A 52,126-nucleotide genomic window follows, 5' to 3' on the forward strand; every position below is an offset into this window, starting at 1 on the left:
TGGAGCTGTTCGGCGGCCGGACCGGTCAGTACGTGTTCATTAGTTCGGCTTCGGCCTACCAGAAGCCACCCGCACACCTGCCGATCCTTGAGTCGACCCCGTTAAGGAACCCGTTCTGGAAGTACTCCCAGGACAAGATCGCGTGCGAAGACCTTCTCACCCGGGCCTATCGGGAAGAGGGTTTTCCCGTCACCATCGTTCGGCCGTCGCATACCTATGACCGCACGCGGATCGCCCTTCTGGGCGGCTGGACGGACATCCATCGGATGCGGGAAGGCCTGCCTGTGATAGTCCACGGCGACGGCACCTCGCTGTGGACCCTCACCCATGCGGATGATTTTGCCGTCGCTTTCGTTGGCCTCCTCGGCCGGCCGCAGGCCGTGGGCGAAAGCTATACCATCACCTCGGACGAAGCGCTCCCGTGGGACCAGGTCTACCGGCTCTTCGCCACGGCGGCAGGAGTGCCGGAACCCGAACTGGTGCACGTCGCCTCGGAGACCATCGCTGCGCACTCCCCGGAGCTTGGTCCCGGGCTTCTCGGGGACAGGTCCCACTCCGTGGTCTTCGACAACACCAAGATCAAGACGCTGGTTCCCTGGTATCGGGCAGAAATTCCTTTCGCGGCGGGCGCACGGGAGATCGTCCGGTGGCATGATGAACATCCAGGCATCAAGCACGTGGACCAGGACTTCATGAAACTCAGCGATCAACTGGTCCAATGGGCACGGAGGCCGATCTAGCAACCGAAAGGACAGGACCATGGCACTTGCTCCGACCGTCAGGCTCAATGACGGTAATGCCATTCCGCAGATCGGCCTCGGAACCTGGCCGCTCGACGACGCCCAGGTCGCCACGGCGGTGGTATCCGCCGTCGAGCTTGGCTACCGGCACGTCGACACGGCGTACCGCTACGGTAACGAGGCCGGCGTCGGGCAGGGAGTGCGGGACTGCGGGATCCCGCGCGAGGAACTGTTCATCACCACCAAACTGGACGGCACCCACCAGGGCCGCGATCGCGCCGTCGAGGGGCTTGAGGGCTCCCTCAGTCGCCTCGGGCTGGACTACGTGGACCTCTTGTTGATCCATTGGCCGCTCCCCCAACGGAATGAATTCGTGTCCACTTGGGAGACTTTCGAGCGGCTCCAGGCTGAGGGGAAAGTGCGCTCAATCGGCGTGTCCAACTTCAAGCCCTCGCACCTCGAACGGCTTCTCGAGGAAACCTCGGTGGTGCCCGCCGTCAACCAAATCCAGATCTCACCGTCCATCACGCGGATCGATGAGCGGGCCTTCAACGGCAACCATGGCATCGCCACGGAATCGTATAGTCCGTTGGGGGCCGGTCGCGATCTCCTGAATGCCCCGGTGTTGGCCGCGATCGGGAAGAAACACGGAAAGACTCCGGGTCAGGTGGTGCTGCGCTGGCACGTCCAGGAGGGGCTCGTGGCCATCCCGAAGTCCGCCAATCCGCTGCGCATGAAGGAAAACCTGGACGTATTCGACTTCGTTTTGGACCACGACGACCTGTCCGCGATCGCCACCTTGGACGCGGGTGCCGACGCCGGCGTCGACTCGGATGTACAAGGCCACTGAGGCAGCATTCCATCACCAACACTGAGGACGGCATGGCAGAAAACATCGAGGGAACGCTCATTTGGACAGGTGCGTACACCGCGGACAGCGACGGGCACGGAACGGGCATAGGCGCAGTTGCGGCGCGTGAAGATGGCAGCCTTGCTTGGCTGGGCACCGCCGTCGAAGCGCCGTCGCCGTCGTTCCTTGCCGTGCACCCCACCCTGCCGGTGGTCTATGCCGTAGCCGAGGCCGCGCAGACGGTCCGGGCGTACCGGAGGACCGGGCCGTTCGGCCTTGAACCCTTGGGCGAGGCCTGGCCGGCCGGAGCTGCTGCCTGCCACGTCGCCGTCGACCCTTCCGCGCGCTTCATCGTGGTCGCCTGTTGGGGCGACGGCAACGTGCTGCTGTACGGGATCGACGACGGCGGTGGCATCACCTCGCGCTTTGCCGCGCCGCCGGCGAAAGACCCGCACGCCAGCGTCGACGGCGGCATCGACATCGCCACGGGCGGCCCGCGGGTGAGCCGCGCCCACGCCAGCCTCATGCTTGAGGACGGCCGGATCATGACCACCGACCTCGGCTTCGACCTCGTGCGGGTGTGGAACTATTTCCCCGACACTGGCCTGCTTCCCGACCACCAAGTCGCACTCCCCATGGGCAGTGGCCCTCGGCACTTGGTCCAGCACCCCTCTGCCGACGCCGTCTTCGTGGTGACCGAGTACTCCATCGAAGTGGTGGTGCTCCTGCCCGGCGCGGACGGCCGCTTTGTGCTCCACCGCCGCGGTCCCGCGACGTTGGGTGGCGCAGCCGACGGCGATGCAGCCGCCGAAATCGCACTGTCGCCGAACAATCGCTTCGTCTACTCGGGCATCCGGGGCTCCAACCGGATCTCGGTACTGGCCGTCGAAGGCAGCGGAACCCGGCTCCGTCCCGTGGCTGATGTCCCCAGCGGAGGAGACTGGCCCCGCCACCACCTTGTCCGCGACGGCTGGCTCCACGTCGCGCACGAGCGTTCCAACCAAGTCACCACGTTCGCGCTGGATCCTGCCACCGGCATCCCGGGCGAAGTCTTCGACCAGCTGAACGCGGGTTCCCCCACCGCGTTGGTCGTTGCTCCCTGAGAGGCTGATCGATGCGTGAGATCTCGGCCCTTTCGCGACCCCAAAGAGGCGAGATCTCACGCCTCGATGCGGCGCCTAACCCCGCACGGCCTCGTCCACAGCAGCGAGCAAGGAGTTGAACCGCGGGTTCTCGTCCAGGTCATCGATGAGTACGGCACGGCCGCGTTCGTCGGCTAGTGGCACTTGCCAGTTGGGGTAGACCTCCGAGGTCGTACCGGGCTGGTTCTGCACCCTCCGCTCCCCCACGGCGTCCACCAGCGCAACGCCCAGCAGGACCGATGGCGCAAGGGCCAGCAGCCGGTGCAGCGCCTCAATGACCTGCTCCTCGCCAAGCTCCTGGCTGCCGCGGTCGAATGTGGCAGTGTCGAATCCGGCAGGCAACAGGCCCCGTTCCCGCAGCAACCCCATCATCTTGTCCAGGCTGGCCTCGTGCTCGGCCCGCTCCTCGGCCACGCTTCGTTCAAGCAAGCCCAGTTGACTCCGGAGTTCCACGTGATCGCCGGCTAGGTACCCGGCGGTCGGGGGGAGGTCGTGGGTGTTGACGCTGGCAAGGGCCTGCGTTCGGTAACGTTCGGGCGGCAGAGGCGAGTCGCCGTCGTACTCGAACCAGAGGATCGACGTGCCCAGGATGCCGCGGGCCGCGAGATAGTCCCGCACCCACGGTTCGAAGACGCCCAGGTCTTCGCCGATGACCACCGCGCCCGCGCGGTGCGCTTCCAGAGCGAGGATGCCGATGAGGGCCTCGTGGTCGTAGCGGACATAGGCGCCGTCGCGAGCGGAGTTGCCGGCGGGCACCCACCACAAACGGAACAGCCCCAAGATGTGGTCCACACGAATTCCGCCGGCATGGCGAAGGACGGTGGAGAGCATCGCACGCAACGGCGCGTAGCCCGCCTCGGCCAAACGGACCGGGTGCCACGGCGGCTGGTTCCAGTTCTGGCCGAGCTGGTTGTACATGTCCGGAGGGGCGCCCACGCTGACACCCGGCGCGAAGCTGCTGCGCAGGGTCCAGGCGTCGGCGCTGCTGAGGTCCGCTCCGACGGCGAGATCGTGCACAACTCCCAGCCGCATGCCGGAACGCTTCGCGGCGGCCTGGGCTGACTCGAGCTGCTCATCGCAGATCCACTGAAGCCAACGGTGGAACCCAATCCGATCGGCCAATGTCTGCCGCATCGATTCAATCTTGGGCGAACCGAGGGTGGCCGCCGGGTCCTGCCAGAAGGGGTCCTCCGGCGACCGGTCTTCGCGCATGGCGCACCAAAGGGCGAAATCGTCCAAGCCTGGGCCGGACTCACGGCAGAATTCCTCGAAGGCGCGCTGCCGGGCCGGAGAAAGCTTGACCGTGTGAAGGAGTTCCAGGGCAGCGAGTTTGGCGGCGAAGATCTGGTCCCGGTCCAGCCGTTCCGCGTCCTTGTTGAGTGCGTGGACGTGATCCAGCAGCCGGTCCACCGCGGCCCGCTTCCGGGGCTTGACATATGCCAATTCGGGAATTTCTTCAATGCGAATATAAATGGGGTTGAAGAACCGCCTGGTGGACGGAGAATACGGCGACGCTTGAACCGGAGGCACAGGATCCGCGGCGTGCAGCGGATTCACCAGGACATAGTCAGCGCCGCGGGCGCCGGCCAACGACGCCAAATCGGCCAGGTCCGCGAAATCCCCGATACCCCATGAGCGCTTGGAGCGCACGGAGTACAGCTGCGTTGCGAGTCCCCAGCCACGCCGTTCTTCGAGCTGTGCCGCGGTCTGCAAGTTTGCTGGAACCACGGCGAGCACCGCGGTGGCCGTCACGCCGTTGGACTCGGCCGTGAGCGAGTGCCAGCCGAGTGGCAAACCGGCCGGCACCTCAAAGGTGGCACGGCCTGTGGGCACTCCCTCCACGTCGCGCGGCGGCGCCCAGTCCTCCTGCTGGGTGGCAGCGAGTTCCGTTCCGTCCTCGAGCGAGATCGACAGGCGGGCCGGCGAACCGTCGCGGACGTGCACATGAACCGTCGCCGTCGTTCCCTCCTGGACGACGACGGCGGGCGGCAGCATCCGTCGCCACGGCGCCACTTCCACGTCCGCGAGGGCCGCCTCGATCTGCTCGTCGGAATGGGCGGCCACTCCCAGTGCGCCCAGCACCTGGACCAGCGTGGTGGGTGAAACGTCGTGTTGCAGCCCGTCCCAGCCATGGAACGAGGTCCCGACCCCATGAGCGTCCGCGAGCCGGTGAAGCAGGTCCTCGTCAATGGCGGTGTTCGGGGCGGGTGGCATCGCCGTGGGGTCGGTGGCGTGCTGGATGGGAGTGTTGGTCATGTCCGCCTCGTCTGCGATGTGATTCGTCCGAAGGTGCATACCGCCCCGCGTGCAACTCGAGCGAGGCAACTGGTTCCGATTATTGCAGGGCGGTGGGGGCAGTCGCAGTTATTCCGACAGCATGACGCCCCAACCCGAAACCCTCGCTCACATATACGCCCCCAACCCGAAACGCTCGCTCACATCATGTGAGCGAGCGTCTGTCGTGGAACCGACATATCTGAGCGAGCGTCGGAAAATCCAAACCCTCGCTCACAAACAATCGCCAAAACCCAAACCCTCGCTCACATACGTCTGGGCGCGGCGTGGTACATGATTGAGCTATGGACGCCGTAGACGCGCTCAACGAAACCGCCTTCTGGCTGGAACGGGAACTCGCGGACGGCTTCAAGGTCCAGGCGTTCCGCCGCGCTGCGGGCATCATCGCCGGACTGAGCCAAGAGGAACTGGCTGCACGAGTCATGGATGGCCGCCTCAAGCGAACCAAGGGAATCGGCAGCCGGACCTTCGATGTGATCAGCCAGGCCCTGGGCGGCGCCGTTCCGGACTACCTAGAGAACCTCCGCCGTCGTGGGGCCGAACCCTTGGTCAACGGTGGGCACGAGCTAAACGCCGAGCTCCGGGGCGATCTGCACAGCCACAGCGACTGGTCGGATGGTGGCTCGCCGATCGAGGTCATGGCCGCCGCGGCTCGTATTCTCGGACGCGAATATGTCGCTTTAACCGATCACTCCCCCAGCCTCACCATCGCCAACGGACTCAGCCCCGAGCGTTTGATGGAGCAACTCACGGTCGTGGATGGGATCAACGAGCGATACGGCCAGGAGCCCGGATTCCGGTTGTTGGCCGGAATCGAGGTGGACATTCTTGAAGACGGCGAGTTGGACCAGTCCGCGGAACTGCTGGGCCAACTCGATGTTGTGGTGGCAAGTGTCCACTCGAAGCTCCGATCCGACAAACGGTCGATGACTCGGCGCATGCTTGCCGCCATCGAAAACCCCCACACGAACGTCCTTGGGCACTGCACCGGCCGCTTGGTCAAAGGATCACGAGGAACACGGCCCCCGTCGGAGTTCGACGCAGAAAAAGTATTCGCGTCGTGCGCAGAACGCTCAGTCGCCGTCGAGATCAACTCGAGGCCCGAACGCCAAGACCCGCCGGACGAATTGATTCGTATTGCCCTCGACGCTGGCTGCCTTTTCAGCATCGACAGTGACGCGCATGCCCCGGGCCAGCTCGATTTCCTGCAATACGGTGCCGAGCGGGCGCAAGCCAACGGCGTACCCGCCGATCGCATCGTTACGACGTGGCCATTGGACCGGCTTCTGGAGTGGCTCCAGCCCAAGCTATAGCCCGCCGTCGCCGCCAACTATTTAATGCCCGACGGCGACTTCCGCACCCAGCGCCGACCCCCGCCGTCGACCCCCGGCGATACAACTGCAGGAGGGTTGACAACTATAGCCTCATAAGAGAGCGAGCGTCGTCGATTTTCCCGCCATAAGAGAGCGAGCGTCGTCAGGGCTTCCCACTGAGCGCCGCGCGGACCCGGAACCGCACGGCCGAGACTGCCCACACGACGGCGAACAGCGCAATCAGCACCAACCCTGCGTCGCCGAGGTCTATCTCGCCCAGCCAGGTGGTGACAGGATCGGTCAGCCCGAGGACAGAGTTGAGGAAGCCGCCCAGCGTGATGACCGAGATGAAGAGCGCCGAAAAGGCCGAAATACCGGTGATGATGGCGTTGAATCCAAGCTTGCGCTGGGGATCGTGGATGGCGGACTTGTACATTCGCATCATGGCCACGCCGTTGACGGAATCGCAGAGCGTCATGGCCGCGGTGAAGGCCAGCGGCAACGCCAGGAGGGCAAGAACCGAAACGCCCGCGAGCGACGCCGCCGTCGTGAGTACCAGCAGCCCGATGGTGGTGGCTGTGTCGAAGCCAAGCCCGAACAAGAAGCCGATCACGTAGATGTTCCGCGGACGCTGGACCTTGGATAGCGGCTTGGCCAAGAGCCGCGCGATGAACCCTTTGGTTTCGAGGTCGTCGACGGCGATCGCGCCGCCCGCCTGGGCGGCGCGATACAGCTGCATCGTGCGGAGGAAGGCAGACCCGTTGAAGATGCCCATGGCCAGGAGGAAGAGCCCGGAGACGCCGCTGCCGATTAGCCCCAGCACGAGGTGTCCGGTGGTGCCGTCCTCCATGAGCTGGCCCACCAGGCTGGCGCCGCCAACCACCATCACACCGGCCAGAACTACCACTGAGCTGTGACCCAGGCTGAAGGCGAAGCCGACGCTCACGGGATCCTTGCGCTGTGCCACGAACTTTCGTGTGGAATTGTCGATCGCGGCGATGTGGTCCCAGTCGTAGCTGTGCTTGATACCGGCCACATATGCCGTCAGCACGAGGCCGAGCGCGATCGGCTGCCCTCCACCGGCGCCACCCACAAGCAGGAGAACGACGGCGGCAAGGTGCAGGAGGACGACCGAACCGAACATGAACGCGAGGCGCGACTTCATCGGGAGATGCTCACGCCGGCGGTACATCGAGGCGAACTCCGAGTGAGGTCATCAGTACTTCCTGAGGTTCAGCGGCGCCCTGCCATACCAGCGTTCGCGCAAAAGGCCGGTACAGGCAGCAAGCAACCGATTCAGTTCCTCGGTGCCGTTCGAGAGGGATCGAAGGACCAGTCCCGTTGTGCCCGCAAGTGTCCGGGTCAACGACAAGCCCGAGTACGCCTCATACCCCGTGGTCAGCCGGTGCAGCTCATCGGCGAGCGCCTGGTCAACCCGCGGATCCACCACAATGAGCGATCCCAGGTGGCTGTACCCCTCCATGAAGCCCATTCCGGTCACATCGCCCAGCGGCGGCCGGATCAGGAGGTTGTCGAGCGCAAGCAGCACCGCGCCGTCGTCGCTCTCCACTTGGATTTCGTTCCGTAGGCGGAGTTCCCGGTACCGGAAGGAGGCGGCGTCCGGCGACCAGCCGGGAGTGATGACTTCCGCCATGATGAGGCTCGACGTCGGATGCACAGTGATGCGCGTATTCTGCCGATAGCTGGCCTCCCGGTAGGCAATGAGCTGGTCGGGAGCCAACTCCAGTTCCGCCCCCTCCCCCAGGCGGATCGTCATCCGCTGCTCGGCAAAGGACCCCGGAGTCCGATAAATCTTCGTGGCCGACTGAGTGGTCAAAAGCAACGACGCCCCGGCCTCGACCTCCACATCCACAACATAGAGATCCGCCCCCAAATACGCCCCGCCCGGATTGACCACGACATAACAAACCTGCCCGGACCCATCCAAGTAGTGCGGCCTCAAAACCCGCAAGGCACCCTGATGAAACTGCTGCACGGCCACGGATCGTCCTGCACGCAAAGCGACCCGCAGGCTGAGCTCGCCCATCGGCGAGTTGCTCGAAGAGGCGGCGAAGCCGGATTTGGGGGCCGCGGCGTGGCGGGCACCGCGGGGGGCCCACTGCTGCGAGGGCCCCGACCAGAGCTTGCGAGGGTTGGGAGCGGCTGGGGACGGGCACGGCCCAAAATCCGGCGGAGCCGCCGGAGGTGACCCATCCGCCGGTGAGAGCTCAGCCGCCGTAGCCGTCGTGCTCATGGCGCTAGGTCGAGCATCAGGACGTCGTGCCGCATCCATGCGATGACCTTGTCGAGCCCTTCGTCGGTTTTGAGGTTTGTAAAGCAGAACGGCTTGTCGCCGCGGAATTCCTTGGAGTCCCGTTCCATGACGGACAAGTCTGCGCCGACGAACGGGGCGAGGTCGGTCTTGTTGATGATGAAGAGGTCCGACTTGATCATGCCTTGGCCGGCTTTGCGGGGGATTTTCTCTCCTTGGGCGACGTCGATGATGTAGATCGAGAAGTCCACGAGTTCGGGGCTGAACGTGGCGGATAGGTTGTCGCCGCCGGATTCCACGAAGATGACCTGCAGGTCGGGGTGCCGTTTCTTGAGTTCCTCGATGGCCGCCGTGTTCATGGAGGTGTCTTCACGGATGGCGGTGTGCGGGCAGCCGCCCGTTTCGACGCCGATGATGCGGTCCTCGGGCAGGATGCCGTTGGCCGCGAGGATTTTAGCGTCTTCGATCGTGTAGATGTCGTTGGTGATGGCGGCCATGGAGATTTCCCGGCTCATGTGGCGGGTCAGGCGCTCAACGAGCTGCGTCTTGCCGGCACCTACCGGGCCGCCGATGCCGATCTTGATGGGTTCAGGCATGTGTCCTCCTATGGTTCTAGCTCATGAACATGCGCGCACGTTGCCATTCGTGCCGCATCTGCGAAATTTCCAGCCCGGGGCTGACGGCTCCGAAGTCGTCCCAGCTGAGGTGCTGGACATGTTCGACGGCGGCAGCGACGTCGTCGTGCGCCTTGCGCAACAGCCGCTGCCCGGAGTTCTGGCCGAGCGGGATGGCGCGCACGGCGTTCTGCGTCAGTGAGGTGACCGCCGCGAAAAGGTAAGCGGCGAGCGCTCCTTCGAACGGCACGCCCAGCGAGCGCGCGACGACGGCGAACGCCAGCGGCTGATGACCGGCAGCCCGGCCCGTGGTCACGAGAGTCCGGTAGGCCTCCAGCGCGGCCGACGGAAAGACTTCGGTCCCGATCTCGATCAGCCGCCCGCCCATTTTGGTACTGGCCTCCCGAACCTGCCGAGGCAAGAGCTGAGCACTCAAATGAGCATCAAGCCCAGCTAAGTCAAAACCCTCATAAAGGAACCGAATAGCCAAGCCGTCGGAATAGGTCAACTGCTGCCCCACAAACGCAGACAGCCAGTTGCCGAATGAGGCTTCATCGCGAACCAACCCGCGATCGATGTACGTCTCAAACCCCAAAGAATGAGCAAACGCCCCGGTAGGCAACGCGGAGTCAGTGAGCTGCTGAAGCGCCAGCTGATAAGAAGTCATGCCACCCCCCTCAAGGCGAGACGACAAAACAGCCAACCCGACCATCGGCCCAGAAGACTAGTGCGTGTGTTCAGCATGGCGGAAAGGCACCGGCATTACGCGTTCCTGGCGCTCGTACGGCACGCCGACGTGTTTGAGGTAGTCCTCGACCGTGTGGTCGTACTGGCACACCATGACTTCGGCCCCGTACTCGGACGCCGCGTCGAAGAACTGGGCCTGCAGGTGCCGGTTGCCGAGGGAGTGCGCCACGACACCCATTTCGTAGATGCTGCGGGCGGCGATGATCAGGACGTCGCTCGGTAGCACGGACACCACGATCAGGTTCGCATCCTCGACGGCGAGGATGTCGCCGTCGCGCAGGTCTCCGGAGCCGGCCGGGAGGCGGATGCCGAGCTCCTTCCCGTGGTCCGTGGTGACGCGTTGGATGCGTTTGACCAGCTGAGCGCTGGGCAGCACGACCTTCTCCTTGTGGAGGCCGGCATACTGTTCGGGATCGGGCAGCTCGTGCAGGTTGCCGAGGATCTTTTCGATGATCATGTGGTTCTCCTCCGGCGGTCTAGAAAAGGAAGTAACGCTGGGCCATGGGCAGCACGTCGGAAGGCTCACAGGTGACGTCTTCGCCGTCGACCGTCACTTTATAGGTTTCGGGGTCGACCGCGATATCGGGCGTTTCCCCGTTGAACTTGAGGTCCGCCTTGCTCAGGTTCCGGATGCCGGACACCGGCCGGATGACGCGTTCCAGGCCAAGCTCCTCCGGGACACCCGCGTCGATGGCTGCCTTGGACAGGAAGGTGATGGAGGACTGCTGCAACGCCTTTCCGTGGGTGGCGAACATCGGGCGCATGGTGCGTGGCTGCGGTGTGGGGATGGAGCCGTTGGAATCGCCCATGAGGGCGTAAGCAATCTGCCCGCCCTTGAGAACCAGTTCCGGCTTCACGCCGAAGAAGGCCGGATTCCAGAGGACGAGGTCGGCGAATTTGCCCACTTCAACCGAGCCGATGGAGTCGGCCATGCCCTGCGCGATCGCCGGGTTGATGGTGTATTTGGAGATGTAGCGCTTGATCCTGAAGTTGTCGCTTTCCCCGCCTAGGCCGTTTGTAGCGCCGTGGCTTGCACCTGACGGGTCCTTGAGCACGCCTCGCTGCCGCTTCATGGCGTCGGCCACTTGCCACGTGCGGATGACGACTTCGCCCACCCGGCCCATGGCCTGGGAATCCGAGGACGTCATGGAGAAGATGCCCAGGTCCTGGAGCACGTCTTCGGCGGCGATGGTTTCGGCCCGGATGCGGGAATCGGCGAACGCCACGTCTTCCGGAATGTCAGGGTTGAGGTGGTGGCACACCATGAGCATGTCCAGGTGCTCTTCGATGGTGTTCCGCGTGTACGGGAGCGTCGGATTCGTGGATGCCGGGAGCACATTGGACAATCCGGCGATCTTGATGATGTCCGGAGCGTGCCCGCCGCCGGCGCCTTCGGTGTGGAAGGTGTGGATGACCCGGCCATCGATGGCCTTGATGGTGTCCTCCACGAATCCGCACTCGTTGAGGGTGTCCGTGTGGATTGCTACCTGCACGTCGTATTCATCGGCTACGCGAAGGGACATGTCGATCGACGACGTCGTGGCGCCCCAGTCCTCGTGGACTTTGAGGCCCACGGCACCTGCGCGGATCTGTTCGGCGAGCGGCTCAAGGGCAGAGGCGTGGCCTTTGCCGAGGAGGCCGATATTGATCGGGAGCCCCTCCGCCGCTTGGAGCATCCGCGAAATGTGCCATTTGCCGGGAGTGATGGTGGTGGCCTTGGTGCCTTCGGCCGGTCCCGTGCCTCCGCCCACCATGGTGGTGATGCCGCTGCACAGTGCCGTGGGGACTTGGTCCGGGGAAATGTAGTGGATGTGGGTGTCCACGCCCCCTGCGGTGAGGATCTTGCCCTCGCCCGCGATCATCTCGGTGCTGGCCCCGATCACGATGTCCACGCCGTCTGCGATCTGCGGATTGCCTGCCTTGCCGATCTTGAAGATGTGCCCGTCTTTGAGCGCCACGTCGGCCTTGTAGATTCCGGTGTAGTCGAGGACCACGACGTTCGAAATGACGGTGTCCGGAACGTCGAGGGTCTGGTCCGAGGCTACGTTGGTCCCAGGCAAACGGCCGTCGCGGGTCACCTGGCCGTTCTGGCCCATGCCGTCGCGGACCACTTTGCCGCCGCCGAACATGACCTCTTCGCCGTAGACGGTGTGGTCCTTCTCGATCTCGAGGAAAAGTTCGGTGTCCGCCAAGCGGATGGAGTCGCCCGTCGTCGGGCCGTAAAGGTCTGCGTACTGCTTGCGCGAAATTTCAAAGCTCACTGGGCTGTTCCTTCCTTGGTGGCTCCGGGCCCTTCTTTGCTGGCTCCGGGCCGTTCGGTGCCGGCGGCAGCGCCGCCGTCGTTCTTTCCCGCGTCCGCATCAAGGGGACCGTTGACGGCGTTCCGGAGGCCGTAGACTTCGCGGCTGCCCGCGATCGCAACGAGTTTGACGGTCTTGGAATCGCCCGGCTCGAAGCGCGCGGCCGTTCCGGCGGGGATGTCCAGGCGGCGGCCGTAAGCTGCTTCGCGATCAAAATCGAGGGCCGGATTCGCCTCGGCAAAGTGGTAGTGAGAACCCACCTGGACGGGGCGGTCGCCACGGTTGACGACGTCGACGGCGATTGCCTCGCGTCCGCTGTTGCAAGCGATGGGCTCTGCTTGGAGACGGTACTCACCGGGAATCATGTTGGCCTCCTAGCGGATCGGGTCGTGGACGGTGACGAGCTTGGTGCCGTCAGGGAAAGTGGCCTCAATCTGGACGTCATGGATCATCTCCGGCACGCCCTCCATCACATCTTCACGGCGAAGCAGAGTGGTCCCGTAGCTCATGAGTTCAGCGACGGTTTTCCCGTCACGGGCGCCCTCAATCAGTTCGTAGCTGATGATCGCCACGGCTTCGGGGAAGTTCAGCTTCAGGCCGCGGGATTGCCGACGGCGGGCGAGGTCGGCCGCGACCACGATCATGAGCTTCTCCTGCTCACGGGGCAAAAGATGCATCGGTTCTCCTTAAAGTTGTGTGCTGCAGAAGCGGACATCAGATCACTCGAGGCTCAGAAAAGCCGAGGACGTCGGGGCAGCTACTACGGTTATAGCGCCAAACGTCAGACATATCCAGTTCGCCCCTTCACTGTCCCTCCCGAACGAATTGTGACCAGCCTAAAGCCTTGAGATTTCGGCAAGGTTTCCGTGCTCCTGCGACATCAGGCCTTCTTGGCGCGGTGCTTCCTGACCTGCCAGACAACCAGAATCGCCACCACAATTACTGCCACCACGGCCGCGGCACCCCGGCCCACTACGCGCGCCACTTCTTCGTACGAATTTCCGGCCACAAAGCCGAGGGTCACAAACAACGACCCCCAGATAATTCCGCCGCTGAAGTTCCAAAACGCGAAGCGCCGGTAGGGCATGCGGCTGAGTCCGGCGAGCGCGGGCATGACGGCACGAAAGAAAGCGGTAAACCGGCCTAGGAGCACCGCGACGCCGCCTTTGTCCTTGAGGAAGTCTTCAGCCTTCTGCAATTGGGCGCGTCTTTTGTCCAGGATTCTTAAGGCCATCACCCGTGGGCCGAAGTGCTTGCCAATTTCATAGCCCACGGTGTCTCCTGTGATCGCGGCAGTCACCACAATGGCGATCATGGCCCACAATTCGAAGAGCCCGCGGCTTGCAATCACCCCGCCGACCACCGCCGCCGTTTCACCGGGAATCACAAAGCCCACAAAGATCGCATCCTCAGCGAACACGAGGGCGAAGACGATGCACGCGATCACGAGCGGGCTGGTGTTCAGGAGTCCGTCCAAAAGCGCATGCATGAAGACAGTCTGGCAGTTGAATGCCTTGTTGGGCAGGAGGGGTCAGATCCGGCTGCCGTTGCTCGTTCCGAGGTGGCCCGTCGAGAATGGTGAGTGTGAACGACAGCTTCGCTAATGTGACCTCCCGCGTGTGGCACGCAATCGGCGCCGAAGACGACGGTGCGGATTGGCTGGCCGCTCAGCTAACGACGACCGGGCCGCGGGCGGTCCTCCCGGCCGCTTTCGACGTGACAGGACTTGCGACGGGGGCGGTTGCCGCCGCGACGGTGGCCACAGCGCAGTTTCTCGCGGCTCGCCGCCAGTCCGCGCAGCCGACGGTGACGGTAGACAGTCGGGAGTCGTGCGCCGCGTTCGCCTCCGAGAGGCTGTTCTCCCCGATCGGCTGGACCCGGCCACCGCTGTGGGACCCCATCGCCGGCAACTATCGTGCGGCGGACGCTTGGGTCAGGCTGCACACCAACTACGCCAGCCACCGCGCCGCCGTCGAACGGGTGCTGGACGCCCATGACCGCGAAACCGTGCAGGCTGCAGTGGCCGGGCTGCCTGCCGAGGAATTGGAGGCGGCGATCGTGGAAGCGGGCGGATGCGCCGCTGTCATGCACAACCGCAGCCAGTGGCTCACCTCGGCTGCGGGGGCGGCGACTGCGGACGCGCCGCCGCTGACCGTCGTCGAGCGCCGCTCATCCGGCGCCCGCACGCCGAACGCGATCGGAGAACTGCCCTTCGACGGGGTGCGCGTGCTGGATCTGACGCGGGTGATCGCAGGGCCGGTGTGCACCAAGTTCCTTGCCGGCTATGGTGCGGACGTGCTGCGGATCGACCCGCCGGGCTTTGACGAGGTGCCGTCGCTACTGCCTGAGACGACGCTCGGCAAACGTACCGCCGCTTTGGATCTCACGGCCCCAAGCGACCGCGCGATGTTCGAGGAACTGCTCGCGGGTGCCGATATGCTCGTGACGGGACTGCGAGGCGACGCCCTGAAACGCCTGGGCTACGACGACGAGGCCCTGACCGCCGTGAACCCCGGCTTGATCATCGCCAGCCTGGACGCCTACGGCTGGGTTGGCCCTTGGCGCAATCGCCGCGGGTTCGACAGCCTGGTCCAGATGAGCTGTGGGATCGCCGACGACGGCGCCACCGCCACGGGCCAAGCGGAGCCGGCCCCGCTTCCCGTTCAAGCCCTCGACCACGCGACCGGCTGGCTATTGGCCGCGGCCGTCGCCCGTGCCCTGACCCGGCGCCTCAGCCATTCGGTAACGGCCCGCATCCAGGGCTCGCTGATCGGCACGGCCAACCTGCTGTACTCCCTGACCCCGCCGGACAACCACCTATCCGTACCTACACCCGAAGACTTCGCTCTCACGGCAACCACCACAGACTGGGGGCCGGCGCGACGCGTGCCTCTTCCGGGCCGAATCGACGGCGTCGCCGCTCACTGGTCGCAGCAGGCCGGGCCGCTCGGCCGTCACCCAGCCATGTGGGCCACGCACAAGTAAACCCCCGGAACCGCACGGTTCCGGGGGTTTTTGGGTGGGCCCTGTGGGGATCGAACCCACGACCCACGGATTAAAAGTCCGATGCTCTACCAACTGAGCTAAAGGCCCCTGCCGACTGTAGAAACAGCCATAAATACTGTACCTCAAGCTCAAGGCCGTTTTGACACGGGAGCACCCGCGCCGTCGTGACCTCTTTTGAACCAAACCCCGGCGACGACGCGCGGCCACAACGGCGTGTCGCGGCACGTACGGATTCAAACAAGGTCAGGAAGGAACGCGGCGCCCCCGGCGCCAGCCGAAGTGAAGCCGAGCCTGCAGCGTTCTCCCTGCTCTTGAACCAAGCCCCGACGACGACGCGCGGCAACTGCGGCGTGTCGCGGCGCCGGCGGATCCAAACATGGGAAGAACGCGACGGCGCCGCCCGAGGGCCACTACAGGTGCGCCCGCAGGCCCCGCGCAACAGACACCGCTACGAGCCCCAGTCAAGAGTGCACGAGCGAAAACACAGGAGTAGCGTTGGGGCATGAGCGAACAATCGGGACCTCCTGTGTACGGCGGAGCAAATAGGCACCACAAGCCGAAACCCTTCGCGCCGGTTGACTTCGAGCCGTTTGCCGGCGGAGCGGACCCCGCGCGCGTGTCCGAAGCCGCGCACCTTGCCGCCCAGGCCCTCGTGCGGCGAGGTCGAGATAGCGATGATCCCAAGATCACCAGGCGCCTCGTGAAGCTCGCTGACGAGCAAGGCCTGGAAGCCATCGCTGAAATGTGGGCCGAGAGCCCCGCCCGGTCCTTGCCCGGCGCCTTGTGGCGGCTCTATGCATTGCGCGCGGCCACCATGCAGGACTCGGAGCGCATCTCCGTGTACTTCAAGGCCGGCCGGGACACCGCCCAGGTTTCCCACGTCGTGGCGGGCGCCGCAGAGCCGCCGGGAGCCGATGAAATGAAGCAGATGGCGGACGCTATCCTTTCGGGAGCGTTCGACGGCGATTTCGACGTCGCGCTGGAACGCTCAGCCGCGTTTTGCCGCGTCGTCGCGCTCGGCCAAGCCACTCTGGCGGACAGCGCAGAGCATTCCAACGAAGGCCACGCGAGCAAGCTGACCCGGAACTCCCACCAGCTCGTGAAGACTGCGGAAGATCTCGAGCACGCGGCCAATGCGTGGCGCCTCGGAGAGCTGGATTGACATGAAATATAAGGGCGGGGGGCCGTCACAACCACCTCCGGCGCCAGCTGTCAATGTTGACTTAGCTCGGACGACGTAGAAAACTGAAACTGGTGTCGAACCGCGAAACCCCCGGGCTTCAACTTATAGCCGCTTCGAGCGGCCTACCGCCGAGAGGCGTATCCGGTTCGGCACCATTTTTATGCCCATCGGCGAAGACGCCGCCCCACCCCATCCCTCCCGTCTACCGGAAGCCAAATGAAGCTGCGTCTCTTCCCCCAAGAACCCGCCGGTTTGCAATTGTTGTCGCAAATGGCCCGCCAGATTCTTGAGGCAACCGGGACGCTTTCTGAGATCTTCGGAGCACCTGTCGCGGAGCACGAACGGCTTGTGGAGGAGATGCACGAACACGAGGCGAAATCCACGGACCTGCATTTCGCCCTCCTGACCCACATGCGCACGAGTTTCGTGAACCCGCTCCCCCGCGAGGACATGTACGCCCTTTCCCGATTCCTCAACGAGGCGATGGAAAAGCTGGATGCCGCGGGCGAGCTCGTAGCCCTCTACAAACTGGACCGGGTGCCCAAGCGCGCGGCAGACCAGTTGGAGATCATCAGCCGCCAGGCAGAACTCACGGTTGATGCCATGCGCCAGCTGGACGATCTGGACGAGCTCGAGGATTACTGGATCGAGGTCCTGCGGCTGGCCAAGCGTGCTGAGCGCAGCCACCGGACCTGGGTGGCCGAGATGCTCCGCGACATGAAGTCCACCCAGTTTTCGAGGAACCGCGACGTAGCCAACCAACTAGTGGACGTCACCAAGGACATGCGCCGTGTCGCGACCCAGGTAGGCAGCATCATCGTCAAGGAAGCATGAGGTGGCGGTCGCGTTCTTCGCCCTTGTGGTGGTGCTGGCGGCTGGCTTCGCATTCCTGAACGGATTCCGGGACGTCTCCACCGCCGTCGCGCTCTCCGTGCGGACGCGTGCCCTCACTCCGTCAGTTGCGGTTGTGTTGGCGGCCGTCTTCAACTTTGCCGGGGTGCTGCTCAGTGGCGGTTTCGCGCTGGTCTTCAGCCAGGCGTGGGTCGTTCTCCCCTCGGGAATGAACGGGCTGACTATGCTCGCCGCGGGGCTGTGTAGCGCCATCCTTTGGGGAATCTACGCTTGGTGGCGCGGTGTGCCGCTCTCGTCAACCCATGCCTTGGTGGGAGGCCTGGTGGGCGCCGGAGCTGCAAGCGCAGTGATGGGAGGCAGCCCCATCAACGGAGTGGACAGTATTTTGCTCGCGCAAGTGGTCCTGCCGTTGCTGCTGTCCCCCGTGATTGCCTTCCTTGGCGCCTATCTTCTCGTGTGGCCTGTCACGTGGGCGGCGCGCTACACCCAGCCCGATGTTGTGCATGGCCGCTTCCGCCATGCGCAGTCTGTCTCGGCCGCTGCCGTCGCGTTCGGCCATGGCCTGCAGGACGGGCAGAGATCCGTAGCGGTGATCCTGTTGGGCGCCGTGGCGGCAGGTGTGTCCGACTCCAATGACCTCCCGTTCTGGGTCATCCTGCTGGTGGCTGCCATGCTCACGGCGGGAACGCTTTGTGGTGGTTGGCGCATCTCGTACACCTTGGGTTACAAGCTGACGCGGGTAGACCCGATGCGGGGATTCATCGCCCAGAGCCTGACCTCGCTGATGTTGTTCGTCGGTGCCATCGGCTTCCACTTGCCGCTTTCCACCACGCACACTGTGACGTCTGCAGTGCTCGGCGCAGGAAGCAACCAGAACTTTTCCGTTACAAACCGTCGGATGGTGCTGCGGATCCTGGGGTTCTGGGTCGCGACGCCGATCGTTACCGCCGCTGTGGCGTTCGTCCTTGGGCTGGCGCTCTCGCCCTTATCCCGCTGAGTTCAGCGGGTCCCGCTAGGCCGGCGACCCCGCTAACCCGCGCTCCGCCACACGTATCGACGCTCCGGCCGGCCCACTCCCCCGTAGCGGAGCTGGACGGTGACCAGGCCTTCCTCGCTCAAGTATTCAAGGTAGCGCCGGGCGCTGACCCGGGAGGTCCCCAGGACATCGGCGGCTTCGGTTGCGGATAGGTTCCGCTCCGATTCCTTTAGCAGCTGCTCCACCATCCGCAGCGTCTCCGCGCTGCAACCTTTGGGCAGGGGACGTTCACGCCGGTTGAGGCCGAATACCCTGTTCACGTCGTCCTGCTCGGCGGTGGACTTGGACGCTGCGAGCGAACTGTATGCGCGCTGGTAGTGCTGGAGGCGTTCGCTCAGGTCGTCGGCGGAGAAGGGCTTCATCAAGTAGTGGACAATGCCGCCGCGGAGGGCACGGCGGACAGTGTCCACCTCACGCGCCGCGGTAATGACCAGCACGTCAAGCTCGGGCAGTGACTCGCGGAGCTGGTGCAACAAATCGAGGCCGCTGATGTCAGGCAGGTGGATGTCCAGGAGGACCAAGTCCGGTTTCAGGCGTTTGGCCTCATCCAGGGCCTGCGCGCCCGTATGTGCCACGCCGGCCACCGAGAAGCCCGGGGCCTGCCGGACGAATCCTGAGTGGACCTTGGCCACCATGAAGTCATCGTCGACTATCAGGACATTGATCATTCGCTGGGGCTCCGCTTCTTGAGGAGGGCGGTGAATACGGCACCATCGTCGTTGTGGACGCTCACTTCTCCGCCCCGCCTCAGACATGCTAGCCGGGTGAGCGCCAATCCAAAGCCGCGACCGCCGTCGGCCGTTGGCGCTTTGGTAGTGAATCCCTGCCGGAAAATATCCGCCATGCGCTCCTCGGCGACACCGGGACCGGAGTCGCGCACGATGATCACCACGCTGTGAGGATTTTCGTCCACCGTCACGCGGACGGTTGCGTCGGGAGAGCCCGCGACGGCGTCCATCGCGTTGTCCACGAGGTTGCCGACGATGGTGGTCAGGTCCCGCGAGAGCCGCTCGTCGACGCGTCCCAGCATCGAGTTCTGGTCCAGCTGAAGTGTGACGACCCGTTCGGCGGCCAGGCTGGCCTTCGCGATGAGCATGGCCGCGAGCGCAGGGTCGTGGATGCGGGAGGTGACGTCGTCGTGCAAGCGTGTGCGGCTGAGGCTGACGCCACTGACGAAGCTGACCACCTCGTCGTATTCCTTGAGCTGGATCAGTCCCGAGATGGTGTGGAGCTGGTTGGCGAACTCGTGGGTCTGGGCGCGCAAGGTGTCGGTGGTGGTGCGGGTGGCCCCGAGCTCCTTCTCCAAGGTGGAAAGCTCCGTACGGTCCCGCAAAGTTGTTACCGATCCGATGACCCGTCCGTGTGAAAGGACGGGTTTGCGGTTCAGAACCACTACCCGCTCTTCGGCGAGCACCAGACGGTCCGGGTCCGGCTGTTCCGTGGTCAGGACCTCGCGCAGCTGCTGTTCCACTCCAAGGTCGTTGAGCCGGCGGCCAACGCAGTCCTCCGGCAGTCCAAGGAATTCCCGAGCGCTTTCGTTGGCCACCGTGATCCGTTCGTGCGGGTCCAGGGCGATGACGCCTTCCTTCACGCCGTGCAGGATTGCTTCGCGGTGCTCCACGAGGCCGGCGATTTCCTCTGGTTCAAGTCCTAGCGTCTGCCGCTTCACCCGCCGGGACAGCATGATGGAACCAGCCGTGCCCAACGCCAGCGAGACTCCCAAATATGTGAGCAGGTCGGGGACGGCGTCGCCTAGCCTCTCCCACACCGAGGGGTAATTTCCGCCGACGGCAACGATCCCCACCATCCGGCCCGCGTCGTTGAGCACCGGGACATGGGCTACAAGGGAGACCTTGCCGTTCATGCTGACGGCACCGGTCCACGCGCGCCCCAAAAGGACGTCGCTATCACCCAGGTCCAGCAACGTACCAAGCTGGGATGGGTCGGGCGAAGTCAGGACGGTGCGGTCCGGTTTGGCCAGGATGACGAAACTGGAGCCGGACACAGTCCGGGCCGATTCGGCGACGGCCGGAAGTGCGGCTCCCTGCCTCGGCTCCGCGCCGGGAAGCAGGGAACGGACCACGGGCATCGCAGCGAGGGATTCGGCAGCTGACAAGGCTCGCCGCCCTTCCACACGCTCGAAGGTCTGGACCGATTGGGCAAGCGAGATGAGAATGACCCCGACCAGCACAGCGAGCACAATCAGCAGCTGCAGCCCCAGATATTGACCCGCCAGCGACATCCGGCGGCGGCGGCGCAGGATCCTTCGCGCTCGGGCAGCTTTTAGCACAGCTTTTCCTTTCCGCATCGGGGCCAGCCGCGTGCAGGCCATTCTGCTTCGCGGCTTTTCCGCGCGGGGTCTGTTCCATTATCGGCCCACAAGGCACATACGTGACCCTGACCACAATGAACACAATGATCTTTGAGAACACAAGCGTGACCTGCGTCACTGCCGCCCATAGCGTGAAGACACTCCCACCAATGATGAGAAGAGGAATACATGCGTCCAATGAACGCACTGCGCGCCATCGCTGTCGCTGCAGGCCTTGCCTTCGCAGCCACCGGCTGCGGCGTGACCGGCGGCGCCGACGCCGGAAAGACGAGCAGCGCCCCTGCCGGCCCGCTGACCGGGCTCCGGATCATGGTCCCCAACACCCCCGGCGGCGGCTACGACACGACGGCCCGCACAGCAGCCAAGGTCATGGGTGACACTAAGACCGCCACGAACGTCGAAGTCTTCAACCTGGCCGGCGCCGGCGGCACAGTCGGCCTGGCGCGCTTGGTCAACGAAAGGGGCAACAAGGACCTCGCCATGCTCATGGGTCTGGGCGTGGTTGGCGCCAGCTACACCAACAAATCCGAGGCGAAGCTGACGGCCACCACTCCCCTCGCCCGCCTCATCCAGGAACCCGGCGCCATCATGGTCGGCAAAGATTCCCCGTACAAGACCATCGACGATCTGGTGAAGGTCTGGAAAGAGGACCCTTCCAAGGTTTCGGTCGGCGGTGGCTCGTCCCCTGGCGGCCCTGACCATTTGCTCCCGATGCAGCTCGCCAAGGCAGTTGGCATCGACCCCAAGAAGGTCAACTTCGTCTCGTTCGACGGCGGCGGCGACCTGCTTCCGGCGATCCTTGGCAACAAGGTCGGCTTCGCGGCATCCGGCGCCGGTGAATACCTCCAGCAGATCAAGTCCGGCGAAGTACGGGTGCTGGCAACGAGCGGCGAGTCACGTCTGGAAGGCGTTAATGCCCCGACACTGAAGGAATCCAAAATCGACCTCGTCTTCACCAACTGGCGCGGCATCGTGGCTCCCCCCGGAGTTTCCGACGCCGACCGCGACCGTATAGTGGACGCCCTGACCAAGATGCACGCAAGCGATGAGTGGAAGGCAGCCCTTAAGACCCGCGGCTGGTCCGACGCATTCATCACCGGCAATGAGTTCAAGACCTTCCTCACGGACCAGGACAAGAGGGTGGCCGACGTACTGAAGGAACTGGGGCTGGCGTGACGCAGCAAGCCACCGCCGCCGGAAAACCGGCGGCAGGTACAGGCCGCTCCGAGCTCGGCATTGCTGCCCTGCTCGGGGTGGCCGGCGCCGTCGTTCTCTGGGACGCATCACGGCTCGTAGTCCCGTATTCAGTATCAGATCCCGTAGGTCCCAAGACCCTCCCAATCATCATCGGGAGCCTGCTCCTCGTCACTGCCGTGATGCTGGCCGTCAACGTCCTGCGCGGCGGCCGCGGCCAGGCCGAAGAGGGGGAGGACGTGGACCTGAGCCATCCCTCGGACTGGAAGACCGTCCTGCCCCTCGCTGGCGCCTTTGTCCTGAACATCCTGCTAATCGGCGTTGCCGGCTGGGTCGTCTCCGGAACGCTGCTCTTCTGGGGCAGCGTGTGGGCGCTGGGTGGCCGCAACTACGTCCGGGACGGGGTGGTCTCCGTAACCATGGCCCTCCTGACTTTCTACGGCTTCTACTTCGGGCTGGACATCAAACTCCCCGCCGGCATCTTGGCAGGAATCCTCTGATATGGATACTTTCAATCTCTTGCTACAGGGGTTCTCCACCGCGCTGACCCCCATGAACCTCATGTTCGCGTGCCTTGGCGTGCTCCTTGGCACCGCCGTGGGCGTGCTGCCAGGCATCGGCCCGGCCATGGCTATCGCGCTTTTGCTGCCCCTGACCTACAACCTCGAACCCACCAGTGCGCTCATCATGTTCGCCGGCATCTACTACGGGGGTATGTACGGCGGCTCCACCACGTCCATCCTGCTGAACACCCCAGGCGAATCGTCCACGGTCATCACCGCAATAGAGGGCCACAAGATGGCAAAAGCGGGCCGGGCCGCACAAGCCCTGGCCACGGCAGCCATCGGTTCCTTCGTGGCCGGCACCATTGGAACCGCACTTTTGGCGGCGTTCGCCCCCTTGGTGGTGAAGTTTGCGGTGAGCCTGGGTCCCTCCAGCTATCTTGCCATCATGGTCCTGGGCCTGTTGACCGTGACTGCGGTCCTTGGAGCCTCGAAGCTCCGCGGCTTCGCATCCGTCGGCCTCGGTCTGGCCATCGGCCTGGTCGGCATGGACCCGGTGACCGGCCAGCAGCGTCTGGTCTTCGGTATCCCCCTGCTGAGCGACGGCCTGGACATCGTAGTGGTGGCCGTGGCGATCTTCGCCGTCGGCGAGGCCTTCTGGATCGCCGCCCATCTTCGCCGCAGCAAAATGTCCACCATCCCGGTGGGTCAGCCATGGATGGGCAAGCAGGACTGGAAGCGCTCTTGGAAGCCGTGGCTCCGCGGAACCGCGCTTGGCTTCCCGTTCGGCGCCATGCCCGCGGGCGGCGCCGAGGTCCCCACCTTCCTGTCTTACTCGGTCGAGAAAAAGCTCACCAAGCACCCGGAGGAATTCGGGCACGGCGCGATCGAAGGCGTGGCCGGTCCCGAGGCCGCGAACAACGCGTCCGCTGCCGGGACGTTGACGCCTCTGCTGGCGCTCGGCCTGCCGACTAATGCTACGGCGGGCGTCATGCTTGCCGCCTTGATACAGTTCGGCATCCAGCCCGGTCCGCTGCTCTTCCAGAACGAACCCATCCTGGTCTGGGGCCTCATCGCCAGCTTGTTCATCGGGAACACCCTGCTCCTGCTGATCAACCTGCCCATGGCACCGCTGTGGGCCAGGCTGCTGCGGATTCCCCGGCCCTACTTGTACGCCGGGATCCTGTTTTTCGCAACACTGGGCGCGTATGCGGTCAACCTGCAGGCGTTCGACCTGGTCATCCTGCTGGTCCTGGGTGCCCTGGGCTTCGCCATGCGGCGCTTCGGCCTTCCGATCCTGCCGCTGATCATCGGCCTGATCCTAGGCCCTCGGATCGAAAATCAGCTGCGCAAGGCGTTCCAGCTGAGTGCGGGCGACATCTCCGGGCTGTGGAGTGAGCCGCTCGCCGTCGGCGTCTATGCGGTTGTGGCACTCATCCTTGCGTGGCCGCTGGTGGCATTGGCCTGGCGCCGCTTCCGTCCGGGGGAGGAGGCTGTTCAGGTACCAGCTTCCCTTGAGCGCGATCCGCACCAGAGCCGGTTGTAACCTTTCGGGCAAGCAAACCCCGACGGCGGCAGTCACCTCGCAAGGTGACGGTCGCCGTCGGGCTTTTCGCAGCCGGGGCTTATCCGAAGCGGCCGGAGACGTAGTCTTCCGTGGCCTTCTGGGACGGGTTGTTGAAGATGGTGGTGGTGTCCGCGAACTCGATGAGCTTGCCGGGCTTGCCGGTGCCGGCGATGTTGAAGAACGCGGTCTTGTCCGAAACGCGTGCGGCTTGCTGCATGTTGTGGGTCACGATCACCACGGTGTACTCGTCCTTGAGCTCATTGATGAGGTCTTCGACGGCCAAGGTGGAGATGGGGTCCAGCGCGGAGCAGGGCTCGTCCATGAGGATTACCTGCGGTTCCACGGCGATGGCACGGGCAATGCAGAGCCGCTGCTGCTGGCCGCCGGAGAGTCCGGAGCCCGGCTTCTCGAGGCGGTCCTTCACCTCGTTCCACAGGTTGGCGCCGCGCAGGGACTTCTCCACGAGTGCGTCAGCCGCCCCCTTGCTGATTCTCTTGTTGTTCAGCTTCACGCCTGCCAACACGTTGTCGCGGATGGACATTGTGGGGAACGGGTTGGGCCGCTGGAAGACCATGCCGACCTGGGTGCGGACAGACACGGGGTCCACGCCGGGTCCGTAGAGGTTGTCGCCGTCGAGCAGGACTTCGCCTTCAACGCGCGCGCCCGGAAGCACTTCGTGCATGCGGTTCAGCGTGCGCAGGAAGGTTGACTTGCCACAACCGGACGGGCCGATGAATGCCGTGACCGATTTGGCTTCAATGTTGATGTTGACGCCTTCAACGGCCAGGAAGCTGCCGTAGTAGACGTTCAGATCCTTGACGTCGATCCGCTTAGACATGGTGTTCCTTCGGTGCTGTGGTTGGAAGTTTGCTGGTGGCCTGCTGGCTCAACGGCCGGCCTTGGGGGCGAAGATCCGGGCGATCAGCCTGGCGCCGAGGTTCAGGAGCATCACCAGGATGATCAGGACCAGCGCGGCACCCCAGGCTCGCTGGCTCGACGGGTCCGGGTTGGACGGCGAGGTCGGGTTCAGGATCTGCGTGTAGATGAACGTAGGCAGCGAGGCCATCCAGCCGCCGAACACGTTGTTGTTGATGGTGGTGGCGAAACCTGCGGTGACCAGGATCGGAGCCGTCTCGCCAATCACGCGGGCGATGGCCAAGGTGACGCCGGACGCGATACCGGAAATCGCCGTCGGGATGACCACCTTGAGGATGGTGCGCCACTTGCGGACACCCAGCGCGTAAGCCGCTTCACGGAGCTCGTTCGGGACGATCTTGAGCATTTCCTCGCTGGAGCGAACCACCACCGGAATCATCAGGACTGAGAGCGCGACGGCGGCGACCGCACCGGTCTTGGTGCCCGGGCCGACCACGGCGAAGAAGAAGGCTGCGGAAAAGAGACCTGCCACGATCGAGGGGATACCGGTCATGACGTCGACGAAGAACGTGATGGCACGGGCGAGGGCCCGGTCGTTGCCGTATTCCACCAAGTAGATGGCGGTCAGCAAGCCCACCGGAACCGAGATGACGGTGGCGAGCAAGGTGATCTGCACGGTGCCCAGAAGTGCGTGGTAGATGCCGCCGAGGACCTTCGTGCCTTCATCGACGCTCTTGTTGTCGAGGGAACCCGTGACGCCGTTCATGGAAGTCGTCAGGAAGCCGGGGGTAATGATGCCCGGGATGCCGTTCACGAGGACGGTCCAGATCACCGAAATCAGGGGCAGCAGCGCCACAAGGAACGAGCCGACGATCAGGCACGTGGCAAGCTTGTCGCTCGCCTTGCGGCCGCCTTCGACGGCTGCGCTCCAGCCGACCAGGCCGATCGCGAAGAGGATGGCGGACACGAGGCCCCAGCCGAAGGCGTTGAAGCCGATCAGCGCAAGGATCGCTGCGCCGAGCACAAGCGCGACGGCCAGGACGACATATGGGGCGAATGCGGGCAACTGGCCCTTGGTCAGTGCGGAGCGTTTGCGCGCCACGGGGGCTGTGACAGTCATTAGTTGGCTCCCGAGAATTCTTTGTGCCTGGAGATGATCCAGCGTGCAATCATGTTGACACCCAGGGTGATGACGAACAATACCAAGCCGGCCGCGATCAACGTGCTGACCTTGAGTCCGCTGGCTTCAGGGAAGTTCAGGGCGATTTCCGCGGCGATGGTCTGGTTGCCGGTCTGGATCAGGCTTGCGGTCAGTACGCCGGAGGACAGGACCAGCGCGACGGCCATGGTCTCGCCAAGTGCACGGCCGAGGCCCAGCATGATGGCGCTCACGATACCCGGGCGGCCGAACGGCAAGACAGCCATCTTGATCATTTCCCAGCGGGTCGCGCCGAGGGCCAGTGCGGCTTCCTCGTGGAGCTTCGGGGTCTGGAGGAAGATCTCACGCGACAGGGAAGTGATGATCGGCAAAACCATGACGGAGAGGACGATGCTCGCGGTCAGGATGGTCTTGCCCGTAGCGGAGGCCGGGCCTTGGAAGATCGGCAACCAGCCCATGTTGCTGGCGAGCCAGCCGTAGGCGGGCGAAATCTGGGGGGCAAGGAATGCCGCGCCCCATGCGCCGTAGACCACGGAAGGAATGGCTGCGAGGAGGTCCACCACGTAGCCCAGGCCCGAGGCGAGCTTGCGGGGCGCGTAGTGCGAGATGAACAGGGCGACGCCGATGGCAACGGGAGTAGCGATCACAATCGCGATGACGGCGGCGATGAGTGTTCCCACCACGATCGGCCCGATGTACGCGAAGAAGCCGTGCCCGCCCTGGATGTCCGCGGGTGGAGCCACAAGCGCCGGGATGGCCTGGATTACAAGGAAAAGTGCGACGCCGAAGAGAACCGCAAGGATCAGGCATCCCGCGGCCAGGGTGGCTCCAGAGAAGACCTTGTCCCCGGCGCGCCCGGCACCTTGGGAAGTGGTCAAGGAGTTGGTGGTCACTTCACGATCCTTCAGATTCACTCAAAAATGGCCAAGTTCCCCGCCCTGTCCGGTGATGTTTCACCAGCGCGGGACGGGGAACCTCGATATTCAGGGTAGTGGTGCCGCGGTCCGCAGCACCACTACTCCATTGTGGTCCTTAGGCCTTGGCCTTGATGGAGTCAAGAGCGGCCTTTGCCTTGTCCTGCAGCGCCTTGGAGAGCGGAGCGGACTTGGCTGAGCCGGCAGCAGCCTGCTGGCCGGCGTCGGAGACAACGTAGCTCTCGAATGCCTTGACCAGGTCAGCGGTTGCCTGCTTGTCGTAGGTGGTGCAGACGACGTGGTAGGAAACCAGGACTACCGGGTAGGCCGAGGAATCCGTGGTGGTGCGGTCGAGCTTGATGGAAAGGTCGCCGGTCGGGCGGCCGGCAACGGGCTTGCCCAGTTCAACAGCCTTGGCAGCAGCCGCAGGGGAGATCTTGACGAAGTCCGAGCCAACCTTGATCTGTGCGGTGCCAAGCTTGCCGGAGACTGCGGAGTCGTCAGCGTAGGTCACGGCGCCGGGGGTGTCGGTGACGGTCTTGACGACGCCGGAGGTGCCCTTGGCGTTCTCGCCCTTCAGGGAAGCAGGCCAAACGCCGGCAGCCTTGTCGGTCCAGACAGAGGGAGCCGCAGATGCGAGGTAGTCCGTGAAGTTCTGGGTGGTGCCGGAGTCGTCAGAGCGGTTGACCGGGGTGACCTTGAGGTCCGGAAGCGTGACGCCGGCGTTCAGGGCGGCGATTGCCGGGTCGTTCCAGTTGTTGATCTGGCCGCGGAAGATCTTCGCAACGGTGTCGGCGTCGAGCTTCAAGTCCTTGACGTTAGGAACGTTGAAGGCAACGGCGATCGGGGAGATGTACACCGGGATGTTGATAGCACCATCGGTGCCGCACTTGGTCTTGGAGGTGGCCAGCTCAGCGTCGGTCAGGTAGGCGTCAGAGCCTGCGAACTGTGCGGAGCCGTCGAGGATGGCCTTACGGCCTGCGCCCGAGCCGTCCGGGGAGTACTGAACGGTGGCACCCGGGTTCGCGGAAGCGAAGTTGGTCTTCCAGGCGTCCATTGCGGCGCCCTGCGCCGAGGAGCCGATACCGGTCAGGGTGCCGGTGACCTTGACGCCTGCGGCGCTCGGGGTGGCTGCGGGGGTGGCGCCGGTTGCGTTGTCCGAACCGCAAGCGGTCAGCGCAAGGGCGCCGACTGCGAGGACCGCGATTGCCGCATTGCGGCCGAAGCGAGTTGCCTTCACTGGGATGTACCCCTTCCAGGGATTCTCTGATGCGTACCGAGGGAGAAAGTCGGCATACGAAAGATTTGCGTACGTGTTTGTACCTTGATTGACGGTAAGAGCCGCAGGTAACGGGATCGGCGGTCCAAAGTGAACGGAAGGTGAACGGCTGTGGACCATTGGCTTACATGTGCAGCGTCACCCTTGCGCTCGGCGTGTCATGAGGGATTAAGTGACGCCCCTCACTTTGCGGTTCCTTCGGCGAGCCGCACTCCGTGAGCCGCTCCTGAATAGACTTGAGCCATGACCGCCCCCCAAGGACTTTCAGCGAGCAAGAAATTCCTGCGGGCGCGGCTGCGCACCGGCTTCATCCGCAGCCGGAACTCGTTGGTTCCGGCCGTCCAGATGACCGTGTGCGCCGTGGGCGCCTACGCGTTCGCTGAATATATCCTGGGGCACTCCGGACCCCTTTTCGCCGCGACCTCGTCGCTGATCGCGCTCGGCTTCTCGCGGGATCCACGGCTTCGCCGGGTCGTGGAAGTCGGGTTTGGCTGCACCCTGGGGATCGTCGTCGGTGATCTGCTCCTCCACTGGCTGGGTTCGGGGATCTGGCAGGCCGCCGTCGTCCTTCTTTTCTCCATCCTGTTGGCACGTTTCCTGGACGGTGGCTCCATTTTCACCACCCAACTCGGCCTGCAGTCGCTGCTCGTGGTCTTGCTGCCCGCGCCGGCCGGGGGACCTTTCACCCGGAGCATCGACGCCGTCGTGGGCGGGGTTTTCGCGCTCCTCGTCACCATGTTGGTCCCGAAGGACCCGCGCCGGGAGCCGCGCCAGGACGTCCGCAAACTCCTGCACGAACTCTCGGAGGTCCTCCGTGAGTGTGCCGACGCATTGATCAACAGCGATTCGACCCAGGCCTGGCATGCCCTCATCCGGGGCCGGAATTGCCAACCCCTCGTGGATCGGATGCGCCAGTCCCTCAAGGCCTCCGGTGAGGTGGCCACGCTCGCCCCCGCGTACCGTCGGCACCGCGACGAGCTGACCATGCTGGAGGAATCACTGGATTCCATCGACCTCGCCCTTCGCAACGGACGGGTGTTCGCGCGGAGGCTCACGAGCGCCATCAACCATGCAGCCTTGACGGACGAGGCGACGGACAGCATTTCGGAAGTCCTGCAGGACACTTCTGCAGCCGTCGAGGAGCTGTCGCTCGGCCTCGCGGAAGTGCACGACGGCGCCCGACGCGCCCATCTGCGCGGTGCGCGGCAGGACTTGGCCGACATTGCCACCCGGCTGCACCCCAAAATGCTGCACGTCCAAAAGCTCGAGGGTGAAACAGTGGTGATGCTCTTCCGTCCGCTCATGGTGGACCTGCTCGAAGCCGCGGGCATGGACCCCCGGGAAGCCCGCGACGTGCTTCCTCCCTTGCAGTGAGTCGCGCATGACTGTCCTACCCCTCCACTAGCCTTGTACGCATGGCTTCCAAGACCTCACGCACTTCCAAGACACCCGCGTACAAATGTGCCGAATGCGGGTGGACCACGGTCAAGTGGGTGGGGCGCTGCGGTGAGTGCCAGGCGTGGGGCACCGTGGAGGAAAGCGGCGCCACGGTGGCGCGTACGACGGCGGCAACAACGGTTTTGGAGCCGGCCCGCCGGATTGCCGAGGTAGACGGCACCACGGCCGCGTTCCTGCCCACCGGCGTCGACGAACTGGACCGCGTCCTGGGCGGAGGGCTGGTTCCCGGCGCGGTGATCCTGCTCGCCGGAGAACCCGGCGTCGGAAAATCCACCCTCCTCCTGGACGTCGCTGCGAAGTTCGCCCGCACGGGGCAGGACGTCCTGTACGTCACGGGCGAGGAATCGGCGGCCCAGGTCAAGCTCCGCGCGGAACGGATTGACGCGGTCGCGCATACCCTCTATCTCTCGGCCGAAACGGACCTCGGGCAGGCGCTGGGGCAAGTGGAGAAGCTCGAGCCGAAGCTGCTGATTGTGGACTCGGTACAGACCCTCAGCAGCGCCGATGTCGAAGGAAGCGCGGGCGGCGTCTCACAGGTCCGGGAAGTCGCAGCGTCCATCATCGCCGCCGCAAAGCGCCGCAACATGACCACCCTGCTGGTTGGCCACGTGACGAAGGACGGCTCCATTGCCGGTCCGCGTCTCCTGGAGCATCTGGTGGACGTTGTGTGCCAGTTCGAAGGCGAGCGCCATTCGCGCTTGCGTTTGTTGCGCGCGGTCAAGAACCGCTACGGGGCCACGGACGACGTCGGCTGTTTCGACCTGAATGAAGCCGGCATCGAAGGCCTCGCCGATCCCAGCGGCCTTTTTGTGTCGCGGACACGCGAGCCGGTGTCCGGTACCTGCATCACCGTGACCATGGAAGGCCGGCGCCCGCTGCTGGCCGAGGTGCAGTCGCTCCTGGCCGAAAGTGCCAGCTCACAGCCGCGCAGGGCCACGAGCGGCCTGGACAGCTCGCGCGTCGCCATGCTCCTGGCCGTGCTCCAACAGCGGGCCGGCTGCATCCTGCACAAGGACGACTCCTACGTGGCGACTGTCGGAGGGGTGAAATTGAGCGAACCGGCCACCGACCTGGCGGTGGCGCTTGCCGTGGCCTCGGCAAAGGCGCGCAAAGCACTGCCTCAGAGGCTCATTGCCTTCGGCGAGGTTGGCCTGGCCGGCGAGGTCCGTCCCGTTCCCGGAATCAACCAGCGCATCCACGAGGCCCAGCGGCTTGGTTTCACCCACGCCGTGGTGCCCGCCAGCCCCAATGGACCGGGACCTGTTCCGGAGGGGTTCTCGGTCCGCGAGGTGGCACACCTGGCCGAGGCATTGGAGTTGCTGATCACCTAGCGGCCGGGTTGGCCTCGGAGTGTCGGGCGCGGGCTTGGCCGCGTCCACCGGAAGATTATCCCCATGACAAAAAGAAATGTGCTCATTGGGGGACGCCTCTTCTTTGCCCTCTTGACACTTGCAGCCGTCGGGACACAGCTCACGGTCCACATCAGCTTGGGCTTTGATCCGTGGAACTTCTTCAGCTACTTCACCAATCTGTCCAACATCTTCGCGTCGGTGGTGCTGTTGATCAGCGGCTACCGCGTGCTGGTTGGCAAGCGGCCCAGCGAGCTCGACGACGCCACCCGGGGCACTGCGACGATCGCAATGGCCGTGGTGGGACTCGTTTTCGGCGCACTCCTCGCGGGACAGGACCTCGGCTCCTTGCTCCCCTGGGTCAACTTCGTCGTCCACTACCTCATGCCGGTTGTCATGGTGGCCGATTGGCTGTTCCAGCCCCCGCGCTCCAAGTTGACCGTCAAGCACCTCTGGTACTGGCTGCTCTACCCGGTTGCCTACCTCGTCTACAGCCTGATCCGCGGCTCCTTCGTAAACTGGTACGCCTATTGGTTCATCGACCCCATGCGCGCAGGCGGTTGGGGTGGAGTGGCGGTTTTCGCGGTGGCGATCTCCGTAGGATTCCTCGTGGTGAGCCTTGCCATGCTGGGGCTGGGAAACAAGCTCGAACGCCAAGTGAGCTACTGAACGCCCCCCACCGGGCATGTCCACTCCACGACCCTGCCCGCCTGCCAACCCCGCCACCACCGGACATGTCCCCTGTTCGAACCAAGGACTGGACATAACAGGATTATGTCCAGTCCTCGGCTCGAACGAGGGGCATGTCCAGGGGATTACTTCGCCCTTGGAGGACTATTTCGCCGGGTTGTGCGTGCCGATCGGGACCAGCGTCAGCTTCGGGTGGTTCTTCTCGATCCGGCGCAGAGCCCAGACATCGTTGAACAACGCAAGGTACTCGCCGTCGGACCTCAGCAGCACCTCAGCGCCCGGGACGTTGGCGAGCGCCGGCATGGCCTCCGCCGTCGAGATCCTCGCCATCGAGTACGGGAGGCGCTCCAAGCGCATCGGGGCATTGAAGTCGTGGGCCATGCGGTCCTCCACTACTTCGAACTGCATGGGACCTACGGCCGCGAGCACGGGTGCCTGGTCGCCTCGGACGTCGGAACGGAGCACCTGGATGACGCCTTCGTGCTCAAGCTGCTCGATGCCGCGGCGGAATTGCTTGAAGCGGCTGGGGTCCTGGGACCTGGCCACCTGGAAATGCTCGGGGGCAAAGAGCGGAATGGCGGGGAATTCCACCGGTTCGTCCAGGAACAAGCTGTCCCCTACGCGGAGTGAGGACGCGTTGACCAAACCAACGACGTCGCCGGGGTAGGCCTCGTCGATGACTTCGCGTTCGCGCCCGAACACCTGCTGGGCGTACTTGGTGGCGAAGGACTTCCCGGTGCGTGTCTGCGTGACCACCATGCCGCGCTCGAAGACACCGGAGCACACACGGATGAACGCAACGTGGTCGCGGTGGGCCTTGTTCATGCCGGCCTGGACCTTGAAGACGAACCCGGCGAAGGGAGCGTCAACGGAACGGGGTTCGCCGTCGATGTCCGGGCGGGGTGCGGCCGGAGGCGCGAAGTCCACGAGGGCGTCAAGGATCTCCTTGACGCCGAAGTTCAAGGCCGCCGAGCTGAAGAGAATGGGTGTCGCCGTTCCGGCGTGGAAGCTCTCCACGTTGAACTCAAGGTTTGATTCGATCACGAGTCCGGCTTCGTCGACGGCGTCGCTCCAGTTGTTGCCTTGGGTCTCGGCTGCTTCTTCCGGAGTGAAGTACTCGGTGATGGCGATGTTGGCGCCGGCATTGTTGCGCGCGAACCGTGCGAAGCGGTCGTTGCGCAGGTCCCAGACTCCACGGAAGTCGCCCGAAATGCCCACGGCCCACGTCAAGGGCATGGGCTGGAGTCCGGTGCGTTCCGTGATCTCGTCCATCAGCGCGAGGGCATCCAGGCCCGGGCGGTCCCATTTGTTGATGACCGTGATGATGGGCAGGTTCCGCTGCTTGCAGACCTCGAAGAGCTTCATGGTCTGCGTTTCCAGGCCCTTGGCGGCGTCCACGAGCATCACTGCGCAGTCGACGGCGGCCAGGACGCGGTAGGTGTCCTCGGAGAAGTCGGCGTGGCCCGGGGTGTCCAGAAGGTTGATCACGGTGTCCCGGTAGGAGAACTGCAATGCCGCGGAGCTGATGGAAATACCGCGGTCCTTTTCCATCTGCATCCAGTCGGAAACAGTTTCCTTGCGGTTGGCCTTGCCGCTCGACGCACCGGCGGTGCCGATGACCTTGGCGTGCAGGGCAAGGGCTTCCGTAAGCGTGGACTTGCCGGCGTCAGGGTGCGAAATAACCGCGAAAGTCCGACGCCGGGAGGCCTCGTGGTGAATTTCCTGGACTCGGGCGGGGCTCAGGACTTCTTGGGACACGGTGCTACTTTCGCTGCGATCTGGGCGTTGCCCGCACTCTAACGACGGGCCGAACGTGGAATGGAGGCTGGATACGGGCCCTATGCCGACCGGGGGCCAACTCAGGGAGCGGCACGATTTGCGCGCCAGCCAAGATACCAAGTTTATCGCAGCCCGGGACCACGCCGGGGGCAGCGTCCCAAGGCCACCGCTTAACAGGATCGAAACGAGGTGCACAAACCTCCGAAATCACCTGCCGATAGTTTGAATCAATGGCGGACACATCCAGCCCGGATTGGAGCCATCCGCCAGGAAAACACCCGACCAGCCGACGATGGCATGAAAGGAACAGGGCATCAATGAAACCAGGGAATGACTTGTTCTACGATCCCCTCGGCCCCTCCCCCGTTGCGAACCCGGCCGCGAACTTCCCGGCGAACCCTGCCGGGTTCACGGAAGCGAACTCCGCCGCGCCCAGGAGTTGGCCGCAGCAAGGACACCGTCCGGACGCCAACACCGGTGGAACCCACGCTCCTGCGAGGCAAACGCATCCGGACACCGGAAGGGCCGCGGCCCGGGAAGCCGCCCTGCAGAGTGTGCGACGCGACCTTGAGCGACTCGCGCGCCTTCGGACGGCTCCCTGAGGGTCCCGGGGACCGAGCTGAAAGTGGCGGTCCGGGGGCCGCCGTCGAACGCGTTTCGAAGCACCCGCCACATAACCTTCTTTGGGGCACTTTAAGGCTCGCCTGTGCGGTTCTTGCCGGTCTATACCTCTATCATTGAGCTTGCGGGAAACGTAGCATTTTGATCCCGTCGACTCATTGCTGAAAACCGGCATACTTGCGGGCGCGCCTGCCTGCACCTTTGAAGGGAACACCTATGGCTCGGAGCCCCGAAGAATCGCTCAAGGCGACTCTGGGCAGGGTGGCCCCCGGAACACCGCTGCGCGACGGCCTGGAACGCATCCTCCGTGGGCGCACTGGCGCCCTCATTGTGCTGGGAACGGACCGGACCATCGAGTCCATCTGCTCCGGCGGCTTTGAAATCGGCATCGATTTCTCCCCCACGAGGCTCCGTGAGCTCGCGAAGATGGACGGTGCCATCATCTGCGACAAGGACGCCGGGAACATCCTTCGTGCCGCAGTACAACTTGTGCCGGACTCCAGCATCGAGACCCAGGAATCAGGAACGCGTCACAGGACGGCCGAGCGCGTGGCCATCCAGACCGGAGTGCCGGTGATTTCGGTCAGCCAGTCCATGCAGATCATCGCCCTCTACGTCAACGGCCTGCGGCACGTGCTGGAGGGCTCAGAGAAAGTCCTCGCCCGCGCCAACCAGGCTCTCGCAACCCTCGAACGCTACAGCGCCCGCCTGGACCAGGTCACCAGTGCCCTGTCGGCCCTCGAAATCGAAGCCATGGTCACCGTCCGGGATGTGGCTGTCACCCTTCAGCGCCAGGAAATGGTCCGGCGCATTGCCGAGGAAATCGCACAGTACGTCTTGGAGCTGGGTGAGGACGGCAGGTTGCTCTCGCTGCAGTTGGAGGAGCTCACCACCGGCCGCGGTCCGGGCAGCGACGTGATCATCCGCGACTACGCCGGCGCAGACGCCTCGCCCGAGGACATCGACGGCGCGGTGCAGGCCCTTCTGGATCTTGGCCCGGCCGAGCTGATTGATCTGGGCAAGATCGCCGGGATCATCGGGTTCGCCGGGGGCATGGACGTGCTCGACGCCGGTGTGCAGCCGCGCGGTTACCGCCTCTTGTCCGGGCTGAAGTCGGTTCCGAAAGCCGTGGCCGACCGTTTGGTGGAGCACTTCGGTGGACTTCAGCACCTCATGGCCGCCACTATCGACGATCTCATGACCGTGGACGGCATCGGCGACCAGCGTGCCCGAACCGTCCGCGAAGGGCTCAGCCGCATGGCCGAAGCCAGCCTGCTGGACAGGTTCCTCTAACCCAGCTGGAAGACGGCCTTGGTGCTCGCCTTGTTTCCCAGTACGGCCTTGAAGGTGTACGTACCGGTGGCTGGCTTGGCCGAGATTACGCCACAGCCCTCCGTCGTCCGGTTACGTTGCCACGGGAAGTTGGCGATCTCGCTCTTGCCCGGATCGATCTGCTTCACGAGGTCATCGCCCTTTGCTTGGCAATCCTTGGAGGAGAAAATCCGGTCTTCGCCGCTCATCACCAGGAACTCCATCTGGGACGTGCCGACATTGACCTGGCACGGTGCTGCTCCGCCGTTGGTGATCTTCATGCTCAGCACGGGGTTCTGCCCGGCCGCATAGGCAGGCTGGTCCGTGGACGCCGTTACCGTCACCAGATTGAGGTCGCACACCGGCGTGGCCGTGGGCGTTGTAGCGGCCGCGATGGGATCCGTCGAAGGGGCCTGGCTCGCAGGAGCGGCTCCGACTGCCTGGGTCTTGGATGCGCCGGGATCAGCTTTGCTTGCAAGGGATGAACTCATAGCAACGACCCCGGCCACGAGCATCGCCAGGACCACCAGGAGGGCACCGAAGACCACCAGCCTCCGACGCCGGTAAACGGCAGGGCTTGTTCGTCGCCTTTGGGGCCGGGCCCCATTCGCCGAACGGTTTGCACCTCCGGTCCGGGCAGGGCTTTTTGCCGACGGCGACGTGCGCGCCCTCGGCGGTTGCTTGCCCTTGTTGACCATGCTTCTAGGCTAGGCAACGCAAGGCCGGGATGACGCCGCACCACGCCGCCGGGGCCTGATCGGAGCCAGTATGACCTACGTCATTCCCGGCCGACTCCACTACAGTGGATGGCAGGAATCGGCCGCCAACAGGGCCCGCCACGAACCGCAGCAAGGATCTCCATGTCACTGCCAGGCGCCGCTGAACTTGCCGGCCCCCATCACCTCACGGACTTGCACCAGTCCATGGACCGCTGGTTCTCCGAGGTGGCCCGCGCATTGCCGTGGAGATCACCCGACTGCAGCCCGTGGGGAATCCTGGTCAGCGAGGTGATGCTTCAGCAGACTCCGGTAGTTCGCGTCCTCCCGGTGTGGGAAGACTGGATGGAACGCTGGCCGGAACCAGCGGATCTCGCAAAGCAACCCGCGGGCGAGGCCGTGCGACATTGGGGCAGGCTCGGTTATCCCCGCCGGGCGCTCAGGCTCCACGCGGCCGCCGTCGCGATCGTGGAACAGCATGGCGGCAGGGTGCCGGACACGCACGCATCGCTGTTGAGCCTTCCGGGCGTCGGCGACTATACGGCAGCGGCCGTGGCTGCTTTTGCGTTCGGGCGCCGCGAAACCGTGGTGGACACGAACATCCGGCGAGTGCATGCCCGGCTCGTTTCGGGACTTGCGCTGCCGGCGCCGTCGCTCACTGCGTCTGAGATGCGCCTCGCTGAATCACTCATGCCCGACGACGTCAAGCTCTCCGTCCGCTGGAACGCTTCCGTCATGGAACTCGGAGCGCTGGTGTGCACCGCCCGTTCCCCCAAGTGCCCGGACTGCCCTGTCCGCGATTCCTGCGCGTGGCTGGCCGCAGGTGAGCCCCCGCCAACGTACACGCCCAAAGGCCAGGCATGGCACGGCACAGACCGGCAGCTGCGGGGTGCCGTCATGGCCGTATTGCGCGTGGCCGATTCGCCGGTAGCCCCTGAACTGTTCGAGCGCCCCGCGGCCGACCTCGGTTTCGCCGCCGATGGCGCGGCCGTCCCGCTGGCTGCCCTGCACCGCTTGAATTCTGCCCCGGAGCAGCTGGAACGGGCTCTCGAGGGGCTCCTGCGGGACGGCTTGGCCGAGATGCACGACGGCGGACTGCGGCTCCCGGCCTAGGCTTCCGTTTGCGCTGGTTCCGCTACGGTGCTTCCTTCACGACGTGGCCGGTTTGCGCGCTGGCTTGCGGGCTAGAAGGTAGGCCTGCCGGGTTTTCTCGTACCTGTCGTCCGGTTCGCGGAGAAGCTGCGCTTCGACAACAAAGCCGGCCTGAAGGAGGAGTTCCGTGATGCGTTCAGGCGGCAAGCGGTAGGCATCGAGGTCGATCTCGTGGCCATAGGCGAAGTCCAAGTGCCTGGGTTCGTCGCCGGCCTGAAAGGCGAGCAGCAGCAAGCCGCCGTCCAGGAGGATCCGGTGGAATTCGGCGAACACCCCCGGCAAACGGGCCGGCGGCGTATGGATGATCGAATACCAAGCGACGATGCCACCCAAGGTGCCGTCCGCCAGCTCCAGGGCCTCCATCGATCCTTCATCAAACCGCAGGCCGGGGTGGTCCTTGCGGGCTACTGCCACCATCTCCGGCGAGAGGTCGATGCCGAAAGCCGCCAGGCCGAGGGAATCCAGGTGCGCCGTAATCCGTCCAGGCCCGCAACCAATATCGGCAACCGTCCCACTTCCAGAAGCGTCCACGAGCTCGGCAAAAGTGCCGAGCATGGCCCGGTCAAAGGGTTTGGTGTCGAGTTCGTTGCGCAGGAGTTCGGCGTAGTCGGCAGCTACCGCGTTGTAAGCGGAGCGGGTGGCATGCACATCCGAGGGTTGAGTCATGCAAAGTACCCTATTCTTTGCGGCCGGCTTATTCCCTGCGCTCGGCAGAAAACCCTGTCGAACCGGCCGTGACTTGGCTTTGAGGTCGCGGAGCCGCAACGATCCGCAGATGTCGGTAACGATGTGCCTGCCAGTTGCAGGCATCCCGCTCCGGGCCCCGGCTCCGGGATTATTCTCAAGTATGCGCAGGTTGTGGGCCGCCATTGCATTGACCACGACGGCGGCGCTCTGGTCGGGATGCGAACCTCAAGGCACCGTTTGTCCGGCAATTGCGATGGCCCCCGTAGTGTCCCTGACAATCACGGCAGAATACGCGCCAACGATCAAAACCGTCCATTTGAAGGCATGCCAAGACGGGAAATGCCGCGAGGCCGACCTGGATTTGCGCCCGGGCAGCGTGTCGGCACCTCAGTCCTGCGGCCCTGAACCCGAGGGGTCATGCTCTGCCATCACGTCACCGGACGGCACCCGCTACGGCTTCCTGAACATGGGAACACTGACGTCCTCGCCCATCGATGCCGAAGTGACTGGCACGGGCACAAACGGCGCGACGTTGCCGGCCAGGACACTCAGCTTTACACCCATAAGCGCCAAACCGTGGGGCGAGCAGTGCCAGACCACCATCAAGGCAAGCCTCTTGCTCGATGCCCACGGTCTGCGGCAGTCCTGAACTCCCGGCGGCAAATCTCGGCGCGGCCTCGGATCTCTCCGCAGCGTCAGATCTCGCCGAATCCCTGTTCCACCAGCCGCCTGACGTAGTCCACGGCTTTCGATGAATCTTTTCCCCAAGCCTCGACTCTGAGCTTGCCGCCCTTGCCCACTGCGAGGCTCATGAGTTCCATAATGGATGTGCCATCGACGCCGTTTACGGTTGCCTCGACATCCAGGCCCGCGAGTCCGCCCGCAATTTTCGCCGCAGGCCTGGCGTGCATTCCCATGGGGTTGATGAGCTCGAACTCGCCGCTTTCCGCAGGTTCGCCCCTGCCTTGGGATTCAGCCCGCCCGGCGCCATCAAAAGCGGGCTCCGGACCAAATCGAACCGCCTCCGCGGAGGCCTTCACTGCGGCCGCCAAGGCGCCACCCTGGGTGGCCACCGCGGCGGCAACGAGGCCCTCCACCAAGGGAGCGTCGGCAAGGAGGACTTTGTCCGGCTCGCTGCAGAACTCGGCCGCTGATTCTGCCGTCATGACCGCGGAACCAAGGTCCATCAGGACCACCACGCCATCCCCTGCGGCCTCCCCAAGTCCCGCCTCGAATGCGGCGATCGTTTTCTCCAGGTCCGTGCCAATCCTGCCATCATCCGTGCCGCCGACGGCGTAGAACCGCACATCGGGGGCCATCTGCGCGGCCAATTCCACCGCACCTTCCGCGATCTTCCGGCTGTGCGAGACCACCACCAAGCCCACCGTCATTCAGCGGCCCCATCGGGGAATCCCGCAGCGGTAGCGGCTGCGCGCAACAACAGGGCAGAAGACGCAGCCCCGGGATCGCGGTGACCGGCGCTGCGTTCACCGAGGTAACTGGCGCGACCCTTGCGGGCTACCAACGGATCAGTCGTGACGGCCCCAACCTCGGCAGCCTCGGCCGCCGCAGCCAGCACCGCCACAGCATCTCCACCGGCCACCAGGACCTCGTCCGCCGCTTCCACAGCCGGAGACCAGGCATCCACCATGGTTTTGTCGCCCAGCTCCGCCTTGCCCCTGGCAACGATTCCGTCTCGTGCCGCAGTCAGTGCTCCGGCGAGCGCCACTGCATCAACGTCCGCGTTTTCTCCCAGCGCGGTGGCCGCCCGGAGATATGCGGTTCCATACAGCGGTCCGGCTGCCCCGCCCACCTTGGACATCAGGGCCATCGCGGCCAGCTTCAGGGCTGCGCCGGGTGTCTCCGGTGGAGTCTGGGCAAGTTTCTCCATGACGGCTTGGAATCCCCGGTCCATGTTTTCGCCGTGGTCCGAGTCGCCAATAGCACGGTCCAAGGCAATCAACTCCTCCCGGTGCTCAGACATGAGCCGAGCGGAAAGTGTCAACCATTGGACCGCCCATTCGACCCCCAGGCCCACTGTCACATCCCCCAACGGAGTGCTGGAGTATGGACGGGCGCGTCCCAGAGTGTGGTCAGTTCGTCATCGAGCCGCAGCACCGAGATGGAGCAGCCCTGCATCTCAAGCGATGTGACGTAGTTGCCCACCAGTGAGCGTTCCACTTTGGCTCCTCTTTCAGCGAGGATCTGGGCCGCCCGGCGGTAGACAATGTACAGCTCACTGAGGGGCGTACCACCCATGCCGTTGACGAAGAGCAGCACTTCTTCACCGGCCTTAATGCCGAGGTCCTCCAGGACCGGGTCCAATAGGCGGCTGGTGATGGCGTCGGCGCCCTCCATGGCGATCCGGTGCCTGCCAGGTTCACCGTGAATGCCTATGCCGATTTCGATTTCGTCGTCAGCAAGCTCGAAGCTGGGTACCCCGGCATGCGGCACGGTGCAGCCGGACAAGGCAACGCCCATCGTGCGCACGTTGCGGACAACTCCTTCCGCTACGCCCGCGACAGCCTCCAGGGAATCCCCACGCTCGGCCGCGGCGCCGGCAATCTTTTCGACCAGCACGGTGCCACCTACGCCGCGACGGCCTGCCGTATACAGCGAATCCTCCACAGCGACGTCGTCGTTGACGAGAACCGAGCGGACGCTGATTCCTTCAGCTTGGGCCATCTCTGCCGCGGTCTCGAAGTTCAGCACGTCACCGGTGTAGTTCTTCACGATGTGTATGACGCCGGCACCTGAATCGACTGCCGCGGTGGCCGGAATGATCTGGTCAGGCGTGGGCGAGGTGAAGACGGCACCCGGCACGGCGGCGTCGAGCATTCCGTGCCCCACAAAGCCGGCGTGAAGCGGCTCATGGCCGCTCCCCCCTCCCGACACAAGCGCCACTTTGCCGGCTACGGGCGCTCCTTTTCGAACGACGAAGATGGGGTCCGTATGGACGTCCACGAGATCGGCATGGGCCATGCCGAAACCCTCGACAGACTCGTCCACCACCGAGCGGGGATCGTTGATGAGCTTTTTCATGGCGCGCTCCTGGGGCGTTGCTGGTAGGTGATTTGACCCTACTACCAGCGCCCCGGGCACGGTAGGGGAACGGTCCGTATGTGGAAAGTCCGGAACCGGAAACGCAGCAGGGACAGCCCCCAATGGCTGTCCCTGCTGAAAAACCTTCCGGTATGCACCTGGTCAGTGCGGCGGCCCGCCCACCGTCAAACGACCGATGCTGAAGTCCTGGGCTGTTGAGTCCTTGGCCATCGAGTCGGGCCAGAGATCCGTGCACGCGGACCGCATGCAACCCCCCGTTCCCCGCTTGCGCGACTCCGGCGTGGAGCCAGGACGCGGCAGCTCAATCTGGAAACCTGAAAAGTCCGGAAACATAACGTGGTACTTCATTTCTCGCCTCCACAGTATGGTTGGCTCGCCGCAACCGAGCCTTGAATAGTTTATCCATCAAGTTGATATACGTAAAGACTTGTGGACCAGCACATCCAGGGACGAGGAGAAGAAACCGGAGCTAAAGGACCTTGATCATGCGGGTATTGCCCAGGGTATTGGGCTTCACTCGGGCCAGATCGAGGAACTCGGCCACGCCTTCGTCATGGGAACGCAGCAATTCCGAATAGACCTGGGGGTCGACGGCGGTCTGGTCTGCCATGACTTCGAATCCGTGGCGCTTGAAGAAGTCCACTTCGAACGTGAGGCAGAAGACCCGCGCAACGCCCAACGCCCGAGCGTCCTCCAGGAGTTGCTGGACAAGGACGTGACCCACGCCCTTGCCCCGCCAATTGTCGTCCGCCGCCAAAGTGCGCACCTCGGCCAGATCCTCCCACATGACGTGCAAGGCGCCGCAACCGATCACCTCGCCGTCGGACGATTCGGCAATCCGGAACTCCTGAAGGCTCTCGTAGTAGGCCACGGTCTCTTTGGCCATCAGGATTCGCTGCTCTGCCAGAGGCGCTACAAGCCTTTTGATCGCGGAAACATCGCCGGTGCGGGCAGGGCGGATACTGAACGTCGAAGTCACAGCCCCAATCTTACGAGGCGAAAGGCGCCTAAAGCCCCAGGTCCTCAGGAACAGGAACCTCCCGTCCAAGTACCTGCTTGGCCAGGAAGTGCTCCACGACGCCGTACCAGACCTTGGCGTGCTGAGGCTGCAGGATCCAATGGTTCTCGTCAGGGAAGTACAGGAAGCGGTGCTGGGTCTCACCGTTCTCATCGGCGGGCAGCCCGGAACTGGAAAGAAGTTCGTACCAAAGCCTCAGGCCCTCGCCGATCGGCACCCGATAGTCCTTGTCACCGTGGATCACCAGCATGGGGGTTTTGATTTTCGCGACATGGAGATGGGGCGAGTTGTCCAGTGCCATCTCTGCGGTCATTTCCTTGAGCCAATACTGCGAAGCGTCCGTAGTGGGCCCGAACTGGTCCATGGCCCACAAACTGGCATGCGTCACGATCGCCTTGAAACGGTCCGTTTGCCCGGCGATCCAGTTGGCCATATACCCGCCGAATGACCCGCCCATGGCGGCTGTCCGCGTCTGGTCAATGTCGGACCGCTGGACCACTGCGTCGGTGATGGACATGAGGTCCGTAAACGGCGCCTTGCCCCATTCGCCCCAGCCGCGCTGGATGAATTGCTGGCCGTACCCCGTGGACAGTGCCGGGTCCGGCAGAAGCACGGCATACCCCTTCGACACGAGCAGCCATGGATTCCATCGCCAGGTCCAGGCATTCCACGAGCCCAACGGCCCGCCGTGGATCCACAACAGCAGGGGCGCCGGGTTCGCCTCGGACGCGCCTTCCGGGAGCGCGAGGTAAGCCGGAACCCTCGACCCATCAGCAGCGCTCGTCTCCACCCGTTCCAACGAGCCTTTGGTCCTGGGGCGATCAGCGGGCGCGGGGAGCCGCTCGACGTCGCCCGAGGCGAGCTCGATCCGGACCGCTTCCGCCGGGAATTCATACGAGCTGCGCAGCGCAAACGCACTCAGTCCGTCCGGGGAAACCACGACGTCGGTGTACGCGGCCGCATCCGGTGTCACCCGAGTGACCGAACCATCCGCGACGGCGACCCGGAAGACCGGCCTGGCGCCGTCGTCGTCGGCTGTGACAAGGAGCGAGCGCCCGTCCGGAAGCCAGGCCGCGGGGCTGCCCCAGCGGTCCCAAGCAGGCGCTAGGGGCTCGAGGTCAAGGGGTTCTCCCGCCCCGGCGTTCAAGAGGTGGAGTTTGACCTGGGGTGCCTGTCCGGGGGTACTGTCGCTTTCGCTGACTACCGAGAGCCTCTTGCTGTCAGGGCTGACCGGGCCCGGAAAATAGCTCATTCCCTCATGGTCAAGGAGCACCTTGATCGAGCCGGAAGCGACATCGACGGCAGCGAGCACAAATCGCGTGTCAGCCTTCGCGAGGGGCTTGGCGATGCTCGTATAGAGCGTCTTGCCGTCCGGGCTGACCACCGCGTGGGTGTTGCGGAGGTTGCCGCCGACGTCGGGCGTCAGATTGCGCAGTTTCAGTGGTGCGGTAGCATCCACGGTCGCGGGTTTGCCGGACTCAGCCGTATCTCCGTTTTCCACGGCGAACAGCCTGGGCTGGGCCGGCCCCAGATCCGCGTCCCAGTAACGGACCGGGTAGCCGGTATGCAGAATGGCCGCTACCTTGTTGTCCTTGCGGCTCTTGCGCCGCTCCTCGTCATTTTCCTCATCGGTGGAACCGGCAAGGACCGAGGCCGTCACGAAAGTTGCATCCGCGGCTGACGCCGTCATGACGCCCCCGACTCCGCCCGCGCGGGAGTGCACCACCCGGGCCTCACCGCCGCCGGCAGGCAGGAGCCACAACGCACTCACGGGATCCGCTTCGGGGCTGTCCGGATCGGGCCGGGCTGAGGTGAAGTAGAGGTCGCCGTTGGCAGCAAACACCGCGCCGGTTTCTCCCGTGGCGCTGCGTGTGATGCGGCGGGCGTGCTTCCTTCCCGCAGGATCAAGCTCCCAAAGGGCAGTGACGTACTCAGTGCCCTTGGCGTTGAGGGTGGAAACCGTAGTGACCAGGCGGCTTCCGTCCGTGCTGAGAGCCAGGCCGCCGACCCGGGGGATGGCCAGGTAGTGGTCGAGATCGTGGAAAGGAGTCTCGGGTTGTGTGCTCGGGGTCTCTGGGGCATTCGAATCCATGCTCTGATTCAACACGCAATGTGCCCCAGATCACAAAAGATTCACTGAAAATGAAACACTTATTTCAGATATTACGAACCTGGGGAACGCAAAAGCCCCGCCCTCTCCTTTCGGGAGCGGGCGGGGCCTTTGACTCGGAACTTGGCGGAACCGGAACCTAGGCGCTCGGAGCGATTTCCGGGATGCGCGGCTTCGCGTTGCCGGCAAAGGTGAACTTGGCGTCGTCACCTTCGCCGTCCACGTCGACCACCACGATGTCACCGGGGTGGAGCTCGCCGAAGAGGATCTTCTCGGAGAGCTGGTCCTCGATCTCGCGCTGGATGGTACGGCGCAGCGGCCGGGCACCCATGGCGGGATCGTAGCCCCGGGTCGCCAGGAGGACCTTGGCGGCCGTAGTGAGCTCGATGCCCATGTCCTTGTCCTTGAGGCGGCCCTCGAGGCGCGTGACGAACAGGTCCACGATCTCGATGATCTCGTCCTGCGTGAGCTGCGGGAACACCACGACGTCGTCAACACGGTTGAGGAACTCGGGGCGGAAGTGCTGCTTGAGCTCTTCGGTGACCCGTGCCCGCATCCGGTTGTAACCGGTGGTGGTGTCCGTGCCGGACTGGAACCCGGTTGCCACGCTCTTGGAGATGTCGCGGGTGCCCAGGTTGGTGGTCATGATGATCACCGTGTTCTTGAAGTCCACCACGCGGCCTTGGGAGTCGGTCAGGCGGCCGTCTTCCAGGATCTGCAGCAGCGAGTTGAAGAGATCGGCGTGGGCCTTCTCCACTTCGTCGAACAGCACCACGGAGAACGGACGACGGCGGACCTTCTCGGTCAGCTGCCCGCCTTCTTCGTAGCCGACGTAGCCCGGAGGGGCACCGAAGAGACGCGACACCGTGTGCTTCTCGGAGTACTCGGACATATCCAGCGTGATGAGGGCATCCTCTTCACCGAACAGGAATTCCGCCAGGGCCTTGGCGAGCTCGGTCTTGCCGACGCCGGTGGGGCCGGCGAAGATGAAGGAGCCACCGGGACGCTTGGGGTCCTTCAGGCCTGCACGTGTGCGACGGATCGCCTGGGAGAGGGCACGGATGGCCTCGTCCTGGCCGACGACGCGCTTGTGCAGCTCGTCTTCCATCTTGAGCAGACGGCTGGATTCTTCCTCGGTGAGTTTGAAGACCGGGATGCCGGTGGAGTTCGCGAGAACTTCGGCAATCAGCTCCTCGTCTACCTCGGAAATATCGTCCATGCCGCCGGACTTCCAGTTGCGTTCCTTCTCGGCACGCTCGGCAATGAGCTTCTGCTCCTTGTCGCGCAGCGAGGCCGCACCTTCGAAGTCCTGGGCGTCGATGGCGGATTCCTTCTCCATCTTCACTTCGGCGATGCGCTCATCCATGGCCTTGAGCTCCGGTGGAGCCGTCATGCGGCGGATGCGAAGCCGTGCACCTGCTTCGTCGATCAGGTCGATCGCCTTGTCCGGCAGGAAGCGGTCCGAGATGTAGCGTTCGGCCAGCGTTGCAGCAGAGGCAAGGGCACCGTCGGTGATGGTCACCCTGTGGTGCGCCTCGTAACGGTCACGCAGGCCCTTGAGGATCTCGATCGCGTGCGCGACGGAAGGCTCCTTGACCTGGATCGGCTGGAAACGGCGCTCCAACGCGGCGTCCTTCTCAATGTGCTTGCGGTACTCATCCAGGGTGGTGGCCCCAATGGTCTGGAGTTCACCACGGGCAAGCATCGGCTTGAGGATGGACGCGGCATCGATGGCACCCTCTGCAGCGCCGGCACCCACGAGCGTGTGGATCTCGTCGATGAAGAGGATGATGTCGCCGCGGGTCCGGATTTCCTTCAGGACCTTCTTCAGGCGCTCTTCAAAGTCACCGCGGTACCGGGAACCGGCCACAAGGGAACCGAGGTCGAGCGTGTAGAGCTGCTTGTCCTTGATGGTCTCGGGCACGTCGCCGCGGACAATCGCCTGGGCGAGGCCCTCGACGACGGCGGTCTTGCCGACGCCCGGCTCGCCGATCAGCACGGGGTTGTTCTTGGTCCGGCGGGAGAGGACCTGCATGACGCGTTCCATCTCCAGCTCGCGGCCGATCACAGGATCAAGCTTGTTTTCCCGCGCAGCCTGGGTAAGGTTGCGGCCGAACTGGTCCAGCACCACCGAACCGGCCGGGGTGCCTTCCTGTTGGCCCGGGCCTGAGCCTGGACCCGCAGTTTCCTTGCCCTGGTAGCCGGAAAGCAGCTGGATGACCTGCTGGCGGACGCGGTTGAGGTCGGCGCCGAGCTTGACAAGGACCTGCGCGGCAACGCCTTCACCCTCGCGGATGAGGCCGAGCAGGATGTGCTCGGTACCGATGTAGTTGTGGCCGAGCTGCAGGGCTTCGCGGAGCGAAAGCTCAAGCACCTTCTTGGCGCGCGGGGTGAAGGGGATGTGACCGGACGGGGCTTGCTGGCCCTGGCCGATGATCTCCTGTACCTGCTCGCGGACGCCATCGAGCGAAATGCTCAGGGACTCAAGCGCCTTGGCGGCAACGCCTTCACCCTCGTGGATCAGACCCAAGAGGATGTGCTCGGTACCGATGTAGTTGTGGTTGAGCATGCGTGCCTCTTCTTGGGCAAGCACAACAACGCGACGGGCACGGTCCGTAAATCTCTCAAACATTTCGCCACACTCCTAGCTACGACGTACTTTGATGCTACGTGGCAACGCTGGAATTTTGGGGCGTGTTCGCCACAGGGGAAACATGGCCGCACTGGGAATAGGTTCACTCAACACGTCCGTGGACCTCGGGATCACGGACGAGACCGAATCCAGGGCCTCCACGATCACGCCTGCGCTTCCGCCGACACCCCCACGAGCCGGCCGGCCGCCGTCGTTCCTCCCTGCAAACGTGGTGACTGTCTACCGGATATGGCCAGTCGGCTCCAAGCCTTCCGAGGAATAGTGGAGGCTCACCGCCAAACGACATCGTTATCCCGGCGAACCGGGCAGGCAGTTAAATGACAATACCCCGGCCGCAGGGCCGGGGTATTGATACTTGGTGTCAGGAATTGGCCTTCTGGTAGGCTTCCTGAATTTCGGCCTGAATGCGGCCACGGCTGTTTACGGTATAACCGTTCTCGCGCGCCCATTGACGGATCTGTGCGGAGTCCTGGTTTCTCCCTGCGGCAACGCGGCTACGCGTTGCACGACCGGTCGATGTCTTGCGCGCCTTAGCTACAAATGGCCCAAGAGCGTCCCGCAGCTTCGCAGCGTTGGCACTGGACAGGTCCATTTCGTAACTGACTCCATCAAGGCCAAAGCGGACAGTTTCATCCGCAGAGCCCTCATCCAGGTCGTCAACGAGGATAATTTTGACTTTCTGTGCCATGAAAAGACTCTCTTTTGGAGGGGTCGGATATGCAGAATAGCTAGACTACTAATTAAAGATTATCGTCCAGCGCAGGGCACCCCGTCAAAGGCTCCGGCAAAGACTCAGTCAAAGGCTCCGCCAAAGGCATCTTCAAAGACGCTATTAAATCTTCGGGTGGGTCCCCGAGAAAGAGCTATTTGGCAGGCTTTGAGCCGTCAGCCGGCTTGGCAATTCCGAATCCGGCTTCTTCCTGGGCGCGGGCTTCTGCTTGGCGCTCTGATTTGTCCGCGTTGAAGATGGCCTTCATGGCAAACCAAAAGAGAAGTCCGACAACGACGGACGGTGCAAGAACGGCAATGTATTCCATGGTCAGTGCCCTTCGGGCTTGAGGAGTGGGAACAGGATGGTTTCCCGGATGCCTGCTCCGGTGAACAGCATGACCAAGCGGTCGATGCCTAGGCCGATCCCGCCCATGGGCGGAGCACCGTACTCAAGGGCGCGCAGGAAGTCTTCATCCAGATGCATGGCCTCGACATCGCCGGCGGCCGAACGACGCGACTGCTCCGTAAGGCGTTCGCGCTGGATGACGGGGTCGATCAGCTCGGAGAACGCCGTGCCGCGTTCCATGCCGCCAATGATGAGGTCCCAGGCCTCGATCAGGCGGCCGTCCTCCCGATGCGGGCGGGCAAGGGGCTGCGCGGAGGGAGGGTAGTCGTAGACAAAAGTCGGGTTGAGCAGGGTGGGTTCGACGATCTCGCCGAACAGTTCTACCACAAGCTTTTCGGCGTCCCACTTGGGATCCACCTTGACCTCGTGCTTGGCGGCAATCGCCTGCAGTTCCGCCACCGTGGTGTCCGGAGTGATCTCTTCGCCGATCGCCTCGGAGAGGCCCGGGTAGACGGCAACCCAGGCCCATTCGCCGTCGAGGTCGATCTCGCCGGCGTCAGTCTGGATGGTGCGGGTGCCCACGACGTCGGCGACGTTCAGGATGATTTCCTTCATGCGCTCGGCCATAACGAACTGATCCGCCCACGCCTCGTAGCATTCCAACGTGGTGAATTCGGGGCTGTGCGTGGAGTCGACGCCTTCGTTGCGGAAGACGCGGCCCATGTCGTAGACGCGGTCGATTCCGCCCACCACGGCGCGCTTAAGGAAGAGCTCGGTGGCGATACGCAGCGTCATCTTCTGGTCGAAGGCATTCATGTGGGTCTCGAACGGGCGGGCCGTGGCACCACCGTGGACGAGCTGCAGGATGGGGGTCTCCACCTCCACATAGCCGCGTCGGTCCAAGGTGTCGCGAATCGAGCGGGTAATCGCTGCGCGGGTGTAGACCATTTCCCGGGCTTCGTCGCGGACCATGAGGTCCACATAGCGCTGCCTGACACGGGTTTCCTCATTCAGTTCGGCGTGCAGCACAGGCAGCGGGCGCAAAGCCTTGGAGGCCATGGACCAGGAGTCGGCCATGACGGACAGCTCGCCACGCCTGGAGGAAATGACTTCGCCTTTGATGAATATGTGGTCTCCGAGGTCTACCAGCGCTTTCCAGTCGGCGAGGGTTTCCTCGCCGACGTTCGCCAGGCTGAGCATCGCCTGCAGGCGCACGCCCTTCCCGTCTACACCGCCCTCCTGGAGGGTGGCGAAGCAGAGCTTGCCAGTGTTGCGGACGAACACGACGCGGCCAGTGATGCCCACGATGTCGCCGGTGGTTTCGTCAGCCTGGAGATGGGCGTACTTCTCGCGGATCTCGGCAAGGGAATGTGTCCGCTCAACACCCACCGGGTAGGCCTCGGCGCCGCGCTCAATCAGCTTGCTGCGCTTTTCCATGCGGATGCGCATCTGCTCGCTGGCGTCGGCGGGCTCGGCGGTGTGCGGGGATGGGGTGTTTGCGGAAGTCACAATCCACAAGTTTACCGGGGATTCCTTAGAGTTCCCTATCTTCCCCTCCCGCCCCTGCAGCAACATAGACTCGGGCTGTGGAGACATGGACAGTTGAAACGGACGACGACGGCGGCCACCTTGAGGTGCACTCCTTCCGGCCGGTGGCCGAGGCGTCCATTCCCGGCGCTTCAAACGCTGCGGAGGAGCCCGGCGTCGTGCTTGTTCACGGCACCTTGGTGACCGATTCCCTTTACTGGCCATTCGCCCGGAACCTGAGTGTCCTGCTTGGCCGGCCGGTGCATTCCTACAACCGCCGCGGCCGCGGCCGATCGGCCCCGCAGCCGCCCGACTACTCCGCCGCGACGGAGACCAGCGATTTGCTTTCCGTAATGGAGGCGAGCGGGTCCACCGACGTTGTCGGGCACAGCTATGGCGGATTCGTCGCGCTTCAGGCGGCGCTGCGCGCACCCATTTCCCGCCTCGTCACCTACGACGCCGCGGTTTCCCTCTCCGGCAACTTGAACGGGCGCTGGCGGCCACAATTGGAAGAGGCCGTCACCGCGGGTCAGCTCGACAACGCATGGGCGCATTTGGTCCAGGGGCTGGGCACGGCGGGCCCGATTTCCTATCTGCCGCTCGGGGCGCTGCGGGTAATCAGCATCCTCTCGGCCAAGACGAGGTTGGGATCCGAGATGAGGGAACTGCTGCCGACGGCGGTGCTGGAGATGCGCGCGATCATCGACGCCGACTCGCATATCCAAGACTATGCGGAGTTGAAGACGCCAACCCTGATGCTCAGTGGGGGGTGGAGTCCGGCGTACTTTGCCGAAACAGGCCGGCAGCTTGCGGCTGCCATTCCGTTGGTCGACTTCTCGGTAGTCCCACTGCAGTTCCATGAGGGTCCCCTCCGGCCGGGGAAGCAGCTCGCCGTGAGAATTGCCCGCTACCTGGCCCAAGGGACGGCGAAGGCCCCGTCCCCCTAGGATGAAGCGGTGAGAGAACGTGAGGTCCCGACGCCCGACGGCGGCAAGCTTGCCTTGTACAGTTACGGCACGGTGGACGCCCCGGGAGAGCGCCGCGTGGTGCTCATTGGCGGCGCATTCCTGACCGCGCTCATCTACCGGCCTTTTTCCATGGCGCTATCCAACGGACTCGGCGAGGGCTGGGCGGTCGATGTCTACGACCGCAGGGGTCGCGGCAGCTCGACGGAACTACCCGCAAACTACTCCATGGCCACGGAGATTGCGGACGTCCGCAGCATCATGGACGCCACAGGGGCCAGGAACCTCCTTGGCCACAGCCTTGGCGGATCGGTGGCACTGAACGCCGTTCAAGAGTTTGCGGGAACAAGCTACGAGCCGGACAAACTTGCTGTGTACGACGCCGCCGTGAACATCGACGGGAGCGTGGACACGGGCTGGCTGGACGGCTTTGCCCAATCCGTGGATAGCGGAAATGTGGGGCGTGCCATGGCAAGGATGAAAAGGGGCATGCAGCCTGGCACCGCCTTGGCGCGAATCCCCGAGCCCATCCTGGCAGGACTCATGGCCCTCGTTTCACACACGAAGGTCAACAAGGTCCTCAGGGGACTCATGCCAACCGGCGTGGCCGAACTCAAAGCCGCCTACGACGAATCTGCGCGCCCCCGGGACTTCTCCGTACTCCCCCGAAGCACACGGTTCATGGTGGGCAGCAAAAGCCCCGAATACTACAAGACCACTGCAGAGCGGCTGTACGCAGCTGTCCCCGGAAGCACGCTGGTGGTATCGCCAAAAGGCTTCCACGGATCCATTCCAGCCGCGGTCAAGGAACTTGTCATGGACCTTTCCAGCTATTTCAAGGACTGACGGAACCCTGCGGCTCGGTTAGGCTCGAAGCATGACGCGCGAGAACATCACAACGGCCGACGGCGGAACCCTCGAGCTGTTCACGACGGGCGGTGAGCTTGCCGCTGGCGGCTCAGGCGTCGTCGTCGTGCCCGCCTCCATGGTGACCGCCGCGGACTACTCCAAGTTTGCCCAGAAACTGAGTGCTGCCCTTGGCCGCCCGGTCCACACTTTCAACCGCCGCGGCCGTGGTGAATCATCGCCCCAGCCCGAGGACTACACCCTCGACGTCGACATCCGGGATCTTTCCGAAGTCATGAAGCACACGACCAGCACCGACGTCTTCGGCCACAGCTTCGGAGGCGCAGTGGCCCTGCATGCGGCACGCACGCTGCCGGTGGAACGCCTTGCGGTCTACGACCCCGCAGTCTCCGTCAACCACAGCGTGAAGGCCGAGTGGACGAGCGAATACGAGCGCGCGACGGCGGCCGGAGACTTTGACCGCGGGCTCGCTGTGCTCGTGAAGGGCGTCGAAACGGAGGGCGCCTTCGCGCGGATGCCGCTCTCCATGCTGACACTTGTCACCAAGCTGACGTCGGGCACTCCCATGGGCAAGCAGATGCGCGAGCTCATGCAGGCCGGCGTGCGTGAGATCAAGGCAGTCATTGCCGCGGACATGCCCGCAGAGCCGTTCCTTGAGCTTCCGCTGGAGACGCTCATTGTGGTCGGGGAGAAAAGCCCCGCCTACTTCGGTGTGGCGTGTGGCCAGATCCACGACGTCCTGTCCGGATCGAGCTACACCATCCTGCCCGGTCACGGCCACGACGGAGTGATCCGCGCACCGGACAAGCTCATCGCCGAGCTCTCCGACTTCTTCTCGGGCTAAACACCCGCTCACATATGGCGGGTCCGGGCCGGGCGGGTTCAAGGGGTCGTTGCAACACCTGAGTGATTGGTGGGTGTTGTGGTGG

50 protein-coding genes and 1 tRNA gene (1 of these 51 cut by a window edge) are annotated in these 52,126 nt (G+C 64.2%); 22 read left to right on the forward strand and 29 right to left on the reverse strand.

What is annotated here, in order from left to right:
- The 3 genes in view from QRN59_RS00570 to QRN59_RS00580 are tightly spaced (at most 32 nt apart) and all read left to right on the forward strand, a layout consistent with a single transcriptional unit that may run on beyond the window.
- Nucleotides 1-740, forward strand: partial view of an SDR family oxidoreductase gene (locus QRN59_RS00570; protein ID WP_284980594.1) — the 3' portion only. It extends 268 nt beyond the left edge of the window; the window shows 740 of its 1,008 coding nt (coding positions 269-1,008); the start codon falls outside the window, past its left edge; its stop codon occupies nt 738-740.
- A gap of 19 nt (nt 741-759) precedes the next feature.
- Entirely contained in the window at nt 760-1,590 is an 831-nt protein-coding gene (locus tag QRN59_RS00575) for an aldo/keto reductase (RefSeq protein ID WP_284980595.1), read from the forward strand.
- 32 nt (nt 1,591-1,622) lie between these two features.
- Nucleotides 1,623-2,693, forward strand: coding sequence for a lactonase family protein (locus QRN59_RS00580; RefSeq protein ID WP_284980596.1), 1,071 nt, complete (start codon nt 1,623-1,625; stop codon nt 2,691-2,693).
- Nucleotides 2,694-2,768: 75 nt separating this feature from the next.
- On the opposite strand, the gene malQ is transcribed toward QRN59_RS00580, so the two are convergent.
- Entirely contained in the window at nt 2,769-4,988 is a 2,220-nt protein-coding gene (malQ, locus tag QRN59_RS00585; protein ID WP_502871001.1) for a 4-alpha-glucanotransferase, read from the reverse strand.
- Between the two features lie 323 nt (nt 4,989-5,311).
- Here malQ and QRN59_RS00590 point away from each other — a divergent pair, with 323 nt between their 5' ends.
- Entirely contained in the window at nt 5,312-6,340 is a 1,029-nt protein-coding gene (locus QRN59_RS00590) for a PHP domain-containing protein (protein WP_284980597.1), read from the forward strand.
- Nucleotides 6,341-6,503: 163 nt separating this feature from the next.
- On the opposite strand, the gene QRN59_RS00595 is transcribed toward QRN59_RS00590, so the two are convergent.
- The 9 genes from QRN59_RS00595 to QRN59_RS00635 form a co-directional block, all read right to left on the reverse strand.
- The gene (locus QRN59_RS00595) at nt 6,504-7,505 is read right to left on the reverse strand and encodes a HoxN/HupN/NixA family nickel/cobalt transporter (RefSeq protein WP_284980598.1); all 1,002 of its coding nucleotides are present in this window, start codon (nt 7,503-7,505) and stop codon (nt 6,504-6,506) included.
- Between the two features lie 51 nt (nt 7,506-7,556).
- Nucleotides 7,557-8,387 (reverse strand): urease accessory protein UreD, encoded by an 831-nt coding sequence (locus tag QRN59_RS00600; protein ID WP_284980600.1) that lies wholly within the window; start codon nt 8,385-8,387, stop codon nt 7,557-7,559.
- A 203-nt stretch (nt 8,388-8,590) separates the two neighbouring features.
- Entirely contained in the window at nt 8,591-9,208 is a 618-nt protein-coding gene (ureG, locus tag QRN59_RS00605) for an urease accessory protein UreG (RefSeq protein ID WP_284980601.1), read from the reverse strand.
- Nucleotides 9,209-9,224: 16 nt separating this feature from the next.
- Nucleotides 9,225-9,893: an urease accessory protein UreF gene (locus tag QRN59_RS00610; protein WP_284980602.1), complete on the reverse strand. Its 669-nt coding sequence runs from the start codon at nt 9,891-9,893 to the stop codon at nt 9,225-9,227.
- Nucleotides 9,894-9,950: 57 nt separating this feature from the next.
- On the reverse strand, nt 9,951-10,430 hold the full coding sequence (ureE, locus tag QRN59_RS00615) for an urease accessory protein UreE (protein ID WP_284980603.1): 480 nt from the start codon (nt 10,428-10,430) through the stop codon (nt 9,951-9,953).
- A gap of 19 nt (nt 10,431-10,449) precedes the next feature.
- Nucleotides 10,450-12,234, reverse strand: coding sequence for an urease subunit alpha (gene ureC, locus QRN59_RS00620; RefSeq protein WP_284980604.1), 1,785 nt, complete (start codon nt 12,232-12,234; stop codon nt 10,450-10,452).
- On the reverse strand, nt 12,231-12,638 hold the full coding sequence (locus tag QRN59_RS00625) for an urease subunit beta (RefSeq protein ID WP_284980605.1): 408 nt from the start codon (nt 12,636-12,638) through the stop codon (nt 12,231-12,233). The genes ureC and QRN59_RS00625 overlap by 4 nt, the downstream gene beginning before the upstream one ends.
- 9 nt (nt 12,639-12,647) lie before the next feature.
- A complete protein-coding gene (locus QRN59_RS00630; RefSeq protein WP_078106942.1) occupies nt 12,648-12,950 on the reverse strand; it encodes an urease subunit gamma in 303 nt (100 codons plus the stop codon).
- Nucleotides 12,951-13,153: 203 nt separating this feature from the next.
- The gene (locus QRN59_RS00635) at nt 13,154-13,762 is read right to left on the reverse strand and encodes a DedA family protein (protein WP_284980606.1); all 609 of its coding nucleotides are present in this window, start codon (nt 13,760-13,762) and stop codon (nt 13,154-13,156) included.
- 95 nt (nt 13,763-13,857) lie between these two features.
- On the opposite strand from QRN59_RS00635, the gene QRN59_RS00640 reads away from it, so the two are divergent.
- Nucleotides 13,858-15,258 carry a CoA transferase gene (locus QRN59_RS00640; protein ID WP_284980607.1) on the forward strand — a complete coding sequence of 467 codons (1,401 nt, stop codon included), beginning with the start codon at nt 13,858-13,860 and terminating at the stop codon, nt 15,256-15,258.
- A 35-nt stretch (nt 15,259-15,293) separates the two neighbouring features.
- On the opposite strand, the gene QRN59_RS00645 is transcribed toward QRN59_RS00640, so the two are convergent.
- Nucleotides 15,294-15,366 (reverse strand) — tRNA-Lys (locus QRN59_RS00645).
- Between the two features lie 415 nt (nt 15,367-15,781).
- Between QRN59_RS00645 and QRN59_RS00650 the strand changes: the two genes are divergently transcribed.
- The 3 genes from QRN59_RS00650 (at nt 15,782) to QRN59_RS00660 (ending at nt 18,311) form a co-directional block, all read left to right on the forward strand.
- The gene (locus QRN59_RS00650; RefSeq protein WP_234753924.1) at nt 15,782-16,441 is read left to right on the forward strand and encodes a hypothetical protein; all 660 of its coding nucleotides are present in this window, start codon (nt 15,782-15,784) and stop codon (nt 16,439-16,441) included.
- A 237-nt stretch (nt 16,442-16,678) separates the two neighbouring features.
- The gene (locus tag QRN59_RS00655) at nt 16,679-17,296 is read left to right on the forward strand and encodes a DUF47 domain-containing protein (RefSeq protein ID WP_078106946.1); all 618 of its coding nucleotides are present in this window, start codon (nt 16,679-16,681) and stop codon (nt 17,294-17,296) included.
- 1 nt (nt 17,297) lies between these two features.
- The gene (locus tag QRN59_RS00660; protein ID WP_284980608.1) at nt 17,298-18,311 is read left to right on the forward strand and encodes an inorganic phosphate transporter; all 1,014 of its coding nucleotides are present in this window, start codon (nt 17,298-17,300) and stop codon (nt 18,309-18,311) included.
- A 32-nt stretch (nt 18,312-18,343) separates the two neighbouring features.
- Here QRN59_RS00660 and QRN59_RS00665 read toward each other — a convergent pair whose 3' ends face one another.
- Both QRN59_RS00665 and QRN59_RS00670 read right to left on the reverse strand, forming a co-directional pair.
- Complete coding sequence (locus QRN59_RS00665) at nt 18,344-19,018, reverse strand: response regulator (protein ID WP_284980609.1); 675 nt, start codon at nt 19,016-19,018, stop codon at nt 18,344-18,346.
- A complete protein-coding gene (locus QRN59_RS00670; RefSeq protein WP_284980650.1) occupies nt 19,015-20,592 on the reverse strand; it encodes a sensor histidine kinase in 1,578 nt (525 codons plus the stop codon). Before QRN59_RS00670 ends, QRN59_RS00665 begins: the two co-directional genes overlap by 4 nt.
- 258 nt (nt 20,593-20,850) lie before the next feature.
- On the opposite strand from QRN59_RS00670, the gene QRN59_RS00675 reads away from it, so the two are divergent.
- From QRN59_RS00675 to QRN59_RS00685, 3 genes are read left to right on the forward strand one after another with little or no spacing between them, the layout of a single operon-like run.
- Nucleotides 20,851-21,858 (forward strand): tripartite tricarboxylate transporter substrate binding protein, encoded by a 1,008-nt coding sequence (locus tag QRN59_RS00675; RefSeq protein ID WP_284980610.1) that lies wholly within the window; start codon nt 20,851-20,853, stop codon nt 21,856-21,858.
- Nucleotides 21,855-22,376 (forward strand): tripartite tricarboxylate transporter TctB family protein, encoded by a 522-nt coding sequence (locus tag QRN59_RS00680; RefSeq protein WP_284980611.1) that lies wholly within the window; start codon nt 21,855-21,857, stop codon nt 22,374-22,376. Before QRN59_RS00675 ends, QRN59_RS00680 begins: the two co-directional genes overlap by 4 nt.
- A gap of 1 nt (nt 22,377) precedes the next feature.
- Nucleotides 22,378-23,925 carry a tripartite tricarboxylate transporter permease gene (locus tag QRN59_RS00685; protein ID WP_284980612.1) on the forward strand — a complete coding sequence of 516 codons (1,548 nt, stop codon included), beginning with the start codon at nt 22,378-22,380 and terminating at the stop codon, nt 23,923-23,925.
- A gap of 79 nt (nt 23,926-24,004) precedes the next feature.
- Here the strand turns inward: QRN59_RS00685 and pstB are convergent, their stop codons facing one another.
- From pstB to pstS, 4 genes are all read right to left on the reverse strand, one after another.
- A complete protein-coding gene (gene pstB, locus QRN59_RS00690) occupies nt 24,005-24,784 on the reverse strand; it encodes a phosphate ABC transporter ATP-binding protein PstB (RefSeq protein ID WP_284980613.1) in 780 nt (259 codons plus the stop codon).
- Between the two features lie 48 nt (nt 24,785-24,832).
- Nucleotides 24,833-25,942: a phosphate ABC transporter permease PstA gene (pstA, locus tag QRN59_RS00695; RefSeq protein ID WP_284980614.1), complete on the reverse strand. Its 1,110-nt coding sequence runs from the start codon at nt 25,940-25,942 to the stop codon at nt 24,833-24,835.
- On the reverse strand, nt 25,942-26,874 hold the full coding sequence (gene pstC / locus QRN59_RS00700; protein ID WP_284980615.1) for a phosphate ABC transporter permease subunit PstC: 933 nt from the start codon (nt 26,872-26,874) through the stop codon (nt 25,942-25,944). The genes pstA and pstC overlap by 1 nt, the downstream gene beginning before the upstream one ends.
- 139 nt (nt 26,875-27,013) lie before the next feature.
- Complete coding sequence (pstS, locus tag QRN59_RS00705; RefSeq protein WP_284980617.1) at nt 27,014-28,135, reverse strand: phosphate ABC transporter substrate-binding protein PstS; 1,122 nt, start codon at nt 28,133-28,135, stop codon at nt 27,014-27,016.
- 282 nt (nt 28,136-28,417) lie between these two features.
- On the opposite strand from pstS, the gene QRN59_RS00710 reads away from it, so the two are divergent.
- From QRN59_RS00710 to QRN59_RS00720, 3 genes are all read left to right on the forward strand, one after another.
- Nucleotides 28,418-29,548 (forward strand): FUSC family protein, encoded by a 1,131-nt coding sequence (locus QRN59_RS00710; RefSeq protein ID WP_284980619.1) that lies wholly within the window; start codon nt 28,418-28,420, stop codon nt 29,546-29,548.
- Between the two features lie 41 nt (nt 29,549-29,589).
- A complete protein-coding gene (gene radA, locus QRN59_RS00715; protein ID WP_284980621.1) occupies nt 29,590-30,963 on the forward strand; it encodes a DNA repair protein RadA in 1,374 nt (457 codons plus the stop codon).
- A gap of 63 nt (nt 30,964-31,026) precedes the next feature.
- Nucleotides 31,027-31,650, forward strand: coding sequence for a Pr6Pr family membrane protein (locus QRN59_RS00720; RefSeq protein WP_284980622.1), 624 nt, complete (start codon nt 31,027-31,029; stop codon nt 31,648-31,650).
- Nucleotides 31,651-31,815: 165 nt separating this feature from the next.
- On the opposite strand, the gene QRN59_RS00725 is transcribed toward QRN59_RS00720, so the two are convergent.
- Complete coding sequence (locus tag QRN59_RS00725; RefSeq protein WP_284980624.1) at nt 31,816-33,429, reverse strand: peptide chain release factor 3; 1,614 nt, start codon at nt 33,427-33,429, stop codon at nt 31,816-31,818.
- Between the two features lie 338 nt (nt 33,430-33,767).
- Between QRN59_RS00725 and QRN59_RS00730 the strand changes: the two genes are divergently transcribed.
- Nucleotides 33,768-34,052 carry a hypothetical protein gene (locus QRN59_RS00730; RefSeq protein WP_284980625.1) on the forward strand — a complete coding sequence of 95 codons (285 nt, stop codon included), beginning with the start codon at nt 33,768-33,770 and terminating at the stop codon, nt 34,050-34,052.
- A gap of 235 nt (nt 34,053-34,287) precedes the next feature.
- Complete coding sequence (gene disA, locus QRN59_RS00735; protein WP_284980626.1) at nt 34,288-35,364, forward strand: DNA integrity scanning diadenylate cyclase DisA; 1,077 nt, start codon at nt 34,288-34,290, stop codon at nt 35,362-35,364.
- On the opposite strand, the gene QRN59_RS00740 is transcribed toward disA, so the two are convergent.
- A complete protein-coding gene (locus tag QRN59_RS00740) occupies nt 35,361-36,080 on the reverse strand; it encodes a hypothetical protein (protein ID WP_284980627.1) in 720 nt (239 codons plus the stop codon). The genes disA and QRN59_RS00740 overlap by 4 nt on opposite strands.
- Before the next feature lie 162 nt (nt 36,081-36,242).
- On the opposite strand from QRN59_RS00740, the gene QRN59_RS00745 reads away from it, so the two are divergent.
- Nucleotides 36,243-37,211 carry an iron-sulfur binding domain-containing protein gene (locus QRN59_RS00745; RefSeq protein WP_284980628.1) on the forward strand — a complete coding sequence of 323 codons (969 nt, stop codon included), beginning with the start codon at nt 36,243-36,245 and terminating at the stop codon, nt 37,209-37,211.
- 36 nt (nt 37,212-37,247) lie between these two features.
- Here the strand turns inward: QRN59_RS00745 and QRN59_RS00750 are convergent, their stop codons facing one another.
- A complete protein-coding gene (locus QRN59_RS00750; protein WP_284980629.1) occupies nt 37,248-37,916 on the reverse strand; it encodes a class I SAM-dependent methyltransferase in 669 nt (222 codons plus the stop codon).
- 286 nt (nt 37,917-38,202) lie between these two features.
- Here QRN59_RS00750 and QRN59_RS00755 point away from each other — a divergent pair, with 286 nt between their 5' ends.
- A complete protein-coding gene (locus tag QRN59_RS00755; protein ID WP_284980630.1) occupies nt 38,203-38,586 on the forward strand; it encodes a hypothetical protein in 384 nt (127 codons plus the stop codon).
- A 46-nt stretch (nt 38,587-38,632) separates the two neighbouring features.
- Here QRN59_RS00755 and dhaM read toward each other — a convergent pair whose 3' ends face one another.
- From dhaM to QRN59_RS00785, 6 genes are all read right to left on the reverse strand, one after another.
- Entirely contained in the window at nt 38,633-39,328 is a 696-nt protein-coding gene (gene dhaM / locus QRN59_RS00760; protein ID WP_284980631.1) for a dihydroxyacetone kinase phosphoryl donor subunit DhaM, read from the reverse strand.
- Nucleotides 39,325-39,975, reverse strand: a complete 651-nt coding sequence (gene dhaL, locus QRN59_RS00765) for a dihydroxyacetone kinase subunit DhaL (protein WP_284980652.1) — start codon at nt 39,973-39,975, stop codon at nt 39,325-39,327. The genes dhaM and dhaL overlap by 4 nt, the downstream gene beginning before the upstream one ends.
- 2 nt (nt 39,976-39,977) lie before the next feature.
- Entirely contained in the window at nt 39,978-40,979 is a 1,002-nt protein-coding gene (dhaK, locus tag QRN59_RS00770; protein ID WP_284980633.1) for a dihydroxyacetone kinase subunit DhaK, read from the reverse strand.
- A gap of 490 nt (nt 40,980-41,469) precedes the next feature.
- Nucleotides 41,470-41,979, reverse strand: coding sequence for an amino-acid N-acetyltransferase (locus tag QRN59_RS00775; RefSeq protein ID WP_284980634.1), 510 nt, complete (start codon nt 41,977-41,979; stop codon nt 41,470-41,472).
- A 28-nt stretch (nt 41,980-42,007) separates the two neighbouring features.
- Nucleotides 42,008-44,110: a S9 family peptidase gene (locus QRN59_RS00780; protein WP_284980635.1), complete on the reverse strand. Its 2,103-nt coding sequence runs from the start codon at nt 44,108-44,110 to the stop codon at nt 42,008-42,010.
- 157 nt (nt 44,111-44,267) lie between these two features.
- The gene (locus QRN59_RS00785; protein WP_284980636.1) at nt 44,268-46,760 is read right to left on the reverse strand and encodes an ATP-dependent Clp protease ATP-binding subunit; all 2,493 of its coding nucleotides are present in this window, start codon (nt 46,758-46,760) and stop codon (nt 44,268-44,270) included.
- 82 nt (nt 46,761-46,842) lie between these two features.
- Here QRN59_RS00785 and QRN59_RS00790 point away from each other — a divergent pair, with 82 nt between their 5' ends.
- Nucleotides 46,843-47,043 (forward strand): hypothetical protein, encoded by a 201-nt coding sequence (locus tag QRN59_RS00790; protein WP_284980637.1) that lies wholly within the window; start codon nt 46,843-46,845, stop codon nt 47,041-47,043.
- A 99-nt stretch (nt 47,044-47,142) separates the two neighbouring features.
- Here QRN59_RS00790 and QRN59_RS00795 read toward each other — a convergent pair whose 3' ends face one another.
- The 3 genes from QRN59_RS00795 to lysS all read right to left on the reverse strand — a co-directional run bounded on the left by QRN59_RS00795 (nt 47,143) and on the right by lysS (nt 49,347).
- Nucleotides 47,143-47,469: a histone-like nucleoid-structuring protein Lsr2 gene (locus QRN59_RS00795; protein WP_059390281.1), complete on the reverse strand. Its 327-nt coding sequence runs from the start codon at nt 47,467-47,469 to the stop codon at nt 47,143-47,145.
- Between the two features lie 175 nt (nt 47,470-47,644).
- Nucleotides 47,645-47,818, reverse strand: a complete 174-nt coding sequence (locus QRN59_RS00800) for a hypothetical protein (protein WP_284980638.1) — start codon at nt 47,816-47,818, stop codon at nt 47,645-47,647.
- A 2-nt stretch (nt 47,819-47,820) separates the two neighbouring features.
- Nucleotides 47,821-49,347: a lysine--tRNA ligase gene (lysS, locus tag QRN59_RS00805; RefSeq protein WP_284980639.1), complete on the reverse strand. Its 1,527-nt coding sequence runs from the start codon at nt 49,345-49,347 to the stop codon at nt 47,821-47,823.
- 77 nt (nt 49,348-49,424) lie between these two features.
- On the opposite strand from lysS, the gene QRN59_RS00810 reads away from it, so the two are divergent.
- Genes QRN59_RS00810 through QRN59_RS00820 form a run of 3 tightly spaced genes read left to right on the forward strand, consistent with a single transcriptional unit; the run spans nt 49,425 to nt 52,041 of the window.
- Complete coding sequence (locus QRN59_RS00810) at nt 49,425-50,312, forward strand: alpha/beta fold hydrolase (RefSeq protein ID WP_284980641.1); 888 nt, start codon at nt 49,425-49,427, stop codon at nt 50,310-50,312.
- A 9-nt stretch (nt 50,313-50,321) separates the two neighbouring features.
- Nucleotides 50,322-51,176, forward strand: coding sequence for an alpha/beta fold hydrolase (locus tag QRN59_RS00815; protein ID WP_284980642.1), 855 nt, complete (start codon nt 50,322-50,324; stop codon nt 51,174-51,176).
- A 31-nt stretch (nt 51,177-51,207) separates the two neighbouring features.
- Nucleotides 51,208-52,041, forward strand: coding sequence for an alpha/beta fold hydrolase (locus QRN59_RS00820; RefSeq protein WP_284980643.1), 834 nt, complete (start codon nt 51,208-51,210; stop codon nt 52,039-52,041).
- Nucleotides 52,042-52,126 lie beyond the last annotated feature (85 nt).

Origin of the sequence: Arthrobacter sp. efr-133-TYG-118 (genome assembly GCF_030209755.1) — a bacterium.
Taxonomy (GTDB): Bacteria; Actinomycetota; Actinomycetes; order Actinomycetales; family Micrococcaceae; genus Arthrobacter.

Excerpts from the sequence above, each read along its gene's own strand:
- QRN59_RS00820 (WP_284980643.1), top strand. The coding sequence starts at position 51,208 with ATGACGCGCGAGAACATCACAACGGCCGACGGCGGAACCCTCGAGCTG.
- QRN59_RS00600 (WP_284980600.1), bottom strand. The coding sequence starts at position 8,387 with ATGGGCGAGCTCAGCCTGCGGGTCGCTTTGCGTGCAGGACGATCCGTG.
- QRN59_RS00750 (WP_284980629.1), bottom strand. The coding sequence starts at position 37,916 with ATGACTCAACCCTCGGATGTGCATGCCACCCGCTCCGCTTACAACGCG.
- malQ (WP_502871001.1), bottom strand. The coding sequence starts at position 4,988 with ATGACCAACACTCCCATCCAGCACGCCACCGACCCCACGGCGATGCCA.
- QRN59_RS00590 (WP_284980597.1), top strand. The coding sequence starts at position 5,312 with ATGGACGCCGTAGACGCGCTCAACGAAACCGCCTTCTGGCTGGAACGG.
- QRN59_RS00710 (WP_284980619.1), top strand. The coding sequence starts at position 28,418 with ATGACCGCCCCCCAAGGACTTTCAGCGAGCAAGAAATTCCTGCGGGCG.
- QRN59_RS00740 (WP_284980627.1), bottom strand. The coding sequence starts at position 36,080 with ATGGTCAACAAGGGCAAGCAACCGCCGAGGGCGCGCACGTCGCCGTCG.
- QRN59_RS00790 (WP_284980637.1), top strand. The coding sequence starts at position 46,843 with ATGGCCGCACTGGGAATAGGTTCACTCAACACGTCCGTGGACCTCGGG.
- pstB (WP_284980613.1), bottom strand. The coding sequence starts at position 24,784 with ATGTCTAAGCGGATCGACGTCAAGGATCTGAACGTCTACTACGGCAGC.
- QRN59_RS00655 (WP_078106946.1), top strand. The coding sequence starts at position 16,679 with ATGAAGCTGCGTCTCTTCCCCCAAGAACCCGCCGGTTTGCAATTGTTG.
- QRN59_RS00595 (WP_284980598.1), bottom strand. The coding sequence starts at position 7,505 with ATGAAGTCGCGCCTCGCGTTCATGTTCGGTTCGGTCGTCCTCCTGCAC.
- QRN59_RS00670 (WP_284980650.1), bottom strand. The coding sequence starts at position 20,592 with ATGTCGCTGGCGGGTCAATATCTGGGGCTGCAGCTGCTGATTGTGCTC.
- QRN59_RS00610 (WP_284980602.1), bottom strand. The coding sequence starts at position 9,893 with ATGACTTCTTATCAGCTGGCGCTTCAGCAGCTCACTGACTCCGCGTTG.
- QRN59_RS00580 (WP_284980596.1), top strand. The coding sequence starts at position 1,623 with ATGGCAGAAAACATCGAGGGAACGCTCATTTGGACAGGTGCGTACACC.
- QRN59_RS00730 (WP_284980625.1), top strand. The coding sequence starts at position 33,768 with ATGAAACCAGGGAATGACTTGTTCTACGATCCCCTCGGCCCCTCCCCC.
- radA (WP_284980621.1), top strand. The coding sequence starts at position 29,590 with ATGGCTTCCAAGACCTCACGCACTTCCAAGACACCCGCGTACAAATGT.
- QRN59_RS00625 (WP_284980605.1), bottom strand. The coding sequence starts at position 12,638 with ATGATTCCCGGTGAGTACCGTCTCCAAGCAGAGCCCATCGCTTGCAAC.
- ureE (WP_284980603.1), bottom strand. The coding sequence starts at position 10,430 with ATGATCATCGAAAAGATCCTCGGCAACCTGCACGAGCTGCCCGATCCC.
- ureG (WP_284980601.1), bottom strand. The coding sequence starts at position 9,208 with ATGCCTGAACCCATCAAGATCGGCATCGGCGGCCCGGTAGGTGCCGGC.
- dhaM (WP_284980631.1), bottom strand. The coding sequence starts at position 39,328 with ATGACGGTGGGCTTGGTGGTGGTCTCGCACAGCCGGAAGATCGCGGAA.
- pstA (WP_284980614.1), bottom strand. The coding sequence starts at position 25,942 with ATGACTGTCACAGCCCCCGTGGCGCGCAAACGCTCCGCACTGACCAAG.
- QRN59_RS00780 (WP_284980635.1), bottom strand. The coding sequence starts at position 44,110 with ATGGATTCGAATGCCCCAGAGACCCCGAGCACACAACCCGAGACTCCT.
- QRN59_RS00720 (WP_284980622.1), top strand. The coding sequence starts at position 31,027 with ATGACAAAAAGAAATGTGCTCATTGGGGGACGCCTCTTCTTTGCCCTC.
- QRN59_RS00685 (WP_284980612.1), top strand. The coding sequence starts at position 22,378 with ATGGATACTTTCAATCTCTTGCTACAGGGGTTCTCCACCGCGCTGACC.
- QRN59_RS00785 (WP_284980636.1), bottom strand. The coding sequence starts at position 46,760 with ATGTTTGAGAGATTTACGGACCGTGCCCGTCGCGTTGTTGTGCTTGCC.
- dhaK (WP_284980633.1), bottom strand. The coding sequence starts at position 40,979 with ATGAAAAAGCTCATCAACGATCCCCGCTCGGTGGTGGACGAGTCTGTC.
- QRN59_RS00650 (WP_234753924.1), top strand. The coding sequence starts at position 15,782 with ATGAGCGAACAATCGGGACCTCCTGTGTACGGCGGAGCAAATAGGCAC.
- QRN59_RS00630 (WP_078106942.1), bottom strand. The coding sequence starts at position 12,950 with ATGCATCTTTTGCCCCGTGAGCAGGAGAAGCTCATGATCGTGGTCGCG.
- QRN59_RS00745 (WP_284980628.1), top strand. The coding sequence starts at position 36,243 with ATGTCACTGCCAGGCGCCGCTGAACTTGCCGGCCCCCATCACCTCACG.
- QRN59_RS00800 (WP_284980638.1), bottom strand. The coding sequence starts at position 47,818 with ATGGAATACATTGCCGTTCTTGCACCGTCCGTCGTTGTCGGACTTCTC.
- QRN59_RS00635 (WP_284980606.1), bottom strand. The coding sequence starts at position 13,762 with ATGCATGCGCTTTTGGACGGACTCCTGAACACCAGCCCGCTCGTGATC.
- QRN59_RS00665 (WP_284980609.1), bottom strand. The coding sequence starts at position 19,018 with ATGATCAATGTCCTGATAGTCGACGATGACTTCATGGTGGCCAAGGTC.
- QRN59_RS00795 (WP_059390281.1), bottom strand. The coding sequence starts at position 47,469 with ATGGCACAGAAAGTCAAAATTATCCTCGTTGACGACCTGGATGAGGGC.
- disA (WP_284980626.1), top strand. The coding sequence starts at position 34,288 with ATGGCTCGGAGCCCCGAAGAATCGCTCAAGGCGACTCTGGGCAGGGTG.
- QRN59_RS00675 (WP_284980610.1), top strand. The coding sequence starts at position 20,851 with ATGCGTCCAATGAACGCACTGCGCGCCATCGCTGTCGCTGCAGGCCTT.
- QRN59_RS00575 (WP_284980595.1), top strand. The coding sequence starts at position 760 with ATGGCACTTGCTCCGACCGTCAGGCTCAATGACGGTAATGCCATTCCG.